The organism is Parahoeflea halophila, from assembly GCF_900220985.1.
Taxonomy (GTDB): domain Bacteria; phylum Pseudomonadota; class Alphaproteobacteria; order Rhizobiales; family Rhizobiaceae; genus Hoeflea; species Hoeflea halophila.
In genome coordinates this window covers 282,494-339,706 of record NZ_OCPC01000001.1, presented here as the reverse complement: position 1 = coordinate 339,706, position 57,213 = coordinate 282,494, and the positions used below count along the sequence as shown (strand labels likewise).

Genomic DNA, 57,213 nt, shown 5'->3' with positions numbered 1-57,213 from the left:
CGCCGGCCGAGATCGAACTGTTTGATGCAGCCCTTGCGGCGCGCGCGCCGGATTGAGATCGCGCAAGCCCGGTTGATTCGATTTGCCGGGTTTGCACTTGGCCAATCTATCGCTATAAGCCCGGTAAAATAAGCGATCTGCGGGGCTCAGCCCCGCGAACAGCCGGGCGTCAGCCCGATCAACCCGCGGGCGCATTGCCCCGTAAAACTTCCGGGCATGAGCCCGGTCAACACGGTGAACGACATGGCACAGAACTGGACCCCATCAAGCTGGCGCAACAAACCGATCCAGCAGGTCCCGGATTATCCGGACGCGGACGCGCTCAAGGCGACGGAAGCACGGCTGGCCAAGTTTCCGCCGCTGGTTTTTGCGGGTGAGGCCCGCCGGCTGACCGCGTCGCTTGCCGAGGTCGCCGAGGGCAGGGGCTTTCTGCTTCAGGGCGGCGACTGCGCCGAAAGTTTCGCCGAGCACGAGGCCGACAACATCCGCGATTTCTTCCGCGTCTTTCTGCAGATGGCCGTCGTTCTGACCTTCGGCGCGCAGCAGCCGGTGGTCAAGATCGGCCGCATCGCCGGCCAGTTCGCCAAGCCGCGCTCGTCCAATGTCGAAAAGAAGGACGGCACCGAGCTTCCGAGCTACCGCGGCGACATCATCAACGGCATCGAGTTCAACGAGAAGTCGCGCGTGCCCGATCCCGAGCGACAGATCATGGCTTACCGGCAGTCTGCGGCGACGCTCAACCTGCTGCGTGCCTTTGCCCAGGGCGGTTACGCCAATCTCGACAATGTGCACAAGTGGATGCTCGGTTTCGTCAAGGACAGCCCCCAGGCCGAGCGCTACCGGGCGCTGGCCGACCGGATCTCCGAGACCATGGATTTCATGAAGGCGATCGGCATCAATGCCGACAATCACGCCAATCTGCGCGAGACCGATTTCTTCACCAGCCACGAAGCCCTGCTGCTTGGCTATGAAGAAGCCATGACCCGCACCGATTCGACGTCGGGCGATTACTACGCCACCTCTGGCCACATGATCTGGATCGGCGACCGGACGCGCCAGACCGACCATGCGCATATCGAGTATGCCCGTGGCATCAAGAACCCGATTGGCCTGAAATGCGGCCCTTCGCTCGATCCCGACGAGCTGCTGACGCTGATCGACATGCTCAACCCGGCCAATGAGGCCGGACGGCTGACGCTCATCGCCCGCTTCGGCCACGACAAGGTGGCCGATCACCTGCCGAAGCTGATCCGCGCCGTCGAGCGCGAGGGCCGCAAGGTGGTGTGGTCGTGCGACCCGATGCACGGCAACACGATCACGCTCAACAACTACAAGACCCGTCCGTTCGAGCGGATCCTGTCGGAAGTGGATTCGTTCTTCCAGATCCACCGCGCCGAAGGCACCCATCCCGGCGGCATCCATATCGAGATGACCGGCAAGAACGTCACCGAATGCACCGGCGGCGCCCGGGCGCTCTCGGGCGAGGACCTGCAGGACCGCTACCACACCCATTGCGACCCGCGCCTCAACGCCGACCAGGCGCTGGAACTCGCTTTCCTCGTCGCCGAACGCATGAAGGGCGGCCGCGACGAAGAAAAGCAGGTTGTGAACGGCTGATAGCCGTCCGACTACAACGGACTGACTTGATTACGAGAACGCCGGGGGAAGCCCCGGCGTTTTTGGTCTTGGGGCTGGAGCAGGGTACAATCCCAAGCCTCCCCTAAGGGGAGGTTGGCTGTCCCGTTTCTGCACCGGGATCTTAGTGCCAAATCCCCACCGCCGTCATACCGGACCTGATCCAGACAAGCGAAGCGACGTCGCAGCCTCCGGTTTCCAGCCACCGCGCGTCTGCGCGGTGAATGACTTTTCATATCTTGGACAATATGGTCTTCCGTCTCGCAGACGCTCGCCCGCTGGATGCCGGATCGGGGTCCGGCATGACGGAGCGCTACGGAACACTGCACTCTCGTCTCGTCATCCTCGAGCCCCTCGTCTCGTCATCCTCGGGCCTATCGTTCGTCATCCTCGGGCCCCGACCCGAGGATCCATTCCGCAATTTCTACCCAGACGCCGGGTGCGGCCGGATCACGGTCTGGACCATCGGCTCGGTGGCCCGGGAATGATGACGGTAAGGTCCGGCATGGCGATGCAATGTCGCAAACGTCAGTAGAAAGGCAGGACGCGTCCGTGCTTTGATCATCTCCAACCAGAGTCGCACCCCTCGGAGTCCGCCATGTCAGACACCCAGATCCGCACCGGCCACTGCAATTGCGGCGCTGTGCGGTTCCGCACCACCGGCCCGCTTCGCGAAGTGGTCGCCTGTCATTGTTCGCAGTGCCGGCGTCAGTCCGGGCTCTATTTCGCCGCCACCAATGTGGCTGACGAGAACATAGAGATCGAGGGCGGGGAGAACATAACTTGGTATCAGGCTTCCGAATTCGCCAAGCGCGGATTCTGCAGAACCTGCGGCTCGGCGCTGTTCTGGAAGCACCAGGATGATGCGCATATCTCGGTTCTGGCGGGTGCCTTTGATGCGCCGAGCGGTCTGACAATAACCAAGCACATCTTCTGCGCCGACAAGGGCGATTTCTACGAGATCACCGATGGCCTGCCGCAATATGAGAAGGGCTCTGAGGGATTGCTGGTGGCGGAGGATTGATGTGGGATACCGCGCCGCTACTTCGCACACTCTCGCCGTCGTCATCCTAGGGCTCCGACCCTAGGATCCATTCCGTTATCTCTCCAAACAGATAGAAGTTTTGAAGCTTCACTGAGTAGATCCTCGGCTCGGCGGCCGAGGATGACGAAAACGGCGCCAATCTCAAAAAAAGATCCCGCAATCTTTTCCCCACCCGCCAACCCCCATGTCATCATCATCGCACTCCCGCTGCCGGATGGTTCGCGAACGGTTTCGACCAGGCGGGGGGAAGGCCTTTCGGGACTTGCCGTAACGTGCGGCAAGGCTTGAAAGGAGGCGGAGGCCATCTTGGTTCCGCTGGCGGGCGGGTCTCTTGCGAGACGCGTGCAAAGCCAGCCACCGGGCCGGGTTCTGGTCCGCACCAGCCGATAGGCAGGGTGTGGAGCAATGGGCCGGTCCGGGCCTGTGGCGGACATGAAGCGCGTGAAACGCGTCAGGGTCCGTGCCGGTACCTCGAGACCCATTCCCGCGGTCAGTCCAGATCGCGGCCGGAGCAATCCGGGCGGGGTAACACCCCGGGGGTGCAAGGCGCCGTCTGTCGGATGCGGACATCATCCGGCGATAGTCGGGCCGCGCGCGAGCCGCGCCACCTATTCTTCATTCTCCAGAGGCAAAGCCCGCGTGCGGCCCTCCGGACTGAAGACAGACTTTACCCCGGTGGATACCGTCCATGCGGGTTGTTCGGCGCGCCCTGAAGGGCCGCCTGCATGATTTCTGTTCACCATATCGGAACGCAGAGTGGCCATCTTCTGGTCTTCTGTGAACGACTGCGACGGCCTATGTTGGGCGCAAGGAGACAGATCATGACCCAGTCCGAAAGTTCAGCCGAACCCATTCCACCGTTCCCCGCCCTGTTCATTTCGCACGGGTCGCCGGACACCGTGATCGCTGACACGCAGGCTGCCGCCTGGCTCAAGCAGATGGCGGAGGATCTGCCGCGTCCGCGCGCCATTGTTGTGGCCAGCGCGCATTTCGAAGTCTCGGGCGGGGTGGTGGTTTCGGCTGATCCGAAACCGGAAACGATACATGATTTCGGCGGCTTCGCGCCTGAACTTTATGCCATGCAGTATCCGGCGCCGGGCGAGCCCGAACTGGCGGGGCGGATTGCGGGCGATCTGCGAGAGGCAGGCTTTGCCGCCAGTGCCGCGGACAAGCGCGGTTTCGATCACGGCGTCTGGGTGCCGCTGAAGCTCGCCTATCCCGATGCCGACGTTCCTGTTGTCTCGGTGTCGGTGGACCCGAACGAGGGGCCGGAACATCATTTCCGGCTCGGGCAGGCGCTTTCGGAGCTGGGCGCGGAAGGTGTGCTCGTCATCGGTTCCGGCTCGTTTACCCACAATCTCGGCGAAGCCTTCAAGCTGTTGCGCAGGGGCACACGGCTGGCCGAGGTGCCTCACTGGGTCGAGAGCTTCACCAACTGGATGAACGAGCGGCTGACGGCCAGCGATGTCGATGCCCTCATCGATTACCGCAGTGCGGCGCCCTATGCGGTGGAAAATCATCCGACCGACGAGCACCTGCTGCCGCTCTATGTGGCAATGGGCGCTGCCGGAAGGCACGGCACGGCGCGGCTGGTCCATGACAGCGCCGAGTTCGGCGTGCTGGCGATGACCATGTGGCGGTTCGACCCGCCACCGGCCACAGCGGCGGCTTGAGCCGCTGGTCCGACGCAGCAAGTGCGCGCATTCTCCGGCACTGTTCCGGCAATGACGGAATCGGTGATTTGCAAGTCCGGCAAGTTGCGCTAACACGGCTGACATGACCCAGAACCAAGACAATTTGACCACCATCCGCATCGCCGTCGGCCAGCTCAATCCGACTGTTGGCGATATTGCCGGCAATCTCGCGAAGGCGCGTCAGGCGCGCGAGGATGCTGCCCGGCACGGCGCCGACGTGGTGTTGCTGACCGAGCTGTTCATCGCCGGCTATCCGCCGGAAGATCTGGTGCTCAAGCCGGCCTTTCTCAAAAACTGCCTCAGGGCGATCGAAACCCTGGCTGCCGAAACCGATGACGGTGGCCCGGCCGTCGTGATCGGTTACCCGCGATTTGAAGGCGACAGGCGCTACAACTCGGTTGCGGTGCTTGACGGCGGCAAGATTGTCACTTCGCGGGACAAGGTAGATCTGCCCAATTACGGCGAGTTCGACGAGAAACGGGTGTTTCACGTCGGCGAAATGCCGGGCCCGGTGTCAATCCGTGGCGTGCGTTTCGGTATTCCGGTTTGCGAGGACATCTGGGGCGATCTCGGCGTCTGCGAAACACTGAGTGAGAGCGGGGCGGAAATTCTCATCGTGCCCAATGGTTCACCCTATTATCGAGGCAAGGTCGATATCCGTCACCAAGTGGTGCTGCGCCAGGTGATCGAGAGCGGTTTGCCGATGATCTACGCCAACCAGGTCGGCGGCCAGGACGAGCTGGTCTTCGATGGCGCCAGTTTCGGCATGAATGCCGACAAGAGCCTGGCCTTCCAGATGAGCCAGTTCGAGGAAACCGTCTCCATCGTCACCTACAGGCGCCAGGATGACGGCACATGGGCCTGCGCCAATGGCCCGATGTCGGTGATCCCGGACCGGGAAGAGGCGGATTACCGCGCCTGCATGCTCGGCCTCAGGGACTACGTCAACAAGAACGGCTTCCGCAACGTGGTTCTGGGGCTGTCGGGCGGCATCGATTCGGCGATCTGCGCGGCACTCGCCGTCGATGCGCTGGGTGAAGAGCGGGTGCGCACCGTAATGCTGCCCTACCGCTATACGTCAGAAAGCTCGTTTACCGATGCGGAAGCCTGCGCCCGTGCGCTTGGCTGCCGCTACGACACGGTGGCGATCGAGGAGCCGGTGCAGGGCTTTCTCGAGGCGCTCGGCGACATGTTCGAGGGCACCGATGAAGGCGTGACCGAGGAAAACCTGCAGAGCCGGGCGCGCGGCGTCATCCTGATGGCGATTTCCAACAAGTTCGGCTCGATGGTGGTAACCACCGGAAACAAGAGCGAGATGTCGGTCGGCTACGCCACGCTTTACGGTGACATGAACGGTGGCTTCAACCCGATCAAGGATCTCTACAAGATGCAGGTCTATGCGCTGTCGCGCTGGCGCAACAGCCATGTGCCACCCGGGGCACTCGGGCCTTCGGGCGAAGTGATCCCGGTCAACATCATCGACAAGGCGCCGTCGGCCGAACTCCGGCCGGACCAGACCGACCAGGATTCGCTGCCGCCTTACCCGGTGCTCGACGACATTCTCGAATGCCTGGTCGAGAACGAGATGGGTGTAGAGGAGATCGTCGCGCGCGGACATGACGTCGCCATCGTGCACCGCATCGAGCACCTGCTCTACATCGCCGAATACAAGCGCCGCCAGTCGGCGCCGGGGGTGAAGATCACCCGCAAGAATTTCGGCCGTGACCGGCGTTATCCGATCACGAACAGGTTTCGGGACCGGGGATGATCCTTTCCTTCCTGCGTGACAATGCCCGCTGGGTTGCCGGCGGGTTTCTGCTGACGTTCTTCTCGTCGTTCGGGCAGACCTATTTCATCTCGCTGTCGGCGGGCGACATCCGCGACGAATACGGGTTGAGCCATGGCGGTTTCGGCACGCTCTACATGCTGGCGACGCTGGCGAGTGCTGCAACGCTGCCGCAGATCGGCAAGATCGTCGACCGGATCTCGGTCGCCTCGACGGTGCTGCTGGCGGCCCCCATCCTCGCCATTGCCTGCCTGCTGATGGCCTGGTCGCACTCGCTGCTGCTGCTGGTGCTGTCGGTCTATCTGCTCAGGCTGTTCGGGCAGGGCATGTTCACCCATATCGCCATGACCGCTATGGGGCGCTGGTTTGCGGCCCAGCGGGGCCGGGCGATTTCGCTGACCGCCATCGGCGTCAATTTCGGCGAGGCCCTGTTTCCGATCAGCTTTGTCGGGGTGGCGGCCCTTGTCGGATGGCGCGGCTCCTGGCTGGTTGCCGCCGGAGTGCTGCTGCTCATTGCGCTGCCTGCGATCTACGGGCTGTTGAAAAAGGAGCGGACGCCGCAATCGGTGGTGCAGGATCCGAACCGGCCGGCAGCGCGGGACTGGACCCGGGCCGAGGTGATCCGCGATCCGCTGTTCTGGGCCGCATTGACCGGCGTGATGGCGCCGGCCTTCATCGGCACGACGATCTTCTTCCATCAGGTCTATCTGTCGGAACTGCGCGGCTGGCCACCAAGCGTGTTTGCAGCCTCGTTCGCCATCATGTCGTCAATGACCATCCTGTTCGCGCTCGTGGCCGGGCAGCTGGTCGACCGGTTCACGGCCACACGGCTGCTGCCGGTGTTCCTGGTGCCGTTGTCGCTGTCCTGTTTCGTGCTGGCCGCCACCGAGGCGCCCTGGGGCGCCTATCTGTTCATGGCCTTCATGGGGATATCCTACGGGTTTTCGTCGACGCTGTTCGGTGCGCTCTGGCCGGAACTCTATGGCACCAGGCATCTCGGCGGCATCCGGTCGCTGATCGTGGCCTTCATGGTTTTCGGCACCGCGATGGGTCCGGGCGTAACCGGTGCACTGATCGATGCGGGCGTGCCCTATACCGGGCAGATCATGGCGATGGGGCTTTACTGTGTGCTGATCAGCCTGGTGCTGATCCAGGTCAGCCGCAGGGCGCTCAAGCGCCAGGCTGTTGGCTAAGGGGCCTGTCCGGCTCCGCGGCGACGACATCCAATCGGATGCGCGAAGGTCGCTGCAGGGCGTTGAAATGATGCATGTCCTTTACCGTTCAAATGAAACCATTCGAACGATAACATGCCTTAGCGGATCAGCGAAAGGGTGCCGGATTTGAGATCGAGACGGTCCGACTGGTCGGGCAGGAATGCCGGTCCGACAATCCTCACATTGCGGTGTTTCTGGGTCAGCGAACGTTCGGCGGTCGAGGCGGAGAGCACGGCGGAGATGTCTTCCGGGGTCAGTTGCGCCTCACTGTTGAGAACCGATTCCGGATCTTCGCCTGGATCCGGCCGGTTGAAGGGCCGAACCCAGGTTGTCACCGCCTCGTCGCCGCTGGAAGTGCCGTTGAGGATCGCCTCGCGGCGCTGCATTTCGGTGTAGAAGGCGCGCATGTTGCAGCCGCAGGCCTGGCTCATTGGTGCACGGGCATTGCGGTAGGCAAAAGCGTAGGGCATTTCGGTGTAGGATTCCCGGCTGCGGGCCGAGATCATGTCCGCGCTCTCCTGACCCAGCGCGTGGTGAAAAAACAGGGCGGTCTGGGTTCCAGGGCACATCATCTGGCAGGTGCGCTCGTCGCGGCCAAAATCCGAGGGGGCGGCTGCGGAGGAGACCGGAAAGAAGAAGCCGTCACAGGTGCGCACGCACAGGGTCCGGTAGTTGCCGCCCCGTGCTGCTCTCGGCTCGACGACGATGCGAACTCCGGTCTGGCGCGCCAGCGTGTCGCTGCGACCTGTGCTGCTGCCGTCTCCGAGCACGGCGACGACGCCGGAGTTCCTGCGCGATTTTGCCTTCAGTGCGGCCAACTTCCCCTTCGAGGCGGCAGCCTGGACGGAAGAGCGCTGGCCGCTGCAATCATTGGCATCGAGTGCAGCCTGGATGCGCCTTATCGCGGTCTTGTCGGCGCGGCTGGCATAGGCATCGCGCTTGCGCTCGAGAGCGCCGAGATTGGCGCGCATCTTGGTGCGCGCTGCGTTGAGCTTGGTGCAGATTTTCGCATTCTGGCTGCCGACCTCGACGAAGCTGCCGGATGGGCAGTGAAAACGGGTCAGGTCGGCTTCGACCTGGTCGATCTGCTCGGCCTGTTCGTCGGCGGCCCTGGCAAAGCGCTGGTACTTGGCCGAGACGCCACTGCCTGCGGAGGCGTTTTCAAGCTGGGTCTGGAGCCGCGCACAGACCGCAGAGGCGTCTGCCGCGCCGGTTCCGGCGAGAACCAGTGCGAGAACGGCCAGGGAACTGCGAAAGCTAACGCGACGCATGATCAACTCCAACACTAATGCAAAACACGCTCGGCTGTCCCAGACATAGCCGAGAGACCCTAACAGTTTTATACTAGCGCCTGATCGGGCCTGCTCCAATCACAACCGGCCGTTTACCTTAACCGGGCGGGGTGCCGGGCTTCCGGCGACATCCGGTCAATCGCCGGACGAGGCTTCAACCACGGCCAACGTCGCCATGTTGACCACACCGCGCGACGTCACCGAAGGCGACAGGATATGTGCGGGCAGGGCGGTTCCAAGCAGGATGGGACCCACATGCAGCGCCTCGGTCATGGTCTTGACGACGCCCAGCGCAATGTTGGCGGCATCGAGGTCGGGGAAGACCAGCAGATTGGCCTCGCCGGACAGCGTGCTGTCGGGCATTACCCGGCGGCGCAGCACCTCGGAGATTGCGGAATCGCCGTGCATCTCGCCATCGACCTCGAGGCCCGGTTCCTGCGAGCGGATGATCTTGAGCGCCTTGCGCATCTTGTCGGCGCTGTCGGAATCGCGTGATCCGAAGTTGGAGTGCGAAAGCAGGGCCGCCTTCGGGTTGATGCCGAAGCGGCGGATTTCCTGGGCGGCCATGATGGTGGTCTCGGCGATTTCCTCGGCACAGGGATCGAACGAGACATAGGTATCTGTAAAGAAGGTGGCGCCGCGCTGCGAGATCAAAAGGCTGAGCGCGGAGAAATCGATCACCCCTTCGCGCTTGCCGATGATCTGCGAGACATCGCGCAGGTGCTTGGTATAGCGGCCTTCAAGACCGCAGATGAGCGCGTCGGCCTCTCCGCGCCTGACCGCCAGCGAACCAATCACCGTCGAATTGGTGCGCACGATCGTGCGCGCCGCCTCGGGAATCACCCCCTTGCGGCCGACAATCGAGAAATACTCATCGACGTAGTCGCGGAAGCGCGGGTCGTCTTCGGGGTTGATCACCGTGAAATCGGTGCCGGGCCGGATCCTGAGGCCAAACCGCTGCAGGCGGCTCTCGATGATGCCGGGACGGCCGATCAGCATCGGCTCCGCAGTGCCTTCCTCGAGCAGCACCTGGGCAGCGCGCAGAACCCGTTCGTCCTCGCCTTCGGCAAAGATCACCCGCTTCCTGACCGCGGTCTTGGCGGCGGTAAACAGCGGTTTCATGATCAGGCCGGAGCGGAAGACGAAACGGTTGAGCTGATCGACATAGGCGTCCATGTCGGCGATCGGGCGCCGGGCGACGCCGGACTCGGCGGCGGCTTTCGCCACCGCCGGCGCGATGCGGAGAATGAGGCGCTGATCGAATGGCGAGGGTATCAGGTATTCCGGACCAAAAACCGGAGTTTCGCCGGAATAGGCGCGGGCGGCGATGTCGGACGGCTCTTCCTTGGCAAGTGCTGCGATGGCGCGCACCGCGGCCATCTTCATTTCCTCGTTGATGGTGCGGGCGCCGCAATCGAGCGCCCCGCGGAAGATGTAGGGGAAACACAGGACATTGTTCACCTGGTTGGGAAAATCCGAGCGACCGGTACAGATCATCGCGTCGGGCCGCGCCGCGCGGGCCTCGTCGGGCATGATTTCCGGCGACGGGTTGGCCAGCGCCATGACCAGCGGGTTTTCCGCCATGCTGGTGAGCATTTCGGGTTTCAGCACCCCAGCGGCGGAGAGCCCCAGGAACACGTCGGCGCCGCCGATGGAATCGGCCAGAACCCGGTTGTCGGATTTTTGTGCATAGACCGATTTCCACTGGTCCATCATCACTTCGCGGCCCTCGTAGACGAGGCCGTCGATGTCGTGGACCCAGATATTTTCCCGCCGGGCGCCAAGCGCGACCAGAAGGTTGAGACAGGCCAGTGCCGCAGCGCCCGCCCCGGAGGTGACGATCTTGGCGTCCTCGATCTTCTTGCCGGCAAGTTCGAGGCCATTGAGAATACAGGCAGCGACGATGATAGCGGTGCCGTGCTGGTCGTCATGGAAGACCGGGATGTCCATGATTTCGCGCAGTTGCTGTTCGACCTCGAAACACTCGGGCGACTTGATGTCTTCGAGATTGATGCCGCCGAAGGTCGGCTCCAGCGCCGAGACGACGGTGACCATGCGGCCGACGTCGGGGGCGTCGATCTCGATGTCGAAGACGTCAATGCCGGCAAATTTCTTGAACAGGACGGCCTTGCCTTCCATCACCGGCTTGGAGGCGAGCGGGCCGATATTGCCAAGCCCGAGCACCGCGGTGCCGTTGGAAACGACGGCGACCAGGTTCGAGCGCGCCGTGTAGGCAGCGGCGGCATCGGGATTGTCCCTGATCGCCAGGCAGGGGGCTGCGACGCCGGGTGAATAGGCAAGCGCCAGGTCGCGCTGGTTGCCCAGCGGCTTGGTGGCCTGGATCTCGAGTTTTCCCGGTCGCGGATAACGATGATAGAACAGGGCGTTTTCGTCGAGCTCACCACTGGAAGGTTTCGGGTCGACGGAGCGCTTGTTGTCTGTTGATGTCATCTGCGGCACTTCTTTGTTGACGGTTATCGGGGAATTGCGACACGGGCGATGGCTGAGGCGTCAACAGCGAATACGCAACGGAAGGGGCGCCGAAAACGCACATTGCCGGTGAGGTGCGTGTGGTTCCAGTCAGAATTCATACCGTGACCCCCTCTGCGAACCGTTTTGACGGCCAGAATCCGTTCTAGAACCCTTCGGGGGCAAATGGAACCTGTTTGATGCTCCATTGCGGGGCAGAAGTGTTCCCGGCGCGGGGCTGGCCTAGCCCCAGAGATCGGGCGAGGGCGGGGAGACCAGCGAGCCGGAATAGCTGAGGCTCGGGGACCGGTCCTTTGCCATCAGGAGCGGCCCGTCGAGATCGACCCAGTCGGCATCCTGTGCCAGCAGCACTGCCGGGGCCATGGCGAGCGATGAGCCGACCATGCAGCCAACCATCACGCCAAAGCCCAGTTCGCGGGCCCGGTCGCGCATCAACAGAGCCTCGGTCAGGCCGCCGGTCTTGTCGAGCTTGATGTTGATTGCATCATACCGGTCGGACAGAGACTGCAGATCGGCGAGTGTGTGGACGCTTTCATCGGCGCAGATCGGCACCGGATGCGGAATGTGGGCGAGGATTTCGTCCTTGCCGGCGGGCAGGGGCTGCTCGATCAGGCCGATATGCAATTCGGCTGCGAGCAGCAGGTGTTCGCGAATGTTGCTTTCATCCCAGCCTTCATTTGCGTCGAGTATGATCTCTGCATCGCGTGCGGCACTGGCCACCGCATGCATGCGTGCCCGGTCATCGGAGGTGCCGACCTTGACCTTGAGCAATTTCTGCGACGAGTGGGCGCGGGCCTCGCTGGCCATCTCGGCGGGCTCGCCGAGCGAAATGGTGACGGCGGTGGGAACCGGGCGCGGCAGGATGTGGCAGGCGGTGGTAGCGACCCGGGTGCCGCTCAGCTTGGCTTCAAGGTCCCACAGCGCGCAATCGATGGCGTTGCGGGCGGCGCCCGGCTTCATGGCGCTTTGCAGGTCCTGTCTCGTCATGCCTTCCGATATTGGCCCGGCAAGAGCTTCGATCGCCTCGAGCACGCCTTCGACGGTTTCGCCGTAACGCTTGTACGGGACGCATTCGCCCCATCCGCTGACGCCATTGTCGGTGATGGTGCAGGTGACAACATCGGCCGCGGTCTTGGCGCCGCGGGAAATGTTGAAGGCGCGCTTGAGCGGGAAACTGTCGATCTTGACGCTGAGGTGTCGAGGCATTGCAACGGTCCTAAAAAAAGGGTCGATAGTCGGGCATCTGCGGCCCTATTCCTGCCGCTGCGCGGTGACAGTTCAGGAACGAGCCTATATGTGTGAGGCATGTTGACCAAACAGCAAAAAGATACAAGGGGCGAAGCCCAATTGGGTGAGGAGACCCGCCAGCCGGCGTGGTTTGAGCATCATGTCTCAGCTGACGCTGAGCGGCTTGTGCTGGGCGGTGATTGGCGGCATGCGGCGATTTCGGGTGTCTGCGGGGAATTGCTCGAAATCCAGAAAAACCTGACCGGCAAGCAGCTGGAAATCGATCTCTCCGAGCTTGGGCATTTCGATACCGCCGGGGCCTGGCTGGTGCGCAAGACAATGCTTGCGGCCAGCGCGCAAGGGGCAGCGGTGGAACTGCTCGCAGCCTCGGACCAGGCCCGGGAACTGATCGACGCTCTGCCCGATCCGGCGGAACAGACGACGGACAAGCAGACTTCGAGAATTCCGCTGTTCGAGCGCCTGTTCGCACCGACCGGCAAGGCGATGTACGAGCTTTTCGACGATTTCATCGCTTCGCTTTACATCCTCGGCTCCGCGGTTCGCGGCGCGCAGCTCAAGCTGAACCGCTCGGCGGGCATTTCTCCGGCAGCGATTGTTACCCAGATCGACCATATGGGCGTTCGCGCGGTGCCGATCATCACGCTGATGAGCTTCCTGATCGGCGCCATCATTGCGCAGCAGGGTGCCTTTCAGCTCAGATATTTCGGGGCGGAAGTGTTCGTCGTCGATCTCGTCGGCATCCTGCAATTGCGCGAAATCGGGGTGTTGCTGACCGCAATCATGATCGCCGGCCGTTCCGGCAGCGCCATCACCGCCGAAATCGGTTCGATGAAGATGCGCGAGGAGATCGACGCGCTCAAGGTGATGGGGCTCAATCCGGTCGGCGTTCTGGTGTTTCCGCGCCTGGTGGCCCTGACCGTGGTGCTGCCGCTGCTGACGGTGGTTGCGAATTTCGCGGCCCTGGCCGGCGCTGCCGCTGTGTCCTGGAGCTATTCCGGGATTACGCCGGACGTGTTTGTTACCAGGCTGCGCGAAGCGATCGACCTGTCGACCGTGATCTCGGGCATGATCAAGGCGCCGTTCATGGCGCTGATCATCGGCATTGTCGCCTCGGTCGAGGGCATGAAGGTCGGCGGCAGTGCCGAGTCACTGGGACGGCGCGTGACCTCATCGGTGGTGAAATCCATATTCGTGGTGATCCTGGTGGATGGCCTGTTCGCGATGTTCTACGCCGCCATCGATTTTTGAGGCAGACCTGATGATCCCAACCAGACAGACCGAAAACGGCAAGCGCGAAGTGATCCTGTCCGCCCATGACATCACGGTCGCATTCGGCAACAATGTCGTGCTCGACAATCTCGATCTGGATGTCTATCGGGGCGAGATCCTGGGTTTCGTCGGCGGCTCGGGGACCGGCAAATCGGTGCTGATGCGCTCGATCCTGCGGCTGATCCCACGGCAACACGGCACGATCCGCATTCTTGGCGAAGACTATGACCAGGTCGACGAGGCCAAACGCATCGAACTCGACATGCGGCTCGGGGTGTTGTTCCAGCATGGCGCACTGTTTTCGGCGCTGACGGTGCGCGAGAACATCCAGGTGCCAATGCGTGAGTATCTGGACCTGCCGCGATCGCTGATGGACGAATTGGCGGAACTCAAGGTGGCGATGGTCGGGCTGGCGCCCGATGCGGTGGACAAATATCCCTCGGAACTGTCAGGCGGGATGATCAAGCGGGCGGCGCTGGCGCGGGCACTGGCGCTCGATCCGGACCTGGTTTTTCTGGACGAACCGACATCGGGGCTTGATCCGATCGGTGCGGCAGAGTTCGATGATCTGATCGCGCAGCTGCGCGATACGCTGGGGCTTACGGTCTACATGGTGACCCACGATCTCGACAGCCTGTTTTCCGTCTGCGACCGGGTTGCGGTGCTGGGGCAGAAGCGGGTGTTGGTGGAAGGGACAATCGAAGACATGCTTGAGTTTGACGATCCGTGGGTGCAGTCCTACTTCAAGGGCAAGCGGGCACGGATGATCCCAGACCGGGATTCAGAACAGGCAGCCAAGACACATTATGTTAGCGGCACGCGGTTCCCAAGCGGCCAGAAAAGCGAAACGATCTGATGGAAACGCGGGCCAACTACGCCATAGTCGGTTTTTTCACCCTTGTGGTGATGTTCTCGGCCTTCGGCTTTGTTTACTGGATGGCGCAGTACGGCAATTCGGGCGAGACGGCGCCACTCATCGTGCGCATTCCCGGGTCTGCCAACGGACTGTCCAACGGCTCGCCGGTGCGCTTCAACGGCATTCCCTACGGCGTGATCCGGCGGATCAGCATCGATCCGGACAGCCCCGACTTCGTCATCGCCGAAACCACCGTGCAAGCGGATGCGCCGATCTACACCGACACAAGGGCAGCGCTTGAAATCCAGGGCTTGACCGGATCGGCCTATATCGAATTGCAGGGCGGTTCGCCGAGCAATCCGAACGTGCTGACGCGGGCGCGCGAGCTCAACGAGGTTGCGGTCATCGAGGCTGACCCATCCGGGGTGACCAACCTCCTGGCAACAGCGGACGACATTCTCACCCGTGCCAACCGGGTGATCGGTGAGGTCGAGGGTTTCGTCAGGGATGCGCGGTCGCCGTTGACCGAAACCCTGAAGAACACGGAAGTGTTTACCGCCGCCTTGCGCGACAACGCCGATGGAATCGACGGCTTCCTCAAGAGCGTGGGCAATCTGGCCGAGACGGTCAAATCGCTGTCGGGCCGCATCGATACGGCACTGGCCTCGGCGGAGAACCTGCTCAATTCCGTCGATCCGGAGAAGATCGACCGCATTCTCGCCAATGTCGACAAGGTAACTGCCGATGTCGCCAGCGCGTCGGGTGAAATCAGCAAGACACTTGAAAGCTTCGGCGCTGCGGCAGAATCGCTGCAGACATTTGCCGCTGACGCCGGTGCCTCGCTCGACAAGGTCGACAAGGTGATTGCGTCGATCGACCCGGAAAAGGTCGGCCAGACCATGGACAATATCTCACTTGCCAGCGCGGATGCGCGCAAGGCGCTCAATGACGCGCGCGGCGTGGTCGAGACCTTCAGCGCGCGCAAGGACGACTATGATGAGATCATCACCAACGCCCGGGAACTGACCGAGAAGCTCAATGCGGCGTCCGGTCGAGTGGATGGTGTGCTGGCCAAGATCGACGGCTTTCTCGGCGAAGGCGATGCGTCCAACCTGATCGCGGACGCCGAGGCGACGCTGAAATCGTTCCGCGACGTGGCGAATTCGCTCAATGCAAGGGTCGGACCGATTGCCGACAATCTGGAGCGCTTTTCGGGCTCCGGGCTGCGCGAAGTCGAAGCCCTGGTCAACGATGCACGGCGTTCGATCCAGCGCATCGAGGAATCGATCACATCCATCGAGCGAGACCCGCAACGGCTGATTTTCGGTGGAGAAACGGTCAAACAGTATGATGGGCGTAACCGGCGTTGACTCTTGTGTTCCAGCGTCGCAAGACATTGGTTAACGAATTGCCAGGCGGCCCGGGTGTGGTGTCAGGGAGTAGTGTGAGCGTGAAAGCGGGACGTTGTATTGGTGCGTTGGCGATGGCCACACTGCTGTCAGGATGCGGGGGCGGACTCTTGGCCGGTCCGCCGCCGGACACCTACGGGCTTTTCTCTGCGCCGGCGGTTTCCGGCCGGGAGGTTCCCAACCGGCAAATCCTGATCCCCGAGCCAACAGCCCTCAAGGCGCTCGACAGCGAAAAGATCGTCATCCGGCCGTCACCGTTTGCGATCGAGTATCTGGCAGACTCGCAATGGTCCGACCGGCTGCCGAACATCGTTCAGGACAAGCTGGTGCAGGCGTTCGAGAATTCCGGCCGCATCGGCGGCGTCGGACGTCCGGGCGACGGGCTGGCGATCGACTACAAGATCATCACCGCCATCAGGTCCTTTGAAATCAAGGCCGATGCGGGCGAGCAGGCAGTGGTCGAAATCTCGGCAAAACTGCTCAACGACCGCAATGGCGTGGTCGTAGCGAGCGAAATATTCCGCTCGACGGCGCCGGTTACGGGCAGCGGCAACGCGGCCTATGTCCAGTCGCTGGACCGGGCCTTCGAGGCAGTGGTGCGGGATCTGGTCGCCTGGACCCTGTCGCGCATGTGAGCAGGGCCTGGTCTCACCCGATCGCAGACAGCACCTGATATCACTGTCAGTATCTGTGGCTCAGCATCCGCTGCGCGCTCTGCTGCCTTGCTGCGGGCTCGGAGCAGTTGCCGGGGCGCGCAGGTCTCCGGCCGTCATGATGACCAGAAGCGCCAGGATGCCGATCGCTGCCAGCACGGCCGGGACGATCAAGGCAGGATAGCCGAACAGCCAGATCGCGCTCAGCCACAGCAGAGCGAGATTGACGACGAACATCGGCTTCTCGGTGACGCCGTTGCGCCAGGCTGCCCAGGCGAGAATGCCGATCAGTGCCACGTATGTCAGTAGTGCCGATGCCATGGGCCGCCTTCCTTTCGTTTGAGCTGCCGGATGCCGATCTCTTCCGGCCGGCAAGCACCGGGAGCTGGAGCGCTCAAGGTAGGCCGGTATTCCACAGCGTGCAGCACGGCGAAACGACGCTTCGGGTGCACAACCGTGTTGACCTGAGGGTCCTGGCCGCACTCGAGAGAAATCCGGGGCGACGCGTGGTTGTGGGTGACTTTGGAGATCTTCAAAAGGAAAACCCCGCTCGAAGGCGGGGTTTTCGTGTGGGTATCGGCCCTTTTTCCGACCTTGGTCTCAGTCCTTGCCGAAGCGGCCACTGGCGTGGGCCAGCATGGTGTAGACCTTGCCTGTGTCCGAAGTCAGATAGGTCTGGGTCATCATGTTGTCGCGGTCATTGCGTGCGACATCGGACAGCAGCTTTTCGAAATCGGAAATGTAGCGGTCCACGGCGTCGCGGAACTCCGGTTCGCGGCCATACTTGTTCTTGATTTCTTCAAAGGTCTGCTGGCCCTTCAGCGTGTAGAGCCTGCGGGTGAAGACATCGCGTTCGCCACGCTGGTAGCGCCGCCAGAGGTCGACGGAAGCGTCGTGATCGATGGCGCGGGCAATGTCGACGGACAGCGAATTCAGCGATTCGACGACATGGCGCGGATTGCGCTCAGGGGCTTTGCTGGCCACCGGTGCGGGGGCTGCTGCCTGTTCCTCGCGGGAGGCGCCACGCAGCAGGTCGCTGACCCAGCCATCACTCTTTGACGGAGCTGTGCCCGCGGGCTCGAGGCTGCCTCGCAGAGGCGCCCGCTGGGCCTGGGGCTCCGGACGAGGCGCCGGCGCAGGCTCACGGCGTGGCGCGCGCTGCGGAGCAGGCTGGGCCTGGGCCGCCGCACGCGGGGCAGCGCGCGATTCCGGCTCGGAGACTTCGGTGCGATAGCCGGACTGGCCGACGATCTGGGAGAGCTCCTGCAGCGCCTTGATCTGATCGGAGACCGCGCGGCGCATGGCGGCCGCACTTTCGCGGGTTTCCTCGGGCAGGTCGAAGGCTCCGCGCTTGAGTTCGCCCCTGGTGTCTTCCAGCTCCTTGCGGATGCTGTTTGCCGACTGGCGGATTTCCTCGGTTGCATCGGAGAAGCGGGCGATCGCATCCTCGATCGCATGCTTGACGCTTTCGCGCATCGAACCGGCCGCAGTCTGAGCGCGGTTCTCGGTCTCGCTGAGCAGCTTGTCGGCTTCGCTGACGGCTTCACCCACCGTCTGGCGCACCGAACCGGCTGCCGCCTGGGCCCGCGTTTCGGTCTTGCCGAGCAGCTTGTCGGCGTCTTCGACCGCCTCGCGGATGCTTTCGCGCATCAGACCGGCAGCGACGTTGGCCCGATCCTCGGTTTCACCCATCAGCTTGCCGGCATTTTCCGCAGCGCTGCGCAGGCCACCCTCAAGACGCATGGCCGTGCGTTTGGACAGGTCCTCAGCGCCGGCGAAGGCCTTCTCGATAATGCTTTCAAGCGAGTGCATCGTCTGCTCGATCTGTTCCGACCGGCTGACCAGTCCGACGGACAGCGACTGCAGCGCCTCGCGGCGCTCTTCCAGCGTCGTGGCAAGGTTGGACTGGGCCGCGCCGAGCAGATCGGACGCCGATGCCAGCACCTTGGAATGATCGTCGAAACGGCCGGCAATCGAGCCAACCTGGCTCAGCGTGCGGCTGGAAATGTCGGTCAGGCGTTCGACCTTGCCGTCGAGAAGGCGGGCCGAGCCGGAGATCAGTTCGGCAGCGCGGTCGGTGGTTTCGGCAATCGCGCCAGAGGTTTGCGACAGCTGAGAATTGGCAGCGCCAAGCGTGCTTGCGGCCTTGGCGATGACGCCCGAGATTTCCTCGTTGCTGGCGCCAAGCCGTTCGAGAAGGTCGCCGACATTGCCGCTCAGGCTCTTGTTGACGTTTTCCAGAGCCGACAAGGTCTCGCTGGTGCGGCTGGTGATGGCGTTGATCAGAGCCGCATTCTCGGCGCGTAGACGGTCTGTCGAGGTCTGCGTGACCTCGCTTAGACGATTGGCGAATTCCTCACCGCTAGCGGCGTAGCGGTCGACCAGTGGGCGGGCCTGCTCGTCGATGACGCGCGAGAGCTCTGCCGAACGGCTTGCCAGCATGGAATTGAGTTCGCGGGTCCGCTCGTCAAGCGTCGAGTGCACCGATGTTGCGCGGACGTCCATTGCCTGCTCGGCTTCGCTCAGGCGCTGGATAATCGAGTTGGCCTTCTCGTCGAGCGCCTCACCGAGCGAGCCGGTCCGGTTGACGAGGCTCTCGCCGGAAGCAGCGAGGCGGGCATCGATGGCGTTTGTCTTTTCGTCGAGGGTGGAGACCAGCTGGTTGGTTCTGCCGTCGAGCGTGGAGACGAATTCGCCGGTCTTGCTTCCGAGGGTGGAGACCAGTTCGCTGGTCTTGCCGTCAAGCGTGGTGACCAGTTCGCTGGTTTTGCCGTCAAGCGTGGTGACAAGCTCGGACGCGGTCTGGCCGAGGCGTTCGGAAATCGTTCCGGTCTCGGATTCAAGACGCGACGCGAGAGCCGCGGCCTGGGCAGCGAAGCGGGCTTCGGTGGCATCGAGTGTTCCGGAAATCGTGTCGGCCTGCCTGCCGACGGTTTCGCCGACACGCTCGACCAGCTCGCTGATGCGGTTGGCCTCGTTGCCGAGATCCGCCGCACCAGCGGAAATCCGGCTGGCGATGTTTTCGGCATGGGCTGCGAGATTGGCGGTGCGCTCATCGACATGGCTGTCAAGCCGTTCGACGAAATTGCGGGCCTGCTCATCCATGCGTCCGGCAAAACCGCTGCTGACCGACTGCAGCGCTTCCCCGGCCTTGAGCGCTTCGCTGTCGAGCTCCTGAGCGGCCTGGGCAACAGCTTCACGCAGCTTTGCGGCCAGACCGGTGGCCTTGCCCTCGATGGTCTTGGAAACGCCTTCGAGGCCGATGCCCAGCATGTTGTTCATGGTGGTAAGGCGTTCGCTGACGTGATCGGTGCCCTTGAGGAAGGTTGCATCGATGCGCTCGGAGGCGGCATTGGTCAGCTCGGTGAAGCGCTGGCCTTCGACATCAAGCGTGGCCACGAGCCTGTCGGAGGCCTGGGCGATGTTCTTCTGGATGTCGCTGGTGCGATCGTTGAGCATGCCATCCATGCCTTCGGCCGCTTCGTTGACGGCAGCGCCGAAGCTGGCGGCACGGGCAGCAAGTTTTGCATCGAGAGATTCGGCGCTTTCTGCAATTGCGCCGAACAGCGCGGTGGAGCGCTCGTCGAGGCTCGAGTCGATGCGCTGGGCACCGGCTTCCAAGGTTTTCTCAAGTGCCTCGGCACGGTTGGCAAGCGTGCTGTCAATCTGTTCGGTGACGTTGCGGGTCGAGGCTTCGACGCGTTCGGCGACAGTGGAGGTGGAGGCTTCCACACGTTCGGCGGCTCCGGAAGTGGAGGCCTCGATGCGCTCGGCGCCGCTGGCCAGTGCCAGTTCCAACGCGTAGGTGCGATCAGAAACGGTTGTCTCCATGCGTCCGGCGATCTCGGAGGCGGATGTTTCGAGCTGCTTTGAACCATTCTCGATAGCAGCTTCAAGCGCCTTGGTCCTGTCCGCAACCGACGAGTCCATGCGCTCGGCGATGGAGGAGGCGGAGGATTCGAAGCGTTCCGCACTGCCTGCGAGGGCTGCTTCGAGCGCTTGGGTGCGATCCGTGACCGTGGAGTCCATCCGGTCGGCGATGGAGGAGGTAGACGTTTCGATGCGCTCGGCGCCGCTGGCAAGTGCCAGTTCGAGTGCCTGGGTGCGGTCGGTGATCGTGGAGTCCATCCGGTCGACGATCGTGGTGGCGGATGTTTCGATGCGCTCGGCGCCGCTGGCGAGCGCCAGCTCGAGTGCCTGGGTGCGATCGCCGATGGTCTCATTCATCCGTTCGGCAAAGCTTGATGCGGTGGTTTCCAGCCGCTCGGCCGCTGAGCTGGATGAAGTTTCGATGCGCTCGGCAAGACCGCTGGCGCTTGCTTCGACCCGTTCGGCAGCACCTGAAGCAGAGGCCTCGATGCGTTCGGCGATATTGGCGGTCGAGCTTTCGATGCGCTCGGCGCCCGAGCCCAGCGCTGCTTCCAGGGCCTGACTGCGGTCGGAGAGGGTTGCGCCGATGCGTTCGAGGCTGGCCGAAAGGATGCTGTCCATCGCGCTGGTGCCGCCGTTGAGCGACTCGTTGATCTGCGACAGGCTCTCGGAGAGCTTGGTGTCGAGATTGCCGGCGCGGCTGTCGAAAGCCGAGGTGAATTCGCCCACGCGCTCGTCGAACACCGAAGTGATGCGCCCCACGGTGGATTCGAGCTTTTCCTCGAAGAAACCGGTACGCAGGTCGAGATCCATGATCGCGTCGTCGGCGCTCGACTTGAGGGCCTGGCGGAAGCTGGAGCCCTTTTCTTCAAGCGAGGTGTTGAGGGCGGCGAGCGTCTCTTCGAGGCCGGTGGAAATGGCCTGCTGGCCGGAGAACAGGCTGTCGGAGATTTCGCGGGTGCGGGCGATGAGGGTTTCGTTGAGCTGGCGGGCGCGTTCGCCGAGTGCGGCGTTGAGCTTCTCGGTGTTGGCGTCGAGCGTCGAAGCCCGGGTTTCGAACTCGGACAGCAGCGCCTTGCCGCGATGGTTGAGCTGCACGTTGAGCATTTCGAGTCGGGTGTCAAACTCGTCGGTGAGTTCGCCGCCGGAGGTCTTGAGGGTCGTGACCAGCGCCTCGGTGCGGCTGTCGAGCATTGTTTCCAGCTCGCGGCTGGTACGGCTTGTGCGTTCCTGCAATGCGGCTGCGCGAATTTCCATGAGCTGGGCGAAGGCTTCGCCGGAGGTCGAGATCCGGGTGGCAATTTCCTCGCTGGCGGTGGTCAATTCCTCCTTCAGCTGCTCATGCGCGCCGGCGATGGAAGCGCGAATACGCTCGGCGTGGCTGACGATGGAATCACGCTCGCTGCCAAGCTCCTGAACCAGGCTGCGGACGCGCATCTCGTTGTCGGAGTAACTGCGCTCGAGGGCGTTGACTTCGGAATGAACCAAGGTTTCGAGCTCGGAGGCACGGGCGATGGTGCGCTCGATGCCTTCGTTCATCGCCGATACCTCGCGGCGGACGGCCTGGCCAACGGTCAGGATGCGGTCACCGGCGACGTTTTCCGGTTCGGCAAGACGGAGTGCCACTTCGGCCATCGAGCGGGCGGCCGAACGCATTTCCCTGGCGCGCGCCATCATGATGGAGAAGGCAAAAAAGACCAGGATCGGGATGACAATGGCAACCAGGAAACCAATGGCAGCAGGCATGGCCAGCAGGTCGGTGACCGATCGGATCTGCCAGATGGCAGGGCCGTAAAGCAGGTTGGCGAGACCTAGTACGCCAACCGTCCACAACAGCGATAGGATTGCGGCATTGCGGATTGCGCCACGGCTCGAGCGGCCTTCGAGCGTGCGTAGCAGACCGGCCGTGGTCTTGCGACTGTCATCATTGGCAGGCGCCATCGGGCCTGCCGGCGTAAACGGCGGCGTTGGGGTACGGGGCGCGGTGTTTCCGCCGGGTGCCGGCCGCGGCGGCTTGGCCGCAGCGCGGGTATTGGCGCCGGCGCTTTTCAGCTCGCGGGCGGCACTGGAGACCTTGTCTTCCAGGTCATCAAGCGAGATATCGCCGAGACCGTCATCGCCCAGATCCATCTTCAAGGCGTCTTCAAGCGCCTCGAAAGTCTGCTCTTCAATGGTCTTGTCCGCTGGTGTCTTACTCATGCCACTCAAGCCTCATTACTAAAGACAGGGTCCGCGCATGTTCCCCGTCATGTCCGCACGCCCGGAGCCGCGCAACTGGCTCCCTGGTACGCGCGACGGGACCCGGAAAACAGCATTCGGGTCCCATAATCTATCGATTTAGTGACACACACAGCGCTAATTCACAAATGAAAGCGGTAAGATGGCCCCAGCATCCACTGGTTTTTAGCGCTGGCCTGTCTCAAAAAGAGGCACAAAGTTCAATGAAACGCCATGTTTACGAGCCGTTAACCATACCAGCAGATTTTTCATTCACCATAGCGCAGTCGTTTACCTGATGTAGAGACGTTTGCGCGACCATCATCCTAACAATTGACGACATAAAGGAGCCCCGCCATGGCGGCACTTGGTATCGCGTTTGAAGCCCAGGAACTCAGCGTCCAGCCGCGTCCTTCCGGCGGGCGGCCCATCGACCTTGTACATCTGGCACGCCAGACAGGCGGTGACAAGTCTCTCGAGACCGAGGTGCTGGCCCTGTTTGCCCGGCAGGCCCGGCAGGCGGTAACCCAGATTGGCGAGCTTGAAAAAGAGGCACGCTCGGAACTCGCACACAAGATAGCCGGTGCCGCCAAGGGTGTCGGGGCTTCCGACGTGGCGCGCTGTGCTTGCTTGCTGGAGAACGAGCCGGGTAATTCCGCAGCGGTCGCGGCCTTCACCAAGGCAGTGGTCGAGGCCGACAGCTTCATCGTAGGGTTAATGCGATAAGGATTTGCGACAAATCAGCCGTTAATCCGCCAAATTGGAAAACCATGCCGCGAATCGCTGTCGCGGCGTGGTTTTCATTCTTGCCTCACACAGTCCAGCGTGTATGAAAGCCTCATATCCCAGAGACTGTAGCAGAGGCCGTAATGACCAAAATCACCCTCGTCGCTTTCGACGGCACGCGTTTTGACGTTGATGCCGAAAACGGCTCGACCGTCATGGAAAACGCGGTTCGCAATTCCGTGCCGGGGATCGAAGCCGAATGCGGGGGCGCTTGCGCCTGTGCCACCTGCCATGTCCACGTCGATGAACAGTGGGCCGAGACTGTCGGTGCGCCTGAGCCGATGGAAGAGGACATGCTCGATTTCGCTTTCGACGTGCGTCCGACCTCGCGGCTGTCTTGCCAGATAAAGGTTCGTGACGACCTCGAGGGGCTTGTGGTGCACGTGCCCGAGCGCCAGGCCTGATTCTCCTTCTTATTCCGGATTAATGCGATGACTACGCCGATTGAAACCGATGTTGTGATTATTGGTGCCGGGCCGGTTGGCCTGTTTGCCGTGTTCGAACTTGGCCTTTACGATCTCAAATGCCATCTGATCGACATTCTCGACCGCCCGGGCGGCCAGTGCGCCGAGCTTTACCCGGAGAAGCCGATCTATGATATTCCGGCCTGGCCGGAGATTTCGGGACAGGCGCTGACCGATCGTCTGATGGAGCAGATCGCACCGTTTTCGCCCCAATTTCACTTCAACAGGATGGTTGCCGGTTTCCGCAAGCTCGACAATGGCCGCTTCGAGGTCGAAACCGACGAGGGCGAGCTGTTTCATGCCCATGCGGTGGTGATTGCAGCGGGCGGCGGATCGTTCCAGCCAAAGCGGCCGCCGGTTCCCGGAATCGAGGCCTATGAGGGCTCGAGTGTGTTTTACTCGGTGCGCCGGATGGAAGAGTTCCGCGACAAGGACCTGCTGATTGTCGGCGGCGGCGATTCGGCGCTGGACTGGACGCTCAACCTGCAGCCGGTGGCCAAATCTGTGACGCTGGTTCATCGCCGTCCCGATTTCCGTGCAGCCCCCGACAGCGTCAACAAGATGTTTGCGATGCGTGAAGAGGGCAAGATCAACTTCGAAGTCGGGCAGGTGACCGGACTGAAGGGTGCCAACGGGCAGCTCGAAGCCGCCACCATCAAGGGGCCGGACGGGGAAGTCGAGATCGCCTGCAATCGCATGCTGCCGTTCTTTGGCCTCACCATGAAGCTCGGTCCGATCGCCGACTGGGGCCTGAATCTCAACGAGAATCTGATCACCGTCGACACCGAGAAGTTCGAAACCAGCATTCCGGGGGTCTTCGCAATCGGCGACATCAACTGGTATCCGGGCAAGCTGAAGCTGATCCTGTCGGGCTTCCACGAGGCGGCGCTGATGACCCAGGCGGTCAAGCGCATCGCGCATCCGGACCAGAAGCTGGTGTTCCAGTACACCACATCCTCGACCAGCCTGCAGAAGAAGCTCGGCGTCCAGTAGCAAGTTCTTTCAAGTATATCGTTGGGAGTAGCTAGAAAAAGGACCCCGCTTTCCGCTGTCCGGAAAGCGGGGCCAACAGGCGCTTCGGTGTCAAGCCTGACGTGGGAGGACCATCAGGCGGCATCCATGCGCCGGGGAACCCGAATCAATCGCTCAAATCTGTCCCTTAACTGACATCTTATATGGAGTTGCTTGCCCGAATATTGCCAGTAATGCAGGGTGGAAACTTGGGGTGTCTGTAGTAATGGCAGTGTAACTGTCTGTTTTTGTTTCCAGATAATCGAACATTCACTGGTGGCTGCCGCCGTGAATTCCCGCCGGATTGTGGAAAAACTTGTCCGCAGCGGCGATTTTTGACGAGCGCTCCGGCGCCGCACGCGTCACATGCTTCATGATGTGGCGGGCGAAGCCAAGTCCATTCCGAATCGGTTGTTTGAGCGGGGCCGTGACGGGCGGAAGTGCTAGCCGCATCCGGGATCCGCAAGGCAGCTCGACCGCTGCAGTTCAGCTAGCTGCGGTTGTTCTGCTTTTCCGCCCTGAAACGCAGCATTCTGAGCATGCGGCGTTCGAATGCTGCGGCCTCGACGCGGTCAAACCTCTGCTGATCGGCAGCGTGTTCCTCGATGATCTTGTTGCTGGTGGCCTCGACCTTGGCTTCCATCAGTTTGCAGTCGCGCTCGGGATGCAGTGCTTCAAGCGTCTTTTCGAGCTTGCGGGCATATTGCCGGGCGATTTCGGCGTGGCGTTCCTCGTGACGCTTGATGTCGGATGACAGCGTGTCCCAGACCAATACCGTTTCCCGGTCGGCCCGGTTACGGTCTTTCCAGCGCGGCAGGGTCAGGTGGGTCTCGAGCGTGACTTTGGCATTGGTGACATGGCACATGGATCCCGCCATGGCTAAGTGCGGAGCGCCGGAAATCAGCGCGACCAGGCCGTCGAGCAGGGAGAGCGGAAACGGTTTGCGAGCGCTGCAATCTGCGCAATCGCCCTTGCCCACGAGCTTGTAATCGACCGAGCCCCCCAGGTTGATCCTGGTCGCGCCGGGATGCCTAATGCCGGTCTGGTCGAGCATCGGACCGTTTCTTGAAAGTTCGCGCTCCAGATCCGCGCCTGTCAGGCCCTGGATATCGAAATAGGAATAGGTCTTGGTGATGACCGGCGCGGAGGCACTGGTAACCGCCGATGCGCACAGCAACAAAGCCATCAGGACAAGGCGGAGACGGCGCATACAATACTCCCGGTCAGAAACACTATGGTGGAACTTGCGTCATGGAGCCGGCTCATGCAACAGGAACCGGTAACCATATTGCCACAGGTCCGGGGATAACACCGCCATGCAATTGCCGCCCGACAGCGTCTTTGATGCCACAGAATTGCGGCTTGGTCGTGACCGGATGATGGAACTCGGACCGCGGTCGCGTCTGATGGGCATAGTCAACGTGACGCCGGATTCGTTTTCCGATGGCGGCCTGCATGACAGCGCGGATGCTGCGGTCAATGCCGCACTCATGATGGTGGGCGAGGGGGCTGACATCATCGATATCGGTGGCGAATCGACCCGTCCCGGGGCGGATCCGGTCACGGCGCTCGAAGAGCAGCGCAGGATTTTGCCAGTGATTGAAGCCCTGAGCGGGCGAGACGATGTCCTGATCTCGGTCGACACCTGGCGGGCGGAGACGGCGCGGCTTGCGCTCGCCGCCGGCGCGCACCTGATCAACGATGTCTGGGGTCTGCAGCGCGACGCCGGGATGGCAGAGGTGATTGCCGGTGCCGGTGCCGCGGTGGCGATCATGCATACGGGCCGTGAGCGCGTCTGCTTGCCTGATCTCGTCGAGGATCAGTTTCACTGGTTTGCGACATCTCTGGAGGTTGCACGCAGCGCGGGGATTGCCGATGACCAAATCATCCTTGATCCCGGTTTCGGCTTTGCCAAGGACGCGGACGACAATCTCGAGCTGATGGCGCGGTTCGCGGAACTGCATGCGCTCGGCCTGCCGTTACTGGCGGGCACCTCGCGCAAGCGCTTCATCGGCGGGGTGACCGGGCGCGACGCCGCGGACCGCGATGTCGGCACCGTTGCGACGAGCGTGGCGCTGCGGTTTGCCGGGGCGGCGATGTTCCGGGTCCACAATGTGGCTTTCAACAGGGACGGGCTTGCGATTGCGGACGCGATGGTTCAAAGCAGCCGCGAACAGGAGCCCCGCCATGGCTGACCGCTACACAATCCGCCTTGCCAATTGCGCATTTTTCGCCCGCCATGGCGTCCATGACGAGGAAGAATTCCTCGGGCAGCGTTTCTTTGTCGATGCCGAGCTGGAGGTCGATCCGGGCGACGCGCTTGAGACCGACAACATCGAAGGGACGGTCCATTACGGTATTGCCTTCCAGGTGATCGAGGAGATCGTCACCGGCAAGCGGCGTTACTTGATCGAAGCGCTGGCGATGGACGTGGCAAAGGCGTTGTGCGCCCGTTTCGCGCAGATCCGGGTAGCGCGGATTACCGTGCGCAAGCCAAGTGCGGCGGTGCCGGGTGTGCTCGACCATGTGGAAGTGACGGTCGTGCATCGTGCCTGATCGCAAGACGGACATCGCGGCGATCGGGCTTGGCGGCAATGTCGGCAATCCGCGCCGGACCATGGCCCGCGCGCTCAAACTTCTCGACGCGCGCGACGACATCACGATTCGCACGGTGTCGCGGCTCTACCGGACGCCGCCCTGGGGCAAGACCGATCAAGAGTGGTTTCACAATGCCTGCGCGTTGGTGGAGACCACGCTCGATCCGCATGAGCTGCTGAAAGTTTGCCTGGAAATTGAATTGCAGCTCGACCGGGTGCGCACAGATCGCTGGGGGCCGCGGACAATCGATCTCGACGTGTTGCTGCATGGTGACTTCCTGTCCGACCATGCCGACCTGACGGTACCGCATCCGCGGATGACGGAGCGGGCCTTCGTGATGGTGCCGCTGGCAGACATCGCGCCGCAGGCGGTGATCAATCTGCAGAGCGTTGCGGACTGGTCGAGCGAAGTGGATTCGGAAGGCATCGAAGCGCTGAGCAAGTCGGGCGACTGGTGGCGCGAACCGGAGCAGGGGGCCTGAAGAGCCATCACAGCCCCGACCGCTGTTGAATGACGGCGCAAGGAACCGGTCAGGCGGCGCGCTGTTCCTGCCCTGGATTTCACACGTTTATGACACAAACGCAATCGCCACTCCCGCAAGTGCAGCGGAAAACAATACCATTATGCTGTTCTGGAAAGGGGCTTTGCAGCTTGGGCCGTTCAGCGCAGGAGGCCGGAGGCGAGCTTGCGTGCGTCCCGCTTCAGCGTCATGCCGATCACCGGAACCATTTCCGTGCCGACCTTGACCGAAATGGTGACATTCATGGTCTGCTCGTCATGCAGACGGGCAATCATCGCACCGTCGAGCGTCTTGCGGTTGATGCCCATGATGGCGCGGTCGCGGGTGACCTTGCCGGAGACGATGTCGAGGCCCTCACCGGCGGAACCGTCCAGGAATTTGCCAGTATAGGTTTTTCCCTTGCGGGTAATCAGGGCCGACATTTTCTGATTGAAGACGCCTACGCGGCAGTAACCGTCCAGCGAGATGCCGGCGGCCTTGCCGTCGACCGGATCGCCGGAGAGATTGCAGACGAATTTCGTCCCCTTGTACTTTCCGGCAACGATTTCGCCCGGACCCTTCCATTCGCCTGCCACTGATTCGAAGAAAACGGTGTCCCGGTCACGCGCATGCGACGGGGCAGCGGAGGACAGGGCGATGGCCGCAAGACACAGAGGAATGATGCGAAACTTCGAGAACATGGTCACACCTGTTGCGGCTGGAAGGGAAGCCCGACACTGACGCAGAATGGTTAACGGATGGTAATCGACCCGACTATATTCACAATTTCAGTGAATTTCATAGCGGTTTGCGGGGCGTTGCTTGTGACTTGTCGGTATTTCCGGCAAAACTCGTGATATCGGCCATGAAATCCCCAATTCCGGGGCGTTTGAGGGCGGAAAATGGCATCGGGCGGCACAGATCCATAGCGGAAATGCCGATCCGCGCCGTCATCAGTCCGTTGATCACGCCTTCTCCGAGGCGGGCCGAGAGTTTTGCCGCCACGCCGTGGCCGACGACCTGCTGGATCAGGCTGTCACCGGCGGCGATGGTGCCAGTCACCGCCAGATGCGCGATCACATCGCGGAACAGGCGGATCATGCCGATGGTGCCGGGGCGACCGCCGTAGAGTTCGGCGAGCGCACGGATCAGCCGCACCGCCTCGAAACCGACATAGGCGAGATCGACAATGGCGCGGGGACTGACGGCCGTCACCACCGAGACCCGCTTGGCGGAGTTGACGGTGAGCAACCGCGCCTGCCGGTCGAGCGAGGCCATCAGTTCGCGCTCGGCAAAGGCAAGGAATTGAGGGCCATCGACGATTTCGCCATCGAGCGCCTTGAGGTTCCGGCGGCCCCGCGCCGTGAGCGGGTTGGCCGACACAAGGCTCGAGACTTCGGCCGTGAGTGCCCTGGCTTCTTTTGCGGTTGCGGTTTTTGACTTTACCGCGACCGCCTCGCGCAGACCGGCGACCTTGGCCAGCCGGCGGATGCCGAGGATTTCCTTGACGACGAGCACGATCAGAGCCAGAGCGGCACCTGCGGCAGCGGCGCTGGCGACCCAGCCGAGCCAAGGGACGCGTTCGAACAGGCTGCGGATCAGGCTGTCGGTCCAGATACCAAGCGCCAGCGCCAGAAGCAGGCCGAGGCTTGCCATCAGCACTTTGCCGGCAGTCATGCGCCTGGGGCGGGCGGTGGCCGGTGGCGGGGTCAGCGCCTCGAGCTCGGAGGGCTCGGCAGCGAAGGGATCATCCTGCGCCATGGTGAGCGAGGCATTGACCGGTATGGCTGCAGGCTTCCGCGGCCTTTCCCCTGGCCCTTTCTGCGGCTCCGGCTTTTCGGAGGAAGGTTTTGCCGCAGGATCGTCCACGCGGAAGGAGCGGGGTTTGCGGGGCGCGGCGCCGGGATCGCGTTCACTCATGCCAGACGGTCTCCCAGCAGATAGTCCATGGCCCGGTCGAGCCTGATATGGGGCAAGGACAGCTTGATGCCGGTGTCGCTTTCCTCGATCAGCGGCGGGCGGAATCGGACGATGTTGATCTCCGGAAGATTCGGTTGAGAACTTGAGTCAACTGCCTTGAAGAAGGAATCAGGTTTTCTCGGCAAGTCGCCGGGAAATATCGCTGTTTTGCGGTTTCCGTCGAACAGCTCGCCGCCAATGCGCTCGCCCTCCAGCGGCGTGCCGACAATCACTGGAAGCTCTTCGCCGTCCTGTTTCACCGTGGCTTCACGCGTCGCCCTGACCGCCGCCAGAGCCAGCACTTCGATATCGGCGCCGGAGGAGCCGATATTGCTCGAGGCGCGCTCGACAATGCGGCGGGCGATTGCCTCGAGCCGGTCATGGCTCTCATGGTGCAGATGGTCGGCCTTGGTGGCGGCAATCAGCACCTTGTCGATGCGGCGCGAGACCAGATTGGTCAGCAGATTGCTGCTGCCGGGCCGGAAGCAGGACAGCACGTCAGAAAGCGCGCGCTCGAGATCGATCACCGCCTCGCGGCCGGCATTCATCGCCTGCATGGCATCAATCAGCACGATCTGCCGATCCAGCCGTGCGACATGCTCGCGGAAGAAGGGTTTGACCACCACCGACTTGTAGCTCTCGAAGCGCCGCTCCATCATCGCCATCAGCGAGCCTTTGGGGGCGGCCGTTTCGGGGAGGTTGGGCAGCGGCGCAAAGGTAAGCGCGGGGGAGCCGTCGAGGTCTCCGGGCATCAGAAAACGGCCCGGCGGAAGCGTGGAAAGCGCGCGCTCGTCCTTCTTGCAGGCCCTGAGATAGTCGGTGAAGAGCCGTGCCAGTTCGCGTGCATCGCCTTCATCCGCCGGCTTGAGCGGGTCGATGGATTTGGCCTTCTCCAGCCAGGGGGCAGCGAGGTCGCCACGAACCGTTGACCGGGCAAGCGTGGTGGCATTGAACGAGAACGCCGCGTAGTCCTGCCCGAGCAGGGGAAGGTCGAGCAGCCATTCGCCTGGATAGTCGACAATGTCGAGGCAGAGCCTGCCGCCGGAGAAGAACCGGTTCCAGCCGCTGGCCGATTCGTACTCGATGACCAAGCGCAGTTCGGATATGGCGCGGGTCGAATCGGGCCAGATCCGGTCGGTAAGCATCCGGGACGCGTGATCCTCGTATTGAAAGCGCGGCACGGCGTCGTCAGGCTGGGGCTCGAGAAAGGCGCGGGCGAGGCGGCCCGAATGGGCGGCCTGGAACATCGGCAGACGACCGCCATGCAGCAGATTGTGCACCAGAGCGGTGATGAACACGGTCTTGCCAGCCCGCGACAGCCCGGTGACGCCGAGTCGCAAGGTCGGCTGGATCAGGTTGCTGGCGCGGTCGGTGAGCGTGTCAAAGGCTATCAATGCCTCATCGGTGAATGTGGTAAAGGACGATGACACGTTGAGATCTGCTCCGAATTGCTCATTGAGATATAGGGAGGTGAAGCGGCAATTGAAAGCAGGGCCGGCCGGGTCCGGCGGGCCAGCGCGGTCAGGCGTCGACCGGAGACAGAAGGCCGACAAACCGTGCACCGCCTCTGACGGCGCTGGCGCCGCGGCTGTCGCAATCGAGGATCAGCAGTCCGGCGGTGGGAAAACCGGCGCCGAGCGCGGTTTCGAAGGTCGCAGGATCGTGCTGCAGCAGGGCCTGTGCTGTGTCTTCGAGCATCGGGTTGTGGCCGATGATCATGATCGAGCGGATGGCCTGGTCGTGCGGGGAGGCGATCAGGTCGAGATAGGCATCATGGCTGGCGGCATAGAGCGCATCGCTATGCTCGACGCGCAGTCTGACGCTGCTGAGCGGATCAAGGACAGCAAGGGTCTCGAGGCAACGCCGGGCGGTTGAGCAACAGACCAGATCCGGCTCGAAGGCATTGACCGACAGGGTTGCTGCGAGGCGTGCAGCTTCTTCCCGGCCGCGATCATCGAGCGGGCGGTCGAAATCGCGCATGCCCGGCAAAGGCCATGCGGCGTGCGCGTGACGGACGAGAAAGATGCGCAAATCGGTGTCTGGTGTCAGGTTCATTTCATGAATGTAGCCATTTGCGGCGCTGCTTCAATTCACCAAAAGAACAAATACCAGACGCGGAATCCGGGTGGCTGTCAGCTTTGCGGGTCAGTGCACGGCAACAGCCTAGGGGGCTGGGGTGGTGGTGGTAAATTGCGTCGGTGCCGGCTGTGAAAGTCTGTATATTTCAATTTCCTAAAGCAATTTGACGGTCAGTGTGAAATTGCGGTGACCGGCGACAATACTGCTTGTACCGCTGCGTCCGTCTGGCTATACAGCCCCCCAAAACGGCTTAGCTGGGAGAATCGTTATGAGTGAGGACTTCGATTTTTCCTCCTATGTGCCCTCGGACAGCGAGGATTTCATGAATGCCAAGCAGAAGGCCTATTTCAGGGCTAAACTGATAGAGTGGCGGAATGACATTCTCAAGGAGGCACGCGAGACGCTTGACCATCTCGCGGAGGAAAGTGCCAACCACCCCGATGTGGCCGATCGGGCCTCGTCCGAAACCGACCGGGCGATCGAATTGCGGGCCCGTGATCGTCAACGCAAGCTGATTGGCAAGATCGATGCGGCGCTGATGCGCATTGATGACGGGACCTACGGTTATTGTGAGGAAACCGGTGAGCCGATCAGCCTCAAGCGGCTCGACGCCCGCCCCATTGCGACCTTGTCGATCGAGGCGCAGGAACGCCACGAGCGGCGGGAAAAGGTGTATCGCGACGAGTGATCTGCTTCAGATCTCTCGGGACAGGACTGCAAAACCGGCCATCAGGCCGGTTTTTTTGCATTTTGACAGGTGCCCGTTCTCGCGTTCGGCTTCGACTCCCAGGCGGTTTCCCCGGCGAGATCGGGCGACAGAATTTTCGCGCACGGATTGCTCATATCGGCCTCGGCATCTTATACCGGCAGGATCGACATGTTTGCGCCTGGTGATTGTTCGCCTTCATGCAGGCATGGGAGGATTGGCCGGCTCATCGGCATCCCGGCGCCCGGAACTGTCGCCTTACCGGACGTCCTGACCCAATCAATGGACTTTGCGTGTTTATCGAGATCTCTATCGTCATCGTGCTTATTCTGGTCAACGGCGTACTCGCCATGTCGGAACTGGCCGTGGTCTCATCGCGCCCGGTCCGGCTGAAGCTGCTCGCCGACCAGGGCAGCACGGGAGCGGCGACGGCGCTGCGCCTGGCCGAGGATCCAGGACGGTTCCTATCCACGGTGCAGATCGGCATCACGCTGGTCGGCGTTTTGTCCGGCGCGTTCTCGGGCGCGACATTGGGCGCGCGCTTGGCGGACTGGCTTCAAACCCGGGGCCTTTCGGAAGTGATGGCGGATGCGCTGGGTGTCGGTTCGGTCGTGCTTGCCATCACCTATCTGTCGCTGATCGTGGGCGAACTTGTGCCCAAGCAGATTGCCTTGCGGGCGCCGGAGGCGGTGGCGGCGAAGGTCGCGCCGGCGATGGCGATGCTCTCACGGGTCGCGCTGCCTCTGGTCTGGCTGTTGAATGCATCGGGGAAACTGGTGCTGGCGCTGCTTGGGCAAAGGGGTGAGGCAAACCAGAGGATGACCGACGAGGAGGTCCGCTCGGTGCTGGCCGAAGCACAGAGCGCCGGCGTGATCGAAACAGCGGAATCGGAAATGATATCGGGCGTCATGCGGCTTGCGGACCGCACCGCGCGTGGCCTGATGACGCCGCGCCGGGAGGTTGAGGTGATCGACATCGAGGATGATCTGGCTGATATCCGCGAGCAATTGCGCAACTCCAACCGGACACGCCTTCCGGTCCGAAACGGGCCCACGGACGAGATCATCGGCGTCGTCTTCGTCAAGGATGCGCTGGACGCTTTCCTGCAGGGCGCAAACCTTGATGTACGCAGCCTGATGCGAGATGCCCCGGTGGTATCCGACCGGTCGGGCGCGATGGACGTGATCGGGTCGCTGCGCAAGTCCCCTTCCCACATGGTGCTGGTATATGACGAGTACGGCCATTTCGAAGGTGCGATTTCTTCGGGCGATGTGCTCGAGGCCATCACCGGCGTGTTCCGCGAAGACGCCGAAGAGGAAGCTGCCATTGTGGAGCGGGATGACGGTTCCTTTCTCGTCTCAGGCTGGATGCCGATTGACGAATTTGCCGAGGAAATGGGGTTCTCGCTCGACAAGGATTTCGATTACGAAACGGTGGCCGGTTTCGCCATCGACGAAATGAAACGCCTGCCATCGCTGGGAGAGAGCTTTTCGGCGAAAGGCTGGCGCTTCGAGGTTGTCGATCTTGATGGCCGCCGCATCGACAAGCTACTGGTCAGCAGGGAAGCGAACTCGCCCGACACAGGTTGAGCCGGGAACGATCGCATTGAAAATGGCGGTCACGCACGGCCCATCGCGGGGAAAGGCGACCGCCGCGCGGGAGCCCCGGTGAAGACGCCGATCCTTGACGTAAATGGCGCAATACGCCCATCAATGAAGCCTGTCGCAGCCTGCCAGCTCCATGCCGGAACGCTCCCCGGACCAGCCGTGTCAAGCCGGGGCGCGAGGCGCCCAGCCTTCAGGGCTTGCGCGACAGGTCGCCAAGCAGCCGTTCCATTTCGGCCTCGAGCGAATCCCGCGATTCCTGCGTTTCCGGCTGGACCTCAGGGGCTTCGAGCCGTTCGGCTTCCTCGGGGTCGAGCTGGTGCTCGGTGTAGTGAGCGGTAATCAGGCTGTCTTGGGCGGGTTCGGGCGCCAGATTCTGGGAGAGTTCCGCGGCGAGAACAGTTTCGAAGTCGGATGCGGCAGCCGGGGACTGTTCATTTGCAGCAACCGGTCGGCCGGTGGCCATGCCCGAGCCGGCGGCAGGAGCTGCGGACACTGACGCCGCGACGGGCGTCGCCCGGACCGTTGGGGCGGGGTCCGCGGCAGGTGGCGTCGAGGTCAGTTCCTCAAAGACACTCTCGTCGAAAGTGGGGTCCTCGAAAACCCGGTTTCTGACGGTGTCGAGCACATCGACGGCCTTGGCCTGAACCGTGTCATTGGCAGGTGTGACGGCGCTTGCGGATGCGGCTTGGGCCGGCTCAGGTGTTGACGCTGTCGCTGTTCCTGCCGCTGGCGGCTGCTGAACCGGGGTCTGTGATGGCGTTGGGCGCAGATCATCAACGTCGGTTTCTTCAAAGACCGGCTCCTCGAAGACCCTGTTGCGTGCCGTTTCCAGCAGGTCGGCGGCTTCGCTACGGGTCTCGTCGTCTGCGCTAGCGGCAATGGCAGCCGCAGCCAGCGGTGCAGATCGCGGCTGTTGCCGGTCTTGTGGCGTCAGCGCGGCGCCAGTCCCGGTCGGGCGGTCCGGCCGGTCGACAGGCTGCGGCTCGGCGCGGGCAGGGCGCACGGTTTCGGGTGCCGGCTGCTGTGGCCGTTGCTCACGCTGTTCGCGTTGCTGGGCCTGGGGTTTGGGTTGGGGCTGAGGTGTGGCCGTCATGCCGTGCGGAACGATGCGGCTTTCGATGACAATGTCGGTGGGGCCGCCGATCATGACGAGGTGTTCGACATCATCGCGGCGGATCAGCACAAGGCGGCGGCGGGTGTCTACGGCGGTCGCATCGAGCACCGCAAGCCGCGGCATTCGGTTCTTGCCGCCGCGAATGAAGGTGGACGCGGCACGGTTGCGGATCAGCCAGAAGACGCCGACCAGCGCCAGCAGCGCAATGCCGACAATGGCAATGGCGGTCAGCAATGTGGCACCCTGGCCGTCCATGAGAGTTTCCGGCATCCGGAGTCCTTCCGTTACAGTCACAATGCACAGGCTCAAAAAAGTCTGCGCTGGATCACTGGTTAGAGTGATGATCCGAGTGCATTTGACTTTTTTTCCGCGCACTCCACAAGCTGGGTTTGGCGGTTATCCCGTAAGAGCTCAATTCTGTGGCGAGGGTATGGCCCCGTTGACGAAGCGAGCGTGTTTTTCCCCGGAAAACTGGGCCCGCAAACGCGTTCCCGCCGTGTTTTGGGCTTTCCATCAGCGGCGGAATGTGATCCAAACCGGACGGATCCGCGGCGGGCCGAAAGAGCGATTCATGACAGAGACGACACCTGCGGCCGGAAATCCGGCGGCGCTTGTAGATCGCAGCGCAAAATCACGCTCAGTGTCGAGGCTGGTGTTCCTCGCATTGGTGATGATTGGCGCATCGATCGTGTTTTTCCTGTTCAGGGACCGGCTCAACAACGAATTGATGCTCGTCATTCTCGGTGTTCTTGCCGTGGTCGGGATCTTCTTTCTGGTTTCGACGGTAATTGGCTTTGTCGACATCATGCCGAAGAACAGCGCCGACCCGCTGGCCCGCGCCTTTATCGATACCCATCCGGAAGGCACGCTGGTGACCGACGACAAGGGCAGGGTGGTCTATGCCAACCATGCCTATGGCCAGCTGACCGGATCGACCAGTGCTGCCGACGTGCAGTCGATCGAGGCGATCCTGTCACGCCACCGGGAATCGGCCGAGGCCGTATACCGGCTGACCAATGCCATGCGTGAGGGCAAGGCCGGTCAGGAAGAGTTCCGCATGAGCCAGCCGCTGGGCGCGGCCCAGGACAGCACCGAGGCCGGGCACTGGTACCGGTTGCGCGGCCGTCCGGTTTCCTCGGGCACCAAGGGCGTTAAGGCCGCGACGCTGATGGCATGGCAACTTTCCGACATCAGCCATGAACGCACCGAACAGGAGCTGGTGTTCAAGGAACTGCAGAACGCCATCAACTATCTCGACCATGCGCCGGTGGGCTTTTTCTCCGCCGGCCGCGACGGCGGCATCGTCTATCTCAATGCAACGCTTGCCGACTGGCTGGGGATCGACCTGACCTCGTTTATGGCCGGCAAACTGATGCTGCGGGATCTCGTAGCCGGCGCGGGAATGGCGCTGGTGGAATCGGTGCAGGCCGAGCCAGGGCTGAACCGGACTGCACAGCTCGATCTTGACCTTCTCAAATCCAACGGCCAGAGCCTGCCGGTGCGGCTGGTGCACCGGGTTTCGGCTACCCGCGACGGCTCGCCCGGCGAAAGCCGCACCATCGTCATCAGCCGCGAAGAGGGCGGCGCCGGCGTGCACGACGCAGCCAGCGCCGAGATGCGCTTTACCCGGTTCTTCAACAACACGCCGATGGCCATCGCCTCGGTGGATGGCGACGGCAAGATTCTCAGAACCAATGGTCCGTTCCTGCAGATGTTCAACGGCCTGATCACCCGCGACGACATGGAACGCGGGTCGCTGTTCGAGACGGTGTTGCGCGAAGATGACCGCAAGGGATTCCGGGAGGCGCTCTCCCAGGCAGCGGACAAGCAGGGCGATATCTCGCCGATCGACAGCCGCCGCGCCGACAATGAGGATCGGCATTTCCGCTTTTACGTCAATGCGGTGATCGAGCATTCGGAAGAGGCACCCGAAGAAACCGCGATCATCTACGCGGTGGAAACCACCGAGCAGAAGGCGCTGGAAGCGCAGATGGCGCAGACCCAGAAGATGAATGCAGTGGGCACGCTTGCAGGCGGTATCGCGCATGATTTCAACAATGTGCTGACCGCGATCCTCCTGTCTGCCGATCATCTGCTGATGTCACTGAGGCCCGCCGATTCAAGCTTTGCCGATCTCATCGAGATCAAGCGCAACGCCAACCGGGCTGCGGTGCTGGTGCGGCAGCTGCTCGCGTTCTCGCGCAAGCAGACGATGCGGCCAACGGTGCTGTCGATGACCGATGTGATCGGCGATCTTCGCATGCTGGTCGACCGTCTGATCGGCACCCATGTCAAGCTGGAGCTCGAATTCGGGCGTGACCTGTGGCCGGTGAAGACCGATCTCGGCCAGTTCGAGCAGGTGCTGATCAACCTGGCCGTCAATGCCCGTGACGCCATGCCCGAGGGCGGCACCATCACGGTCAGAACCCGCAATGTCGAGGCGGAGGAAGTCGCGCAGCTCAACTATCGCGGCATGGAAGTGGGCGAATATGTGCTCATCGAGCTTGCGGACCAGGGCACCGGGATTGCGCCCGACGTGATGGAGAAGATCTTCGAGCCGTTCTTCACCACCAAGGACGTGGGCAAGGGCACCGGATTGGGGCTGTCGATGGTCTATGGCATCGTCAAGCAGTCGGGCGGCTACATCTATCCCGAATCCGAAGTCGGCAAGGGCACCACCTTCCGCATTTTCTTGCCGCGCCACCTCGAGGACGAGGCGGAAAAGGCGGCTGCCGCCGCCGAAGCCGAGGCTGCAGCCGGCCGTGCGACCGAAGGTGCGCCTGCCACAGCCAGCAAGGCGGCATCCGACGGTCCCGAGGACCTGACCGGCGGGTCGGCGGTGGTGCTCTTGGTCGAGGACGAGGAAGCGGTGCGCCGTGGCGGCAAGCGCATGCTCGAGGCCCGCGGCTACGAGGTGCACGAGGCAGGCAGCGGCGTCGAGGCGCTGGAAGTGCTGCAGGAACTCGAAGGCAAGGTCGACATCGTCGTCTCCGACGTGGTGATGCCGGAGATGGACGGGCCGACATTGCTCACCGAGCTGCGCAAGGACTATCCGGACATGAAGTTCATCTTCGTCTCGGGCTATGCCGAGGATGCGTTCGCCAAGAACCTGCCCGCCGACGCCAAGTTCGGCTTCCTCGCCAAGCCGTTCTCGCTCAAGCAGCTGGCGACCTCGGTACGCGAGATGCTGGACGCCTGAGGGGGCGGTCGGGGACAGATTGCTTTCCCTCCTGATTCCGGTTGTTCAAACCCGGTGTTTGGCTGAAAGGTAAACGGTCCCCGATTTCACGCTTGGCTCTGCGGCTGGCGATGCCGGTCTCGTTCTAACCGGCGGTCAACCACATCTTCATTATCGCTCCGGCACCGGGATGCTTGGCGGCCCGTTCGATGATCGTCTCTGGGTTGCAACGGGCGAAGATTTCGATGAGTCGGATGTGGAATCGGCCCAGGCAAATTGGCAGAGTGCGCGTCACCTCCCGTAGTTCCCTGGGGTCCGACCAAGACAAGCGCAACGACTTCGCTGCCGCTGGTTTCCATGCAATTTTTTCTCGGACAACGCGATGTGCGGATAGACCACGGAATGGATCCTCGGCTCGTGGGCCGAGGAAGACGAGTGGGACACCGAGGATGACGAAAGATGGCTGGATGCGGCGCTGAACTGCACGGGCAACGCCGCGCGGCACAGGGTTAATTTCCGGGTGACGAATTGTTCATCATCCTGCCGCATTTTCCGCTAGACTTCGCAATTCCAGATTTGCCAAGAGGGGCCATCATGAAATCCAAACTTCTGATCGCGGCGCTTGCCGCCGTCTTCGTCTCCGGCTGCACGACCGATCCCTATACCGGTCAGCAGAAGGTTTCCAACCTGGCCGGCGGCGCAGCGCTTGGCGCGCTCGGCGGGGCTGCTCTGGGCACGCTGGCAGGCGGCGACGACCGCCGCAATGCGCTGATCGGCGCGGGCATCGGCGCGCTGGCAGGCGGCGCGGTCGGCGGCTACATGGACCAGCAGGAAGCGCAGCTCAGGGCGCAGCTGCAGGGCACCGGCGTGTCGGTGACGCGCGTGGGTGACAAGATCATCCTCAACATGCCGTCCAACATCACCTTTGACACCGACCAGTCGGCGGTCAAGCCGCAGTTCTACGACACGCTGAACTCGGTGGCGCTGGTGCTGCAGAAATTCAACCGCTCGCTGGTCGATGTGGCAGGACACACCGATTCGACCGGGTCCGACAGCTACAATCTGACATTGTCGCAGCAGCGGGCGCAGTCGGTGACGAGCTACCTGATCTCGCAGGGCAATGATCCGCGCCGCTTCTTCACGCAAGGGTTTGGCGAAAGCCAGCCGATTGCCGACAACTCGACCGAGGCCGGCCGCGCTGCCAACCGCCGCGTGACAATCCAGATTTCGCCGCTGAGCTGATCAAGGCATGACGCGCTCAACCGATCCGGTTGAGCGACAACGCAAATGCATCAGTTCAAGGTGGTAAGGCGAGCCTTGCGCATCGGTTTGGATGCGGGACGCTGTAGCACCGAAACAAGCTTCTGAGGCAACATCAGACCCGGCTGCGAGAGTGGCCGGGTCTTTTGTGGCATCTGCCGGGCCGGGCAGGCGCCCTTACGCCCGCCTTGCGCCTTGCCGGGCCTGCCGCTTTGCGGCCAGCCGTATCAGGCGCTGGAAGGTCGGGCACTGCATGTGCGAGGGCGCCGGGCATTCGGCGACGTGCCGGATGGCATTCTTCAAGGCGGTGAGTTCGCGGATCTGCTGCTCGAGCCGGTCGGCCCGGGCATGCAGATCGGGCCGTGACAACGCCGGCTCACCATTGCCGCCGAACATGCCGGCAATTTCCTCCAGCGAGTAACCCGCCGCCTTGCCAAGCGAAATCAGCGCCAGTTGCATCAGCGTGTCGGGCTCATATTGGCGTCTCAACCCGTGGCGGCCGACCGGTTCGATCAATCCCAGTTCCTCGTAATAACGCAGGGTGGACGGCGGAAGACCGGTCTGCCGGACGATTTCGGCAATATCGAGGATTTTCATGCTTGACCTCAAGTTGACTTGAATTCGTAGGGTGCCTCAAGTCACCCCGGTCACCAAGAGGAAAAACCATGAACCCACGTCTGAATACGCTCGAACTGCCGGTCTGGCGGGAGCCGAGGGCCATCGCATTGCTGCTTGCTGCGACACTGGTCATCATGTCCAATGCCACGATCAGTCCGGCGCTGCCGGGGCTTGAAGCCCTGTTCGCCGATGACCCGAATGCGGGCCTGCTGATCCGTCTGCTGGTGCCCGCGCCGTCGCTGACGGTGGTGCTGTTTGCCCCGCTTGCAGGCATCGCCGCCGACCGGCTCGGGCGAAGGCCCTTGCTGCTTGCGGGGCTGGTGCTGTTTTTGCTGACCGGGCCGGCCGGCCTGTTTTTGCCCGACCTTGAAACGATCTTCGCCAGCCGGTTGCTGCTGGGTGTATCGGTGGCGATGATCATGACTGCCCAGACAGCGCTTGCCGGGGACTATTTTTCCGGACCCCGGCGCACCGCGGTGATGGGGCTTCAGGTCTCGGCGCGAAATTTTGGCGGCATGGCCTTTATTGTTCTGGCTGGGCTGCTGGCGGCGATTGCGCCACGGCTGCCGTTCGCCATCTACGGGCTGGCGATCCTCTATCTGCCTTTTGTCTGGCGGGTGGTGCAGGATGTTCCGTTTCAGCGCCCTGGCACCGGGCAGGCTGACACTCAAGCAATTGCGACACCGCCGCGATGGGTTGGGCCGGTCACTGGCCTTGCTGCGGTGCAGATGCTGACCGCCATGGTGTTCTTTCTCAACCCGACGCAGATCCCGTTCTACACAGCGGAGCTGGGCTATGAGAGCGCCCGCACGACCGGCGCCTATCTCGGCGTGTTGATGCTGGCCGGCGGGTTTTCGGCGCTGCTTCATGGAAGCATCAAGCAAAGGCTTGGTGATGCGGGCGGGTTTGCGCTCGGTTTCATGCTGATGGCCGCAGGCTTTGCCGTGCTGCCAGCGGGTGGCGGGCTCAGCATGTTGCTGGCGGCTGCCGCGTTGATCGGTGCAGGATATGCAACCGTCACCCCGATCTTCATCGCCATCGCGCTGCAATGGGCGCCGGCACACCGGCGCGGCATTGTGGGCGGGATCATGACGACAACGATGTTTCTGGGCCAGTTTCTCTCGCCATTTGCCAGCATACCGGCCATCGCCGTCTTTGGCTATGATCTGGTCTTCCAGGGCACCGCGGCGGGATTTGCGCTGGCAGGAATTGTTAGCGGGGCGATGCTGTTTCTGCCTGGAGCCGATCGGGCCCCGGCGGCATGAGGTGGCGGTCCCGGGGAAAAGCGGCGGCGGGCGCGTGATAGGCGGCCCGCCGCCGCTTGTTCCGGATTTGCCGCTCAAGACAGGCGGGCGTGATGCAGAAGAGCTGCCTCTATCTGCCGCTGCTTGCTATCGGGCGTTCAACCCGGCGGCAGCGCGCAATGCCGCGTTGATGCGGTCCTGCCAGCCGGGGCCGTCTTCCTGGAAATGCTCGAGCACGGCGCGGTCGAGCCTGATCGAGACCATTTCCTTGCCCTCAGGCACGCTGTTGCGTTTCGGTGCTGTTTCGACAGGCTTCGTGGTGACGGATTTGAAGGCGGCTTCGGCGCGATCGAGGGCGCTGCCTGTGCGTCGGGTGGGCTTCATCGCAAGTCCTCTCAGCTTGGCGGTTGCGGGACCGCTGTCAACTGCTTGCAGAGGCGAGTTCGCTGGCTATGCGGGCGGCGAGCCGGGCATTGTTGAGCACCAGCGCGATATTGGTCTTCAGGCTTTCGCCGTCGGTGAGATTGAGGATCTCGCCGAGCAGGAACGGCGTGACGGCCTTGCCCTCAATGCCCTTCTCCCTGGCCGTGGCGAGGGCGGCGGCGATGTGGCGGTTCATCTCGGCGGCTGCGATTTCATCCTCCACCGGGACCGGGTTGGCGATCAGCATGCCGCCATGGCCGCCAAGCGCCCGGCGGGTGATCTCGAAGCGGGCAATGGCTGCGGCATCATCGAGCCTGAGCGGTGCTGCAAGGCCGGATTCGCGCGACCAGAAGGCGGGCATCGCATCCTGGCCGAAGGCCACCACCGGGACGCCGCGGGTCTCCAGCGCTTCCAGCGTCTTTGGGATGTCGAGAATGGCCTTGGCGCCGGCGGAAACGACGATGACGGGGGTGCGCGACAGCTCGTCGAGATCGGCGGAGATGTCAAAGCTCGTTTCCGCGCCCTGGTGCACGCCGCCGATGCCGCCGGTGGCAAAGACCGGAATGCCGGCGAGATGGGCCGCCATCATGGTGGCGGCAACCGTTGTGGCGCCGGTGCGGCCTTCGGCCAGGGCAAAGGCGAAATCGGCGCGCGAGAGCTTCATCACATCGGTTGCCTGGGCCAGTTTGGTGATGGTGGCCTCGTCGAGGCCCGCATGCAATTTTCCATCGATCACCGCGATGGTGGCGGGGACGGCGCCCTCCGCGCGGATCACCGCCTCGACCTCGAGCGCCATGTCGCGGTTTCCCGGCCAGGGCATGCCGTGGGTGATGATGGTGGATTCGAGCGCCACGACGGGGCGGTTCTGCGCCAGCGCTTCGGCCACTTCCGCGGTCATTTCGATGTTGATGGATCCGGTCATGGATGGGAGTCCTGCATGGGTGTTTGAATTTGCGATGGCTTTGGCATGGCTTCGAGCGCCTGCGCAAGCATGGCTTGGGACAAATCCAAACGAACCGGGCCGCAAACACCGGTGGTCAGCCGGGCCAGAGCGATGCCGCGGACGAGATTGGATTGCAGAGATCCGCCAGCCAGCAGGCCATCGAGGTAGCCCGAAGCAAGCGCATCGCCGGCGCCGGTGACATCCTGCAGCTGATCGAGCGGCGGCGGCTGCAAGGTGATGACCTGCCTGCCCTGGTCCCGGTCCTGCGGGGAAGTTGTGAAGGCGGTGACCGGATCACTTCCGGCGGTGATCAGCCCACCGCGCAGGCCAGTTTGCGCGAGATGGGACACCCATGCGCCGGATGTACCTGCCTGCCTGCCGGTCAGCGCTGCCGCTTCGGCGCTGTTCATGGCAAGGCAGGTGATCTTGCCGAGGCTTGATTTCCAGCGCACGACCTTGGCCGGCGAGACGGCGATGACGGCCAGTGGCAGATCGAGTTCGCAGGCAGCGTCGGCGAGTGCTGCAAGTGCGGTTTCGGGCAGGTTTGAATCAGCCAGCAGCAGATCGGCCGCAGCGAGCCGCTTGCGCAGCCGCGCGCTCAGCAGACGGCGTGCTGGAACCATGTCGTAAAGCGCCATGTCGGCGAGCGCCGTGACCAAGTTTCCGTCCGGCTCGAGGATCGCCGAATAGCTCGGTGTTGCCCGGTCGAGAAAGGTCAGCGGGCAGTCCTCCATGCCGGCTTCCTCGGCCGCGCGGGCAACCAGATCCGCGGCCGCGTCGCCGCCGCGGGGCGCCACCAGACTGACCTGGTGGCCGAGCCGAACGAGATTGCGCGCCGCGTTGAAGGCACCGCCGCCGGGTTCGGTGTGCCAATGGCCCGGATTGGAGGCGCCGGGCCGGTGCGGGGCCGAGAGCCAGCCCTTGCGGTCGATATGGGCACCGCCGATTACCACGATCGTCGCCATCGTCAGGCCCCCCTGAATCCGCAGCGCCGGCGAATCGGCTGATGCCCCCGGACGCCTGCAGGCTCTGGCGCAGCCGCGGCAGCCATCCGCCGGCGCCAGTCGAAACAAAAATGGAACGTGAAGCATAAAGTCATTTTAGATCAGTGCTTTGGGTGGGGCTTGCGCAATTAGAACAAATGAAGTACAAACTGTGCAACCGAGCACTCATTGCTTGCAGTGGCATGATAACCTAAAGGTGGACCGAATGGCACAGAACTCTTTGCGGTTGGTAGAGGAAAAATCCGTGGACAAAAGCAAGGCGCTCGACGCCGCACTTTCCCAGATCGAACGCTCGTTCGGCAAGGGCTCAATCATGAAGCTTGGCGCCAATGAGGGCGTTGTCGAGATCGAGACGATCCCCACCGGTTCGCTCGGGCTTGATATCGCGCTGGGCGTGGGCGGTCTGCCAAAGGGCCGGATCATCGAGATCTATGGTCCGGAAAGTTCGGGCAAGACCACGCTGGCGCTGCAGACCATTGCCGAGGCGCAGAAGAAGGGTGGCATCTGCGGTTTTATCGATGCCGAACATGCGCTCGACCCGGTCTATGCCCGCAAGCTTGGTGTCGATCTCGAGAACCTGCTGATTTCGCAGCCGGACACGGGTGAGCAGGCGCTGGAAATCACCGATACGCTGGTGCGTTCGGGGGCGCTGGACGTGCTGGTGATCGATTCGGTGGCCGCGCTGACGCCGCGGGCCGAAATCGAGGGTGAGATGGGCGACAGCCTGCCGGGCCTGCAGGCGCGGCTGATGAGCCAGGCGCTGCGCAAGCTTACTGCCTCGATCTCGCGGTCGAACTGCATGGTGATCTTCATCAACCAGATCCGCATGAAGATCGGCGTGATGTTCGGATCGCCCGAAACCACGACCGGCGGCAATGCGCTGAAGTTCTACGCTTCGGTGCGGCTTGACATCCGCCGCATCGGCTCGGTCAAGGACCGCGACGAGGTGACCGGCAACCAGACCCGCGTCAAGGTGGTCAAGAACAAGATGGCACCGCCCTTCAAGCAGGTCGAGTTCGACATCATGTATGGCGAAGGCGTCTCCAAGGTCGGAGAACTGATCGACCTGGGCGTGAAGGCGGGGATCGTCGAGAAATCCGGCGCCTGGTTCTCCTACAACAGCCAGCGGCTGGGGCAGGGGCGCGAGAATTCGAAACAGTTCCTGCGCGACAATCCGGCGCTTGCCGACGAAATCGAATTGTCGCTGCGGCAGAATGCCGGGCTGATTGCCGAGAAATTCCTCGAAGACGATGGCAATGGCGGTGACGAGTCGCCCGACAGTGCTGAAATGTAGGCTTTCAGGTTCAGCTTTGCTGTCTGCTGGCCGGCTGCCCGCCCTTTACGGGGCAGGCGGCCGGTTTTCGTTTGATGGCGCGACCGCTGATGTCTAGACAGTCAACGGGGTGAACGATAAAAGCGGCGGTCCGCCCGTTGCGCGTGGGTGTGACCTGAGCGCTCCCCGGCGGGGCACTGCCGTTTTATCTGACAAAGGGTTGATCATGAGTGGCGTGAACGAAATTCGGTCGTCTTTTCTCGACTATTTCAAGAAAAACGATCACGAGGTCGTGGCGTCCAGCCCGCTGGTGCCACGCAATGATCCGACACTGATGTTTACCAATGCGGGGATGGTGCAGTTCAAGAACGCCTTCACCGGTCTGGAACAGCGCCCCTATTCGACGGCAGCAACATCGCAGAAATGTGTCCGCGCCGGCGGCAAGCACAATGATCTCGACAATGTCGGCTACACCGCGCGCCACCACACCTTCTTCGAGATGCTGGGCAATTTTTCCTTCGGCGACTATTTCAAGGACCGGGCCATCGAGCTTGCCTGGAACCTGTTGACGAAAGAATTCGGCATCAACAAGGACCGCTTGCTGGTCACCGTCTATCACACCGACGACGAGGCATTCGAGCTGTGGCGCAAGATTGCCGGAATTTCAGCCGACCGAATCATCCGGATTCCGACCAATGACAATTTCTGGGCGATGGGCGACACCGGGCCGTGCGGACCCTGTTCCGAAATCTTCTACGATCACGGCGACCATATCTGGGGTGGACCTCCCGGTTCGGCGGACGAAGACGGCGACCGTTTCATCGAGATCTGGAATCTGGTGTTCATGCAGTTCGAACAGGTTACCCCCGACAAGCGGGTGGATCTGCCGCGGCCGTCGATCGACACCGGCATGGGGCTCGAGCGCATCGCCGCACTGCTGCAGGGCCAGCACGACAATTACGACATCGACCTGTTCCGCCGCCTGATCACCGCATCGGAGGACGCCACAGGCGTTGCGGCCGAGGGCAAGGCCCGCGTCAGCCACCGGGTGATTGCCGACCATCTGCGTTCTTCCGCATTCCTGATTGCGGACGGGGTTCTGCCGGACAAGGAAGGCCGTGGCTACGTGCTTCGCCGGATCATGCGCCGGGCCATGCGTCACGCACAGCTGCTGGGTGCCGATGAGCCGCTGATGTACCGCCTGCTTCCGACACTGGTGGCCGAAATGGGGCGTGCCTATCCGGAGCTGCAGCGTGCGGAATCGATGATATCGGAGACCATGAAGCTGGAGGAAACCCGCTTCCGCAAGACCCTGGAACGGGGTCTGGGACTGCTCGATGAGGCCAGCGCCGGGCTTGGCGAGGGCGACCGGCTGGACGGGGAAACCGCATTCAAGCTCTATGACACATACGGGTTTCCGCTCGATCTGACCCAGGATGCGCTGCGGCCGCGCGGCGTCGATGTCGACACCGACGCGTTCAAGGCCGCGATGGAGCGGCAGAAGGCCGAGGCGCGCAAGCACTGGGCGGGCTCGGGCGACGCGGCAACGGAATCCATCTGGTTCGAGGTCAAGGACAAGGTCGGCGCCACAGACTTCCTTGGCTATGACACCGAATCCGCTGAAGGCGTGATCCTTGCCCTTGTGCGCGACGGTGCCGAGGTGGAGGCGGCTCAGGCCGGCGACGAGGTCGATGTCGTGGCCAACCAGACTCCGTTCTATGGCGAATCCGGCGGCCAGATGGGCGACCAGGGTACCATCTCCGGTGACGGGTACAGGCTCGAGGTCAGCGACACGCAGAAGCGTGGCGAGGGACTGTGGGTGCACCGGGCCAAGGTGACCGAAGGCGAGGTCAGGCGTGGCGCGGTGGCGCAGCTGGTGGTTGACCACGACCGTCGGTCGAAAATCCGCGCGAACCATTCCGCCACACATCTGCTGCATGAGGCGCTGCGCGAGGTTCTCGGTACCCATGTGATGCAGAAAGGCTCTCTGGTCGCGCCGGAACGGCTGCGTTTCGACGTTTCCCACAACAAGCCGATGGCGGCGGAGGAGCTGGCGCAGGTCGAGGCGATGGCCAACGAGATCATCCTGCAAAACAGCCCGGTGACAACCAGGCTGATGGCCGTCGACGATGCCATTGCCGAAGGCGCAATGGCGCTGTTCGGGGAGAAATATGGCGATGAAGTCCGGGTCGTGTCGATGGGCACCGGGGTGCGTGGCGTCAAGTCGAACCGGCCCTATTCCGTCGAACTGTGCGGCGGTACCCATGTGGCGGCCACCGGCGATATCGGTCTGGTGCGGGTCTTGTCCGACAGTGCGGTGAGTTCGGGCGTTCGCCGCATCGAGGCGCTGACCGGTGAGGCCGCACGCCAGTACCTGACCGAACAAGACGACAAGCTCCGGCAGGCAGCCTCCATGCTGAAGGTGCAGCCCGGCGATGTGCCGTCACGGATCGAAGCGTTGATGGACGAGCGGAAGAAGCTTGAGCGCGAGCTTGCAGATATGCGCAAGAAGCTGGCGCTGGGCGGCAGCGGTTCCGCAGGCGGTGACGAAAGCCGCGATATTGGCGGGGTAAAGTTCCTCGGCAAGGTGGTGACTGGCGTCTTGCCCAAGGATCTCAAGGGCCTGGTCGATGCCGCAAAGGGCTCGCTCGGCTCGGGCGTGGCGGCCTTTGTCGCCGTCAGCGAAGACGGCAAGGCCAGCGTCGTGGTCGGCGTGACCGAAGACCTGACCGAGCGGTTCTCCGCCGTGGATCTGGTGCGCGCTGCCTCGCAAGCTATTGGCGGCAAGGGCGGCGGTGGCCGGTCCGACATGGCGCAGGCCGGTGGTCCCGATGGCGCTAACGCCAATGCCGCCGTTGACGCGGTCGCGGCGGCCATCGGCTGAGTGGCCCATCTGGTCCGCAGCACGAAAGCTGCCATCTGCACTCTGAGCGCCCGGGTTTTCTCCCGGGCGTTTTTGTTTGCGAGAGGGGAGTTGCTCCGGCAACTGCCCAATGCCCGTTGCGTTCAAATGAATTCATCTGAACGATAACGGACTTGCATCATTTCGAAGCGTTACAGCGACCTTTGCACATCCAATTGGATGCTGAGCGCTGCAAGTCAGCAAGATTTATGCGGTCGGTCCATGCTGTTAATCTGGTGACCGACGGAGGGACGGGCATGGCAGGTAGCGCAGGCGTCAGGGAGTATCGCGAGCGGCTGGAGCGGGTACGAAACCACATTCGCGCAAATCTCGACGGGCCGCTCAATCTCGACGCGCTTGCCGACATTGCCTGCCTGTCCCGCTTTCACTGGCACCGCACCTATCGCGGCCTGACCGGGGAAACCGTGTGGCAGACGGTCAAACGGCTGAGGCTGCATCGCGCGGCCAGTGAACTGGCCAACGGGAGCGCGCCGATCGAACAGATCGCCGAGAGATCGGGCTACACCAACCCGCGCGCCTTCTCGCAGGCCTTCAAGTCTGATTACGGTCTGTCTCCGCTTCGCTACCGCGCCGAGGGCGGTCACAGGCGCTATGACACTCTTTCCTGGCAGGAGGCCGAAGATATGTTTGACGTACGCATTGAAGACCACGAACCGGTGGTGATCGCAGGGATGCCGCACACGGGCCCCTACAATGACGTGGGAGAAGCTTTTGACCGCTTCAGCTCGCACATGGCAGCAAACGGTGGCTGGGAGAAATCGGCGGGTATGGCCGCGATCTGTTTCTCCGATCCCGACATCACGCCGCCGGAAGAGATCAGGTCGCTTGCCGGCATGGCCCTGAAACCGGGTGAGACACCGCCCGACGGGCTGGAGAGCTTTACCTTGCCAAGTGGGCGCTACGCGGTGCTGACCCACAAGGGCCCCTATGGCGAGCTCGCCAAGGCCTATCACTGGTTCTATGGCGCCTGGCTGGCCGAAAGCGGCGAGAGCGCCGGGTCGGCCCCGGCGGTGGAACGCTATCTCAACTTGCCACATAATACGGCGCCGACAGAGCTGTTGACGGAAATCCACATGCAGCTTGGCTGAGGGGCGCGGTCTCGTCTTACGGTGCCGCGCATTCAACTGGATGGGCAAAGGTCGCTGTAATGCTTCAAAATGATGCATGTCGCATTCAACTGGCTTCAATTGAACGCGCCATTCATTTGGAGCGGCCCGTCCTTGCAGGCCGGATGCGCCGCACTGGGTCAGGGTGATGATCGCCGGTCCCGGCGCGGGCCGTCCCCTGGGCGCGGCTCACGGCTCAGGCAGCAATCGTCGCGTCTGAATTGTTGGCCTGCCGGGGCGCTATGGTGCGGACATTCGAATTGGCCAGTGCCTGAAAGCCCTGCCGGTCGACAACCAGGTGCCAGTGGCCGCTTGCCGGGACCTTAAGGCGTATCGGCGATTTTTCGGCGCGGCCACCGATCGACCTGAATGGCTCGCCCTCGACATATCTGAGGTAATTCGCATGATCCATCAGGCGGACATTGTTGATGCAGGACAGGACGACTTCCACGATAGTTCCCGCCGTCTGCTCTTCCAGATCATAGCGCTTGCTAAGCGGAGGCTGTTTCATCGGCTCGACCCCTTTGTGTTTGAAAGCCGAAACTGTGCCGCAAATGGCTTAATTTTTCGCATAATCTGAACGAATTCCCGTTTGGGCGCCCTGGCCGCCGGGTGGTCTGTCCGGGGATTGCAAAGATAAATAGCTGCCGACAAGGCGCTGCCGCGCCTGCCCGACCTGATGCATGTCGGGTTCAGATGGATCCATTTGAACGATGACACAGATACATCGTTTGAAGCATCGCTACAGCGGGCCTGCCGGGCCAGGCAGACACGCCGCGACGGCGAAACCGGACGCATGGAGCGAGTGTGGTTGCAAAGAAAATGGCGCGGTTGTGGGCCAACCGCGCCATTGCCGATGAAAAAACCGAAGTCGGGACAAGCGATCCGGCTGCCGCCGAGGTCGTCGCCGCGGGAAGTGCTGGTCAGCCCATGGCCTTCTGCAGATTCTCGTCGATCTTGTCGAGGAAACCGGTGGTCGACAGCCAGGGCTGATCCGGACCGATCAGCAGTGCCAGGTCCTTGGTCATGAAGCCAGATTCGACAGTCTGGATACAGACCTTTTCGAGCGTTTCGGCGAAGTTGGCCAGCTCGGCATTGTCGTCGAGCTTGGCGCGATGGGCCAGGCCACGGGTCCAGGCGAAGATCGAGGCAATCGAGTTGGTCGAGGTTTCCTCGCCCTTCTGGTGCTGGCGGTAGTGGCGGGTGACGGTGCCGTGGGCCGCTTCGGCTTCCACAGTCTTGCCATCCGGCGTCATCAGCACCGAGGTCATAAGGCCGAGCGAGCCGAAACCCTGGGCGACGATGTCTGACTGAACGTCGCCGTCATAGTTCTTGCAGGCCCAGACATAACCGCCGGACCACTTGATGGCCGCTGCCACCATGTCGTCGATCAGGCGGTGCTCGTACCAGATCTTGGCTTCGTCGTACTTTTCCTTGAACTCGGCATCAAAGATCTCCTGGAAGATGTCCTTGAAGCGGCCGTCATAGGCCTTGAGGATGGTGTTCTTGGTCGACATGTAGCACGGCACGCCGCGCATCAGCGCGTAGTTGAGCGATGCGCGGGCAAAATCGCGGATCGAATCGTCAAGGTTGTACATGGCCATGGCCACGCCGGAGGAGGGGGCATCAAACACTTCGTGCTCGATGGTCTCGCCGTCCTCACCGACGAATTTCACCGAAAGCTTGCCCTTGCCGGGGAACTTGAAATCGGTGGCGCGGTACTGGTCACCGAAGGCATGACGACCGACGATGATCGGCTTGGTCCAGCCTGGAACCAGGCGCGGCACGTTTTTCATGATGATCGGCTCGCGGAAGATCACGCCGCCCAGGATGTTGCGGATGGTGCCGTTGGGCGAACGCCACATCTTCTTCAGGCCGAATTCCTCGACGCGGGCCTCGTCGGGCGTGATGGTGGCGCATTTGATGCCGACGCCGTGCTTCTTGATGGCGTTGGCGGCGTCGACGGTGACCTGGTCATTGGTCTCGTCGCGGTACTGCACCGAGAGGTCGTAATATTCGATCTTGAGATCGAGATAGGGCAGGATCAGCTTTTCCTTGATGAACTGCCAGATGATCCGAGTCATCTCGTCGCCGTCGAGATCGACGACGGGGTTTGCTACCTTGATCTTTGCCATGCTTGTTTGACCTTTTGAGGGGGTTGTCGAAGGTGGACGAAAAGCCGCCCGTTCAGTTGGCGCATCTCTTAACAAAACAGCGACGGGCGCACAACATGCTGGGCCCTGGCTGCGGCGGTTTTAGAATTTGCTGACGGAACCAGCGGCTTTGCCGGCGCCATAGAGGCGGTGTTCTCGATCCTGGCCTTGCGCGACGGCACCATGCCGGCGACGATCAATCTGGACACCCCTGACGAGGCGGCAGCCCGGTTTGACCTGGTGCCGAAGACGCCGCGCGAAAAGAAGCTCAGGCACGTGCTTTCCAACGCTTTCGGCTTTGGCGGGGTCAATGCCTCGCTGGTGTTCAGCGCGGTGGCGTGACAGCCTTGTCTTGATTGTGCGCCAAGGCGGCAGTAGTGGTGTCGGCTGACACAAGCGGGTCGCCTTGGCTGAGTTGCGCAATCGGATTGCACCAACGCGCTGGCGGCTGCGCCAGGGAATGAGCACGTGGCCGGAACAGACAGAAATCGCGAACTGATCACCGGCGGCCCGGCGATCATTTTGGTAGAGCCGCAACTTGGCGAGAATATCGGCATGGTTGCGCGGGCCATGGCCAATTTCGGCCTGTCCAATCTCAGGATCGTCAATCCACGCGACGGCTGGCCTAACGATAAGGCCGTGAGCGCTGCGGCCAAGGCCGACCACGTGATCGCTGCGGCGGTGGTGTTTGAAACGCTGGAAGCAGCCGTTGCGGATCTGAATTTCGTCTATGCCACCACGGCGCGGCCGCGCGACGGGCACAAGCCGGTGCGCGGGCCGGTGGAAGCGGGCGAGATCCTGCGCGGACGCGAGGACGGCGGCGAGAAAACCGGCATCCTGTTCGGGCGTGAGCGCATCGGCCTGCGCAACTGGGAAGTCGGGCTTGCCGACGAGATCGTCACTTTTCCGGTCAATCCGGCCTATGCCTCGCTCAATATCGCCCAGGCCGTGCTGCTGATGTCGTATGAATGGATGAAGTCGGGGCTTTCCGATCCGCACGAGACCGCGTTTGACAGCCCGGATGTTGTGCCGGCGGAAAAGGCCGATCTGCACGGTCTTTTCGCCCAGATCGAGGAGGGGCTTGAGGCGCGGGGCTATTTCCGCTCCGAGACGAAGAGAATGAAGGCGGTCGACAATTTGCGGGCCGTGCTGACACGGCCGGGATTCTCGACCGACGAGATTGCAGTGTTGCGCGGTCTTTTTGCCTCATTTGACAAGTTCAGCCGGTCCGGACAACGGTCCCCTTCCGGCAACCGAGAGACGGGAGACGGAGGATGAGCGAGCAGCCGGTTCTGGTGTTCGACAGCGGCATTGGGGGCTTGAGCGTGCTGCGCGAGGCGCGGGTCATCATGCCCGGACGGCGCTTTGTCTATGTCGCCGATGATGCCGGCTTCCCCTATGGCGCCTGGGAGGAGGGCGCGCTCAACGACCGTATTGTCGGGCTGTTTGGCGGCCTGATCGAGAGGTTCAACCCGGCGCTGGCGTTGATTGCCTGCAACACTGCCTCGACCATCGTCATGCCGGCTCTGCGTGCGACCTTCCCGGCGCTGCCCTTCGTCGGTACTGTGCCGGCCATCAAACCGGCCGCCGAGCGGACAAAGTCCGGCCTGGTTTCGGTGCTGGCGACGCCGGGCACAGTGAAGCGGCAATACACTCGCGACCTGATCCGCGACTATGCCGACAAGGTGCATGTGCGGCTTGTGGGATCGGAAAACCTCGCCGCCCTTGCCGAAACCTACATGCGCAAAGGCTTTGTCGATGAAGCGGCGGTAAAGACGGAGATCGATCCGTGCTTTGTCGAACGCGACGGACGGCAAACCGATATCGTGGTGCTGGCCTGCACGCATTTCCCGTTTCTCGTCAACCGCATGCGAAAGATGGCGCCCTGGCCGGTGGACTGGATCGACCCGGCCGAAGCCATTGCACGGCGGGCGCTGGCGATCGTCGAGACCTTGCCCGGCGGCGATGCGCTGCCCGATGCGCGCGACAGGGTTGTGTTCACTTCCGGCAACCCCGATTACAGTGCGCAACGGCTGATGCATGGCTTCGGACTGACGGTGGTCTGAGGACTGGCGAGAGGCCAGCCGCTCGCTGTTGCTATGAGGCGGAGGCACGACGGGGCGAATTCCTGTGTATTTCCGCCTTGGCTGCCTGCGGGCGCGGAGAAATCTGCTAAACGGTGCTTTGGCGAATTCACCAGAGAGTCGAGCCGGGTCACGAGTCAGCATTACGGAGTAAGGGTACTTTGCAGGTCGGAATTGACATGGGAAGCCTGGCAGGCGGTCAGCCGGCCACGCTCGACATCGAGGAACTGCTGGCAACCCGTCTTCTCGTGCAGGGCAATTCCGGGTCCGGCAAGTCGCATCTGCTCAGGCGCCTGCTGGAACAATCCGCGCAATGGGTGCAGCAGGTGATCATCGATCCCGAGGGTGACTTCGTCACGCTGTCGGAGAAATACGGACACCTGGTGGTGGAAGGGGAGCGCAGCGAAGGCGAGCTCGCCGGCATTGCCAGCCGGATCAGGCGGCACCGGGTGTCCTGCGTGCTGTCGCTGGAAGGGCTCGACGTCGAGCAGCAGATGCGCGCGGCCGCGGTTTTTCTCAATGCCATGTTCGATGCCGATCACGAGTTCTGGTACCCGGTGCTGGTGGTGGTCGACGAGGCGCAGATGTTTGCGCCGGCCGTCGGCGGCGACGTCTCCGAGGACGCGAGAAAGATGTCGCTGGGCGCGATGACCAACCTGATGTGCCGCGGCCGCAAGCGTGGGCTGGCCGGTGTGATCGCCACCCAACGATTGGCCAAGCTTGCCAAGAACGTGGCGGCGGAAGCCTCGAATTTTCTCATGGGCCGGACCTTTCTCGATATCGACATGGCGCGCGCGGCGGATCTACTGGGCATGGACCGGCGCCAGGCGGAAATGTTCCGCGACCTTCAGCGCGGCAATTTTGTCGGTCTCGGCCCGGCGCTGTCGCGGCGGCCGCTGCCGATTGCCATTGGCGCGGTCGAGACCCAGGCTCGGTCTTCCAGCCCGAAACTGCTGCCGATGCCGGAAACCGTCGAGGATGTCGAAGACCTGATCTTCACCCCCGACCCGGAAGAGTTCACCCGTCAGCTGGCCCCGCGCCGGGCGCGTCCGGCCCCGCGGCCGACTACAGATATTCTGGCGGAATTGTCGCGCGCGACGCCGCTCAGCGATCAGCCGATCTCGCGTCCTGGCGGCGAGGGAACTCGGCCGGCGATGGGGGCAGAAGAGCGCGAGGAACGGGTGTCCGCGGTTCTCGCAGAAATCCTGGCCGATCCGGAATCTGGTTACCGGACCGATTCCGCGCTGTACCAGGATTTTCTTGTGCGGCTGAGAATGCGCCGGGTCTCGGGCTCGCCGATGCCGCTGGCTGAATTCCGCCGCCGTGTCGCCATTGCCCGCTCCGGTGTGGATGCGGCAACTGCCGCCAGCGAGGCCTGGGCCACGGCGCTGAAGCTGTCGGAAATGGTGTCTGAGGATCTTCAGGGCGTGTTTCTGATGCTCGCCAATGCGGCGATCTGTAGCGAGCCATGTCCGTCCGACGCCCGCATCGCCCGCGCCTATGGCACTCATTCGGCGCGGCGGGCGCGCAGGCTCTTGGGCTATTTCGAAGAGCAGGAGCTTATCATCGTCCACGCCGACCTGACGGGCAAGCGTATTGTCGGCATTCCCGAGCTGCAGGTGGAAACCGCGCCGGGGGCTGCGGACGCGCCGGACGAGGAGGCGGGGAGAGCGCAAGCGGCGGAGTAGGAAGCCTGGTTTGACTGGCTAGCGCAGGCTGCGCGCATGGCCGATGAAGAGCCACGCCATCGCACCGACTATGCAAAACGAGACAAGGCCCAGATAACGTTCGTACAGCCCGTCTATCACGGTGGGCAGGAAGAAGAACACCGGAGCGGACAGGGTCCACAGAACCGAGAGCGCAACAAGCAGGCGGCCGAGGTTGCGGTTGATGCGTTTTGCGCCTTTTGACATCGCCCATGGCAAGACTGCAACCAGCAGGCCGAGCGCGTAGACCAGATAGATGTGTATCACCCATCCGTCATGGTCATTGTCGCCATACTCGTTGCGGGAGCCGACGAGAAACACGATAAGGCCAAGAACGGCGAAACCGACTGATCCAAGGCTCCAGCGCCATCCGCCGAGGTGATCGTGGGCGGCAAGCAAGGCAACCGAGATCAGCGACCCCGAAAAAGCATAGATGCCGATGTCGACAATGAACTCATAATTCCCGGCGCCAAGATCGCTGATCGTATCGGCGATCCAGTCGTGGTCAGGGACCAGGAAGTCCGCAATCAGGATCGAGAACGTGAAAATGGCACAGCCAGCCATCGCATAGGTGGCAAGGGCCATCATCAAGGATGGCTTCAGGCTTGTCTGCGGCAGTTCTGATTTCCGGTGCATAGGTCAACTCACTGATTGCGAAAGCTCCAACGCTGCTGGGAGTTAAATCGTTCCCCAGCGCATCAATGCCCAGAAGAGGCCTGTGCTCACGAAACCGTGAATCCAGTTCGCCGGTAAGGAGGCCGCGGCAGCCTTGGGATCGCCCCAAAGCGCGCTATACTTGCGCAGCAGCCATGATCAGGCCGCCGTTCCGGCGTCAAGCATTCGCCCGACAGGACAAGACAGATGACCAAAGCTCTCATGACCCGCCGTAGTTTCCTCGCTGCGACCGGTGCACTCGTCGCGACGGGACCGGCAGGCCTCGTTGTGCCTGCACGCGCCGAGCGCGTGGCCCCAACGCCCTCGATGCGGGGAGGGGCCAATAACTATCTTCCCGGCGCGCCGATTGTCGAGCGCATTGGCGGGGGCGGGTTCTGGATGACGGGTACCGTACGCCGCGCAGGCGATGGCGCACCGCTGAGCGGCCAGCGGATCCAGATTTGGGCGCACACGACCGAAGGCAATGAGCGCGACCCCTGGAGCCATGGCGCCACGCTGACGGACGCCAATGGCGAATTCCGCCTCGAGATGCCGCAGATCGTTCCGGCCTTCGGCCAGCCCCATGGCCACCTGGCCTATGACAGTGGTGACTTCAAGACCGTCTTTCTCAGGCCGGTAATGGCCAGCTCAGCTGACACCAGCCTGTCTGCGGATTTCGTGCTCGAACCGGCCTGACAAGGGTGGATCCGGCAGAGACTGCAAGGCTGAAACAGCTGCTTGTCTGGGGGGTACTGGTGATGGCGGTTGCCGTACCGGTCGCTGCGGCTGCGGCAAGTCCGCTGCTGGCGTGGCGTGACCCGGTCTATATTGCGGCAGGTTTTGCCGGGGTGGTGGCGATGGAACTGCTGCTGTTCCAGCCGCTGCTTGCGTCCGGCTGGTTGCCGGGCCTCTCCGGGCAGCGGGGCCGGCGGGTGCATCGCTGGGTCGGTGGCCTGCTGGTTCTGGCGGTGGTGATCCACGTCATGGGCCTCTGGGTGACAAGTCCACCGGATGTCATCGACGCATTGCTGTTTGCATCGCCGACACCGTTTTCCGCCTGGGGTGTGATCGCGATGTGGGCCGTTTTTGCCTCCGCGCTGCTGGCCTTGTTGCGCCGGCGATTGCGGCCGCGGCACTGGCGTC

Annotated in this window: 48 protein-coding genes and 1 pseudogene (2 of these 49 only partly in view); 31 read left to right on the top strand and 18 right to left on the bottom strand. The window is 62.6% G+C overall.

The features are described from left to right. From CRO46_RS01645 to CRO46_RS01615, 7 genes are all read left to right on the top strand, one after another. A protein-coding gene (locus CRO46_RS01645) for a gamma-glutamylcyclotransferase family protein (protein ID WP_143438916.1) crosses the window boundary here: on the top strand, positions 1-56 show its final stretch. 703 nt of this gene lie to the left of the window's left edge; 56 of the gene's 759 nt are visible here — the last part of the coding sequence; the start codon falls outside the window, past its left edge; it ends in the stop codon at positions 54-56. A gap of 187 nt (positions 57-243) precedes the next feature. After that, a complete protein-coding gene (locus CRO46_RS01640; protein ID WP_097106398.1) occupies positions 244-1,617 on the top strand; it encodes a class II 3-deoxy-7-phosphoheptulonate synthase in 1,374 nt (457 codons plus the stop codon). A gap of 242 nt (positions 1,618-1,859) precedes the next feature. Beyond that, positions 1,860-2,123 (top strand): hypothetical protein, encoded by a 264-nt coding sequence (locus tag CRO46_RS01635; RefSeq protein ID WP_143438915.1) that lies wholly within the window; start codon positions 1,860-1,862, stop codon positions 2,121-2,123. Positions 2,124-2,233: 110 nt separating this feature from the next. Then, positions 2,234-2,659: a GFA family protein gene (locus tag CRO46_RS01630; RefSeq protein WP_097104390.1), complete on the top strand. Its 426-nt coding sequence runs from the start codon at positions 2,234-2,236 to the stop codon at positions 2,657-2,659. 842 nt (positions 2,660-3,501) lie between these two features. Then, positions 3,502-4,353 carry a DODA-type extradiol aromatic ring-opening family dioxygenase gene (locus CRO46_RS01625; protein ID WP_097104388.1) on the top strand — a complete coding sequence of 284 codons (852 nt, stop codon included), beginning with the start codon at positions 3,502-3,504 and terminating at the stop codon, positions 4,351-4,353. 103 nt (positions 4,354-4,456) lie between these two features. Continuing rightward, the gene (locus tag CRO46_RS01620; protein WP_097104386.1) at positions 4,457-6,142 is read left to right on the top strand and encodes an NAD+ synthase; all 1,686 of its coding nucleotides are present in this window, start codon (positions 4,457-4,459) and stop codon (positions 6,140-6,142) included. After that, the gene (locus tag CRO46_RS01615) at positions 6,139-7,353 is read left to right on the top strand and encodes an MFS transporter (RefSeq protein ID WP_097104384.1); all 1,215 of its coding nucleotides are present in this window, start codon (positions 6,139-6,141) and stop codon (positions 7,351-7,353) included. The genes CRO46_RS01620 and CRO46_RS01615 overlap by 4 nt, the downstream gene beginning before the upstream one ends. 119 nt (positions 7,354-7,472) lie before the next feature. Here the strand turns inward: CRO46_RS01615 and CRO46_RS01610 are convergent, their stop codons facing one another. The 3 genes from CRO46_RS01610 to dgcA all read right to left on the bottom strand — a co-directional run bounded on the left by CRO46_RS01610 (position 7,473) and on the right by dgcA (position 12,362). After that, positions 7,473-8,645 carry a DUF2865 domain-containing protein gene (locus CRO46_RS01610; protein ID WP_097104382.1) on the bottom strand — a complete coding sequence of 391 codons (1,173 nt, stop codon included), beginning with the start codon at positions 8,643-8,645 and terminating at the stop codon, positions 7,473-7,475. A 156-nt stretch (positions 8,646-8,801) separates the two neighbouring features. After that, a complete protein-coding gene (locus CRO46_RS01605; protein ID WP_097106395.1) occupies positions 8,802-11,117 on the bottom strand; it encodes an NADP-dependent malic enzyme in 2,316 nt (771 codons plus the stop codon). A gap of 261 nt (positions 11,118-11,378) precedes the next feature. Beyond that, complete coding sequence (dgcA, locus tag CRO46_RS01600; protein ID WP_097104380.1) at positions 11,379-12,362, bottom strand: N-acetyl-D-Glu racemase DgcA; 984 nt, start codon at positions 12,360-12,362, stop codon at positions 11,379-11,381. 99 nt (positions 12,363-12,461) lie between these two features. Here dgcA and CRO46_RS01595 point away from each other — a divergent pair, with 99 nt between their 5' ends. The 4 genes from CRO46_RS01595 to CRO46_RS01580 all read left to right on the top strand — a co-directional run bounded on the left by CRO46_RS01595 (position 12,462) and on the right by CRO46_RS01580 (position 16,573). Next, a complete protein-coding gene (locus CRO46_RS01595) occupies positions 12,462-13,652 on the top strand; it encodes an ABC transporter permease (protein WP_097104378.1) in 1,191 nt (396 codons plus the stop codon). Between the two features lie 10 nt (positions 13,653-13,662). Next, complete coding sequence (locus tag CRO46_RS01590) at positions 13,663-14,529, top strand: ABC transporter ATP-binding protein (protein ID WP_244577740.1); 867 nt, start codon at positions 13,663-13,665, stop codon at positions 14,527-14,529. Beyond that, positions 14,529-15,899 carry an MlaD family protein gene (locus CRO46_RS01585; RefSeq protein WP_097104376.1) on the top strand — a complete coding sequence of 457 codons (1,371 nt, stop codon included), beginning with the start codon at positions 14,529-14,531 and terminating at the stop codon, positions 15,897-15,899. Before CRO46_RS01590 ends, CRO46_RS01585 begins: the two co-directional genes overlap by 1 nt. Before the next feature lie 113 nt (positions 15,900-16,012). Continuing rightward, the gene (locus CRO46_RS01580; RefSeq protein WP_097104374.1) at positions 16,013-16,573 is read left to right on the top strand and encodes an ABC-type transport auxiliary lipoprotein family protein; all 561 of its coding nucleotides are present in this window, start codon (positions 16,013-16,015) and stop codon (positions 16,571-16,573) included. Positions 16,574-16,633: 60 nt separating this feature from the next. Here CRO46_RS01580 and CRO46_RS01575 read toward each other — a convergent pair whose 3' ends face one another. After that, positions 16,634-16,912, bottom strand: coding sequence for a hypothetical protein (locus CRO46_RS01575; protein WP_097104372.1), 279 nt, complete (start codon positions 16,910-16,912; stop codon positions 16,634-16,636). A gap of 279 nt (positions 16,913-17,191) precedes the next feature. Then, on the bottom strand, positions 17,192-22,660 hold the full coding sequence (locus tag CRO46_RS01570) for an apolipoprotein A-IV repeat region-like domain-containing protein (protein ID WP_097104370.1): 5,469 nt from the start codon (positions 22,658-22,660) through the stop codon (positions 17,192-17,194). 375 nt (positions 22,661-23,035) lie between these two features. Here CRO46_RS01570 and CRO46_RS01565 point away from each other — a divergent pair, with 375 nt between their 5' ends. The 3 genes from CRO46_RS01565 (at position 23,036) to CRO46_RS01555 (ending at position 24,921) form a co-directional block, all read left to right on the top strand. Next, complete coding sequence (locus CRO46_RS01565; RefSeq protein WP_097104368.1) at positions 23,036-23,404, top strand: Hpt domain-containing protein; 369 nt, start codon at positions 23,036-23,038, stop codon at positions 23,402-23,404. A 143-nt stretch (positions 23,405-23,547) separates the two neighbouring features. Then, complete coding sequence (locus tag CRO46_RS01560) at positions 23,548-23,868, top strand: 2Fe-2S iron-sulfur cluster-binding protein (RefSeq protein WP_097104366.1); 321 nt, start codon at positions 23,548-23,550, stop codon at positions 23,866-23,868. A 27-nt stretch (positions 23,869-23,895) separates the two neighbouring features. Continuing rightward, positions 23,896-24,921 (top strand): NAD(P)/FAD-dependent oxidoreductase, encoded by a 1,026-nt coding sequence (locus tag CRO46_RS01555; protein WP_097104364.1) that lies wholly within the window; start codon positions 23,896-23,898, stop codon positions 24,919-24,921. 508 nt (positions 24,922-25,429) lie between these two features. Here the strand turns inward: CRO46_RS01555 and CRO46_RS01545 are convergent. Beyond that, complete coding sequence (locus CRO46_RS01545; protein ID WP_097104361.1) at positions 25,430-26,149, bottom strand: DUF922 domain-containing Zn-dependent protease; 720 nt, start codon at positions 26,147-26,149, stop codon at positions 25,430-25,432. A gap of 106 nt (positions 26,150-26,255) precedes the next feature. On the opposite strand from CRO46_RS01545, the gene folP reads away from it, so the two are divergent. From folP to folK, 3 genes are read left to right on the top strand one after another with little or no spacing between them, the layout of a single operon-like run. Further along, positions 26,256-27,134, top strand: a complete 879-nt coding sequence (gene folP, locus CRO46_RS01540) for a dihydropteroate synthase (RefSeq protein WP_097104359.1) — start codon at positions 26,256-26,258, stop codon at positions 27,132-27,134. Then, positions 27,127-27,495, top strand: a complete 369-nt coding sequence (folB, locus tag CRO46_RS01535; RefSeq protein WP_097104356.1) for a dihydroneopterin aldolase — start codon at positions 27,127-27,129, stop codon at positions 27,493-27,495. The genes folP and folB overlap by 8 nt, the downstream gene beginning before the upstream one ends. Beyond that, positions 27,485-28,018, top strand: coding sequence for a 2-amino-4-hydroxy-6-hydroxymethyldihydropteridine diphosphokinase (gene folK / locus CRO46_RS01530; protein WP_425479230.1), 534 nt, complete (start codon positions 27,485-27,487; stop codon positions 28,016-28,018). The genes folB and folK overlap by 11 nt, the downstream gene beginning before the upstream one ends. A gap of 179 nt (positions 28,019-28,197) precedes the next feature. Here folK and CRO46_RS01525 read toward each other — a convergent pair whose 3' ends face one another. The 4 genes from CRO46_RS01525 to CRO46_RS01510 all read right to left on the bottom strand — a co-directional run bounded on the left by CRO46_RS01525 (position 28,198) and on the right by CRO46_RS01510 (position 32,050). Then, positions 28,198-28,737 carry a hypothetical protein gene (locus CRO46_RS01525; protein ID WP_097104351.1) on the bottom strand — a complete coding sequence of 180 codons (540 nt, stop codon included), beginning with the start codon at positions 28,735-28,737 and terminating at the stop codon, positions 28,198-28,200. A 97-nt stretch (positions 28,738-28,834) separates the two neighbouring features. After that, positions 28,835-29,956, bottom strand: coding sequence for a YcjF family protein (locus CRO46_RS01520; RefSeq protein ID WP_097104348.1), 1,122 nt, complete (start codon positions 29,954-29,956; stop codon positions 28,835-28,837). Next, positions 29,953-31,425: a YcjX family GTP-binding protein gene (locus CRO46_RS01515; RefSeq protein ID WP_097104346.1), complete on the bottom strand. Its 1,473-nt coding sequence runs from the start codon at positions 31,423-31,425 to the stop codon at positions 29,953-29,955. The genes CRO46_RS01520 and CRO46_RS01515 overlap by 4 nt, the downstream gene beginning before the upstream one ends. 91 nt (positions 31,426-31,516) lie before the next feature. After that, on the bottom strand, positions 31,517-32,050 hold the full coding sequence (locus CRO46_RS01510; RefSeq protein ID WP_097104343.1) for a SixA phosphatase family protein: 534 nt from the start codon (positions 32,048-32,050) through the stop codon (positions 31,517-31,519). Between the two features lie 292 nt (positions 32,051-32,342). Between CRO46_RS01510 and dksA the strand changes: the two genes are divergently transcribed. Then, the gene (dksA, locus tag CRO46_RS01505) at positions 32,343-32,762 is read left to right on the top strand and encodes an RNA polymerase-binding protein DksA (protein WP_097104341.1); all 420 of its coding nucleotides are present in this window, start codon (positions 32,343-32,345) and stop codon (positions 32,760-32,762) included. Between the two features lie 311 nt (positions 32,763-33,073). Then, complete coding sequence (locus CRO46_RS01500) at positions 33,074-34,369, top strand: hemolysin family protein (protein ID WP_097104339.1); 1,296 nt, start codon at positions 33,074-33,076, stop codon at positions 34,367-34,369. 208 nt (positions 34,370-34,577) lie between these two features. On the opposite strand, the gene CRO46_RS01495 is transcribed toward CRO46_RS01500, so the two are convergent. Further along, positions 34,578-35,771, bottom strand: a complete 1,194-nt coding sequence (locus CRO46_RS01495) for a flagellar biosynthetic protein FliO (RefSeq protein ID WP_097104337.1) — start codon at positions 35,769-35,771, stop codon at positions 34,578-34,580. A 301-nt stretch (positions 35,772-36,072) separates the two neighbouring features. Here CRO46_RS01495 and cckA point away from each other — a divergent pair, with 301 nt between their 5' ends. Beyond that, the gene (gene cckA, locus CRO46_RS01490; protein WP_097106393.1) at positions 36,073-38,700 is read left to right on the top strand and encodes a cell cycle histidine kinase CckA; all 2,628 of its coding nucleotides are present in this window, start codon (positions 36,073-36,075) and stop codon (positions 38,698-38,700) included. A 573-nt stretch (positions 38,701-39,273) separates the two neighbouring features. Continuing rightward, positions 39,274-39,921 (top strand): YiaD family glycine zipper/OmpA-like lipoprotein, encoded by a 648-nt coding sequence (locus CRO46_RS01485; RefSeq protein ID WP_097104335.1) that lies wholly within the window; start codon positions 39,274-39,276, stop codon positions 39,919-39,921. A gap of 195 nt (positions 39,922-40,116) precedes the next feature. Here CRO46_RS01485 and CRO46_RS01480 read toward each other — a convergent pair whose 3' ends face one another. After that, positions 40,117-40,536 carry a helix-turn-helix domain-containing protein gene (locus CRO46_RS01480; protein ID WP_097104332.1) on the bottom strand — a complete coding sequence of 140 codons (420 nt, stop codon included), beginning with the start codon at positions 40,534-40,536 and terminating at the stop codon, positions 40,117-40,119. 68 nt (positions 40,537-40,604) lie between these two features. Between CRO46_RS01480 and CRO46_RS01475 the strand changes: the two genes are divergently transcribed. After that, the gene (locus tag CRO46_RS01475) at positions 40,605-41,822 is read left to right on the top strand and encodes an MFS transporter (protein WP_097104330.1); all 1,218 of its coding nucleotides are present in this window, start codon (positions 40,605-40,607) and stop codon (positions 41,820-41,822) included. A gap of 126 nt (positions 41,823-41,948) precedes the next feature. Here the strand turns inward: CRO46_RS01475 and CRO46_RS01470 are convergent, their stop codons facing one another. The 3 genes from CRO46_RS01470 to CRO46_RS01460 are packed head-to-tail and all read right to left on the bottom strand — an operon-like array spanning position 41,949 to position 44,132. Then, positions 41,949-42,185, bottom strand: a complete 237-nt coding sequence (locus CRO46_RS01470) for a BrnA antitoxin family protein (protein WP_097104328.1) — start codon at positions 42,183-42,185, stop codon at positions 41,949-41,951. Between the two features lie 37 nt (positions 42,186-42,222). Continuing rightward, on the bottom strand, positions 42,223-43,146 hold the full coding sequence (locus CRO46_RS01465; protein WP_097104326.1) for a pseudouridine-5'-phosphate glycosidase: 924 nt from the start codon (positions 43,144-43,146) through the stop codon (positions 42,223-42,225). Then, positions 43,143-44,132 (bottom strand): PfkB family carbohydrate kinase, encoded by a 990-nt coding sequence (locus CRO46_RS01460; RefSeq protein ID WP_097106391.1) that lies wholly within the window; start codon positions 44,130-44,132, stop codon positions 43,143-43,145. The genes CRO46_RS01465 and CRO46_RS01460 overlap by 4 nt, the downstream gene beginning before the upstream one ends. 244 nt (positions 44,133-44,376) lie before the next feature. Here CRO46_RS01460 and recA point away from each other — a divergent pair, with 244 nt between their 5' ends. The 3 genes from recA to CRO46_RS01445 all read left to right on the top strand — a co-directional run bounded on the left by recA (position 44,377) and on the right by CRO46_RS01445 (position 49,455). After that, complete coding sequence (recA, locus tag CRO46_RS01455; RefSeq protein ID WP_097104325.1) at positions 44,377-45,465, top strand: recombinase RecA; 1,089 nt, start codon at positions 44,377-44,379, stop codon at positions 45,463-45,465. Between the two features lie 205 nt (positions 45,466-45,670). Further along, positions 45,671-48,328, top strand: a complete 2,658-nt coding sequence (gene alaS / locus CRO46_RS01450; RefSeq protein WP_097104323.1) for an alanine--tRNA ligase — start codon at positions 45,671-45,673, stop codon at positions 48,326-48,328. A 275-nt stretch (positions 48,329-48,603) separates the two neighbouring features. Continuing rightward, complete coding sequence (locus CRO46_RS01445; RefSeq protein WP_179758914.1) at positions 48,604-49,455, top strand: AraC family transcriptional regulator; 852 nt, start codon at positions 48,604-48,606, stop codon at positions 49,453-49,455. Between the two features lie 214 nt (positions 49,456-49,669). Here the strand turns inward: CRO46_RS01445 and CRO46_RS01440 are convergent, their stop codons facing one another. Together CRO46_RS01440 and CRO46_RS01435 are read right to left on the bottom strand one after the other, a co-directional pair. Beyond that, positions 49,670-49,984, bottom strand: a complete 315-nt coding sequence (locus tag CRO46_RS01440; protein WP_097104320.1) for a DUF1883 domain-containing protein — start codon at positions 49,982-49,984, stop codon at positions 49,670-49,672. A 412-nt stretch (positions 49,985-50,396) separates the two neighbouring features. Next, complete coding sequence (locus tag CRO46_RS01435) at positions 50,397-51,608, bottom strand: NADP-dependent isocitrate dehydrogenase (protein ID WP_097104318.1); 1,212 nt, start codon at positions 51,606-51,608, stop codon at positions 50,397-50,399. A gap of 144 nt (positions 51,609-51,752) precedes the next feature. On the opposite strand from CRO46_RS01435, the pseudogene CRO46_RS01430 reads away from it, so the two are divergent. From CRO46_RS01430 to CRO46_RS01415, 4 genes and pseudogenes are all read left to right on the top strand, one after another. Beyond that, positions 51,753-51,968: pseudogene (locus CRO46_RS01430) on the top strand (beta-ketoacyl synthase); the annotation flags it as partial. A gap of 126 nt (positions 51,969-52,094) precedes the next feature. Then, a complete protein-coding gene (locus CRO46_RS01425) occupies positions 52,095-52,904 on the top strand; it encodes an RNA methyltransferase (RefSeq protein WP_097104316.1) in 810 nt (269 codons plus the stop codon). After that, a complete protein-coding gene (gene murI / locus CRO46_RS01420; RefSeq protein WP_097104314.1) occupies positions 52,901-53,692 on the top strand; it encodes a glutamate racemase in 792 nt (263 codons plus the stop codon). The genes CRO46_RS01425 and murI overlap by 4 nt, the downstream gene beginning before the upstream one ends. 179 nt (positions 53,693-53,871) lie before the next feature. Then, positions 53,872-55,398 carry a helicase HerA domain-containing protein gene (locus CRO46_RS01415; protein WP_179758911.1) on the top strand — a complete coding sequence of 509 codons (1,527 nt, stop codon included), beginning with the start codon at positions 53,872-53,874 and terminating at the stop codon, positions 55,396-55,398. Positions 55,399-55,416: 18 nt separating this feature from the next. On the opposite strand, the gene CRO46_RS01410 is transcribed toward CRO46_RS01415, so the two are convergent. Beyond that, the gene (locus tag CRO46_RS01410; protein ID WP_097104310.1) at positions 55,417-56,052 is read right to left on the bottom strand and encodes a DUF998 domain-containing protein; all 636 of its coding nucleotides are present in this window, start codon (positions 56,050-56,052) and stop codon (positions 55,417-55,419) included. A gap of 225 nt (positions 56,053-56,277) precedes the next feature. Here CRO46_RS01410 and CRO46_RS01405 point away from each other — a divergent pair, with 225 nt between their 5' ends. Together CRO46_RS01405 and CRO46_RS01400 are read left to right on the top strand one after the other, a co-directional pair. Beyond that, positions 56,278-56,766, top strand: coding sequence for a twin-arginine translocation signal domain-containing protein (locus tag CRO46_RS01405; protein ID WP_097104308.1), 489 nt, complete (start codon positions 56,278-56,280; stop codon positions 56,764-56,766). A 62-nt stretch (positions 56,767-56,828) separates the two neighbouring features. After that, positions 56,829-57,213: the 5' portion of a ferric reductase-like transmembrane domain-containing protein gene (locus CRO46_RS01400; RefSeq protein WP_097106389.1), read on the top strand. The gene runs 170 nt beyond the window's last position; 385 of the gene's 555 nt are visible here — the first part of the coding sequence; its start codon is at positions 56,829-56,831; its stop codon lies beyond the right edge, outside the window.

Excerpts from the sequence above, each read along its gene's own strand:
- CRO46_RS01640 (WP_097106398.1), top strand. The coding sequence starts at position 244 with ATGGCACAGAACTGGACCCCATCAAGCTGGCGCAACAAACCGATCCAG.
- CRO46_RS01635 (WP_143438915.1), top strand. The coding sequence starts at position 1,860 with ATGACTTTTCATATCTTGGACAATATGGTCTTCCGTCTCGCAGACGCT.
- CRO46_RS01630 (WP_097104390.1), top strand. The coding sequence starts at position 2,234 with ATGTCAGACACCCAGATCCGCACCGGCCACTGCAATTGCGGCGCTGTG.
- CRO46_RS01625 (WP_097104388.1), top strand. The coding sequence starts at position 3,502 with ATGACCCAGTCCGAAAGTTCAGCCGAACCCATTCCACCGTTCCCCGCC.
- CRO46_RS01620 (WP_097104386.1), top strand. The coding sequence starts at position 4,457 with ATGACCCAGAACCAAGACAATTTGACCACCATCCGCATCGCCGTCGGC.
- CRO46_RS01615 (WP_097104384.1), top strand. The coding sequence starts at position 6,139 with ATGATCCTTTCCTTCCTGCGTGACAATGCCCGCTGGGTTGCCGGCGGG.
- CRO46_RS01610 (WP_097104382.1), bottom strand. The coding sequence starts at position 8,645 with ATGCGTCGCGTTAGCTTTCGCAGTTCCCTGGCCGTTCTCGCACTGGTT.
- CRO46_RS01605 (WP_097106395.1), bottom strand. The coding sequence starts at position 11,117 with ATGACATCAACAGACAACAAGCGCTCCGTCGACCCGAAACCTTCCAGT.
- dgcA (WP_097104380.1), bottom strand. The coding sequence starts at position 12,362 with ATGCCTCGACACCTCAGCGTCAAGATCGACAGTTTCCCGCTCAAGCGC.
- CRO46_RS01595 (WP_097104378.1), top strand. The coding sequence starts at position 12,462 with ATGTTGACCAAACAGCAAAAAGATACAAGGGGCGAAGCCCAATTGGGT.
- CRO46_RS01590 (WP_244577740.1), top strand. The coding sequence starts at position 13,663 with ATGATCCCAACCAGACAGACCGAAAACGGCAAGCGCGAAGTGATCCTG.
- CRO46_RS01585 (WP_097104376.1), top strand. The coding sequence starts at position 14,529 with ATGGAAACGCGGGCCAACTACGCCATAGTCGGTTTTTTCACCCTTGTG.
- CRO46_RS01580 (WP_097104374.1), top strand. The coding sequence starts at position 16,013 with ATGGCCACACTGCTGTCAGGATGCGGGGGCGGACTCTTGGCCGGTCCG.
- CRO46_RS01575 (WP_097104372.1), bottom strand. The coding sequence starts at position 16,912 with ATGGCATCGGCACTACTGACATACGTGGCACTGATCGGCATTCTCGCC.
- CRO46_RS01570 (WP_097104370.1), bottom strand. The coding sequence starts at position 22,660 with ATGAGTAAGACACCAGCGGACAAGACCATTGAAGAGCAGACTTTCGAG.
- CRO46_RS01565 (WP_097104368.1), top strand. The coding sequence starts at position 23,036 with ATGGCGGCACTTGGTATCGCGTTTGAAGCCCAGGAACTCAGCGTCCAG.
- CRO46_RS01560 (WP_097104366.1), top strand. The coding sequence starts at position 23,548 with ATGACCAAAATCACCCTCGTCGCTTTCGACGGCACGCGTTTTGACGTT.
- CRO46_RS01555 (WP_097104364.1), top strand. The coding sequence starts at position 23,896 with ATGACTACGCCGATTGAAACCGATGTTGTGATTATTGGTGCCGGGCCG.
- CRO46_RS01545 (WP_097104361.1), bottom strand. The coding sequence starts at position 26,149 with ATGCGCCGTCTCCGCCTTGTCCTGATGGCTTTGTTGCTGTGCGCATCG.
- folP (WP_097104359.1), top strand. The coding sequence starts at position 26,256 with ATGCAATTGCCGCCCGACAGCGTCTTTGATGCCACAGAATTGCGGCTT.
- folB (WP_097104356.1), top strand. The coding sequence starts at position 27,127 with ATGGCTGACCGCTACACAATCCGCCTTGCCAATTGCGCATTTTTCGCC.
- CRO46_RS01525 (WP_097104351.1), bottom strand. The coding sequence starts at position 28,737 with ATGTTCTCGAAGTTTCGCATCATTCCTCTGTGTCTTGCGGCCATCGCC.
- CRO46_RS01520 (WP_097104348.1), bottom strand. The coding sequence starts at position 29,956 with ATGAGTGAACGCGATCCCGGCGCCGCGCCCCGCAAACCCCGCTCCTTC.
- CRO46_RS01510 (WP_097104343.1), bottom strand. The coding sequence starts at position 32,050 with ATGAACCTGACACCAGACACCGATTTGCGCATCTTTCTCGTCCGTCAC.
- dksA (WP_097104341.1), top strand. The coding sequence starts at position 32,343 with ATGAGTGAGGACTTCGATTTTTCCTCCTATGTGCCCTCGGACAGCGAG.
- CRO46_RS01495 (WP_097104337.1), bottom strand. The coding sequence starts at position 35,771 with ATGCCGGAAACTCTCATGGACGGCCAGGGTGCCACATTGCTGACCGCC.
- cckA (WP_097106393.1), top strand. The coding sequence starts at position 36,073 with ATGACAGAGACGACACCTGCGGCCGGAAATCCGGCGGCGCTTGTAGAT.
- CRO46_RS01485 (WP_097104335.1), top strand. The coding sequence starts at position 39,274 with ATGAAATCCAAACTTCTGATCGCGGCGCTTGCCGCCGTCTTCGTCTCC.
- CRO46_RS01480 (WP_097104332.1), bottom strand. The coding sequence starts at position 40,536 with ATGAAAATCCTCGATATTGCCGAAATCGTCCGGCAGACCGGTCTTCCG.
- CRO46_RS01475 (WP_097104330.1), top strand. The coding sequence starts at position 40,605 with ATGAACCCACGTCTGAATACGCTCGAACTGCCGGTCTGGCGGGAGCCG.
- CRO46_RS01470 (WP_097104328.1), bottom strand. The coding sequence starts at position 42,185 with ATGAAGCCCACCCGACGCACAGGCAGCGCCCTCGATCGCGCCGAAGCC.
- CRO46_RS01465 (WP_097104326.1), bottom strand. The coding sequence starts at position 43,146 with ATGACCGGATCCATCAACATCGAAATGACCGCGGAAGTGGCCGAAGCG.
- CRO46_RS01460 (WP_097106391.1), bottom strand. The coding sequence starts at position 44,132 with ATGGCGACGATCGTGGTAATCGGCGGTGCCCATATCGACCGCAAGGGC.
- recA (WP_097104325.1), top strand. The coding sequence starts at position 44,377 with ATGGCACAGAACTCTTTGCGGTTGGTAGAGGAAAAATCCGTGGACAAA.
- alaS (WP_097104323.1), top strand. The coding sequence starts at position 45,671 with ATGAGTGGCGTGAACGAAATTCGGTCGTCTTTTCTCGACTATTTCAAG.
- CRO46_RS01445 (WP_179758914.1), top strand. The coding sequence starts at position 48,604 with ATGGCAGGTAGCGCAGGCGTCAGGGAGTATCGCGAGCGGCTGGAGCGG.
- CRO46_RS01440 (WP_097104320.1), bottom strand. The coding sequence starts at position 49,984 with ATGAAACAGCCTCCGCTTAGCAAGCGCTATGATCTGGAAGAGCAGACG.
- CRO46_RS01435 (WP_097104318.1), bottom strand. The coding sequence starts at position 51,608 with ATGGCAAAGATCAAGGTAGCAAACCCCGTCGTCGATCTCGACGGCGAC.
- murI (WP_097104314.1), top strand. The coding sequence starts at position 52,901 with ATGAGCGAGCAGCCGGTTCTGGTGTTCGACAGCGGCATTGGGGGCTTG.
- CRO46_RS01410 (WP_097104310.1), bottom strand. The coding sequence starts at position 56,052 with ATGCACCGGAAATCAGAACTGCCGCAGACAAGCCTGAAGCCATCCTTG.
- CRO46_RS01405 (WP_097104308.1), top strand. The coding sequence starts at position 56,278 with ATGACCAAAGCTCTCATGACCCGCCGTAGTTTCCTCGCTGCGACCGGT.